The 57671-nt window shown below is 72.1% G+C and carries 48 protein-coding genes and 1 tRNA gene (1 of these 49 cut by a window edge); 30 read left to right on the plus strand and 19 right to left on the minus strand.

Translation table 11 applies throughout. The annotated features are described in order from the left end of the window. Positions 1-402 precede the first annotated feature (402 nt). Together KUM32_RS23705 and KUM32_RS23710 are read left to right on the plus strand one after the other, a co-directional pair. Complete coding sequence (locus KUM32_RS23705; protein WP_217143959.1) at positions 403-2250, plus strand: glycoside hydrolase family 3 protein; 1848 nt, start codon at positions 403-405, stop codon at positions 2248-2250. A 124-nt stretch (positions 2251-2374) separates the two neighbouring features. Further along, positions 2375-3025 (plus strand): hypothetical protein, encoded by a 651-nt coding sequence (locus KUM32_RS23710; protein WP_217143960.1) that lies wholly within the window; start codon positions 2375-2377, stop codon positions 3023-3025. Between the two features lie 56 nt (positions 3026-3081). On the opposite strand, the gene KUM32_RS23715 is transcribed toward KUM32_RS23710, so the two are convergent. The 4 genes from KUM32_RS23715 to KUM32_RS23730 all read right to left on the minus strand — a co-directional run bounded on the left by KUM32_RS23715 (position 3082) and on the right by KUM32_RS23730 (position 9958). After that, a complete protein-coding gene (locus tag KUM32_RS23715) occupies positions 3082-4506 on the minus strand; it encodes a S28 family serine protease (protein WP_217143961.1) in 1425 nt (474 codons plus the stop codon). Between the two features lie 135 nt (positions 4507-4641). Continuing rightward, a complete protein-coding gene (locus tag KUM32_RS23720) occupies positions 4642-4983 on the minus strand; it encodes a hypothetical protein (protein WP_308408707.1) in 342 nt (113 codons plus the stop codon). A 128-nt stretch (positions 4984-5111) separates the two neighbouring features. Next, positions 5112-8879, minus strand: coding sequence for an ABC transporter ATP-binding protein (locus tag KUM32_RS23725; RefSeq protein WP_217143963.1), 3768 nt, complete (start codon positions 8877-8879; stop codon positions 5112-5114). 89 nt (positions 8880-8968) lie between these two features. Beyond that, positions 8969-9958, minus strand: coding sequence for an esterase-like activity of phytase family protein (locus KUM32_RS23730; RefSeq protein ID WP_217143964.1), 990 nt, complete (start codon positions 9956-9958; stop codon positions 8969-8971). Between the two features lie 102 nt (positions 9959-10060). On the opposite strand from KUM32_RS23730, the gene KUM32_RS23735 reads away from it, so the two are divergent. Further along, the gene (locus KUM32_RS23735; RefSeq protein ID WP_217143965.1) at positions 10061-10432 is read left to right on the plus strand and encodes a hypothetical protein; all 372 of its coding nucleotides are present in this window, start codon (positions 10061-10063) and stop codon (positions 10430-10432) included. A 10-nt stretch (positions 10433-10442) separates the two neighbouring features. On the opposite strand, the gene KUM32_RS23740 is transcribed toward KUM32_RS23735, so the two are convergent. Further along, entirely contained in the window at positions 10443-10724 is a 282-nt protein-coding gene (locus KUM32_RS23740; RefSeq protein WP_217143966.1) for a hypothetical protein, read from the minus strand. Next, positions 10721-11044, minus strand: coding sequence for a hypothetical protein (locus KUM32_RS23745; protein ID WP_217144097.1), 324 nt, complete (start codon positions 11042-11044; stop codon positions 10721-10723). The genes KUM32_RS23740 and KUM32_RS23745 overlap by 4 nt, the downstream gene beginning before the upstream one ends. Before the next feature lie 162 nt (positions 11045-11206). Between KUM32_RS23745 and KUM32_RS23750 the strand changes: the two genes are divergently transcribed. The 5 genes from KUM32_RS23750 (at position 11207) to KUM32_RS23770 (ending at position 16152) form a co-directional block, all read left to right on the plus strand. Further along, the gene (locus KUM32_RS23750; protein ID WP_217143967.1) at positions 11207-12001 is read left to right on the plus strand and encodes a helix-turn-helix transcriptional regulator; all 795 of its coding nucleotides are present in this window, start codon (positions 11207-11209) and stop codon (positions 11999-12001) included. Beyond that, positions 11994-12218: a DUF397 domain-containing protein gene (locus tag KUM32_RS23755; RefSeq protein WP_217143968.1), complete on the plus strand. Its 225-nt coding sequence runs from the start codon at positions 11994-11996 to the stop codon at positions 12216-12218. Before KUM32_RS23750 ends, KUM32_RS23755 begins: the two co-directional genes overlap by 8 nt. A 164-nt stretch (positions 12219-12382) precedes the next feature. Next, positions 12383-12922 (plus strand): hypothetical protein, encoded by a 540-nt coding sequence (locus tag KUM32_RS23760; RefSeq protein WP_254406029.1) that lies wholly within the window; start codon positions 12383-12385, stop codon positions 12920-12922. 74 nt (positions 12923-12996) lie between these two features. Beyond that, positions 12997-15171 carry a glycosyltransferase family 39 protein gene (locus KUM32_RS23765; RefSeq protein ID WP_217143970.1) on the plus strand — a complete coding sequence of 725 codons (2175 nt, stop codon included), beginning with the start codon at positions 12997-12999 and terminating at the stop codon, positions 15169-15171. A gap of 150 nt (positions 15172-15321) precedes the next feature. Next, positions 15322-16152 (plus strand): endonuclease I family protein, encoded by an 831-nt coding sequence (locus KUM32_RS23770; protein ID WP_217143971.1) that lies wholly within the window; start codon positions 15322-15324, stop codon positions 16150-16152. A 10-nt stretch (positions 16153-16162) separates the two neighbouring features. Here KUM32_RS23770 and KUM32_RS23775 read toward each other — a convergent pair whose 3' ends face one another. Both KUM32_RS23775 and speB read right to left on the minus strand, forming a co-directional pair. Beyond that, on the minus strand, positions 16163-17848 hold the full coding sequence (locus KUM32_RS23775) for a thiamine pyrophosphate-binding protein (RefSeq protein WP_217143972.1): 1686 nt from the start codon (positions 17846-17848) through the stop codon (positions 16163-16165). Next, entirely contained in the window at positions 17845-18816 is a 972-nt protein-coding gene (speB, locus tag KUM32_RS23780; protein WP_217143973.1) for an agmatinase, read from the minus strand. Before speB ends, KUM32_RS23775 begins: the two co-directional genes overlap by 4 nt. A gap of 207 nt (positions 18817-19023) precedes the next feature. Between speB and KUM32_RS23785 the strand changes: the two genes are divergently transcribed. Continuing rightward, a complete protein-coding gene (locus KUM32_RS23785; protein WP_217144090.1) occupies positions 19024-20565 on the plus strand; it encodes a PucR family transcriptional regulator in 1542 nt (513 codons plus the stop codon). A 61-nt stretch (positions 20566-20626) separates the two neighbouring features. After that, positions 20627-21418, plus strand: coding sequence for a phosphatase (locus tag KUM32_RS23790; RefSeq protein WP_217143974.1), 792 nt, complete (start codon positions 20627-20629; stop codon positions 21416-21418). Positions 21419-22211: 793 nt separating this feature from the next. Here the strand turns inward: KUM32_RS23790 and KUM32_RS23795 are convergent. From KUM32_RS23795 to KUM32_RS23805, 3 genes are all read right to left on the minus strand, one after another. Further along, the gene (locus KUM32_RS23795) at positions 22212-23087 is read right to left on the minus strand and encodes an acyl-CoA thioesterase II (protein ID WP_217143975.1); all 876 of its coding nucleotides are present in this window, start codon (positions 23085-23087) and stop codon (positions 22212-22214) included. Positions 23088-23107: 20 nt separating this feature from the next. Next, positions 23108-24265, minus strand: coding sequence for an acyl-CoA dehydrogenase family protein (locus KUM32_RS23800; RefSeq protein WP_217143976.1), 1158 nt, complete (start codon positions 24263-24265; stop codon positions 23108-23110). Positions 24266-24394: 129 nt separating this feature from the next. Beyond that, positions 24395-25030, minus strand: coding sequence for a TetR/AcrR family transcriptional regulator (locus KUM32_RS23805; protein ID WP_217143977.1), 636 nt, complete (start codon positions 25028-25030; stop codon positions 24395-24397). Between the two features lie 98 nt (positions 25031-25128). On the opposite strand from KUM32_RS23805, the gene KUM32_RS23810 reads away from it, so the two are divergent. The 10 genes from KUM32_RS23810 (at position 25129) to KUM32_RS23855 (ending at position 38124) form a co-directional block, all read left to right on the plus strand. Beyond that, positions 25129-26745 carry a carboxyl transferase domain-containing protein gene (locus tag KUM32_RS23810; RefSeq protein ID WP_217143978.1) on the plus strand — a complete coding sequence of 539 codons (1617 nt, stop codon included), beginning with the start codon at positions 25129-25131 and terminating at the stop codon, positions 26743-26745. Between the two features lie 13 nt (positions 26746-26758). After that, positions 26759-28699 carry a biotin carboxylase N-terminal domain-containing protein gene (locus KUM32_RS23815; protein ID WP_217143979.1) on the plus strand — a complete coding sequence of 647 codons (1941 nt, stop codon included), beginning with the start codon at positions 26759-26761 and terminating at the stop codon, positions 28697-28699. Next, complete coding sequence (locus KUM32_RS23820) at positions 28696-29667, plus strand: hydroxymethylglutaryl-CoA lyase (protein WP_217143980.1); 972 nt, start codon at positions 28696-28698, stop codon at positions 29665-29667. Before KUM32_RS23815 ends, KUM32_RS23820 begins: the two co-directional genes overlap by 4 nt. Positions 29668-29672: 5 nt before the next feature. Beyond that, positions 29673-30833, plus strand: a complete 1161-nt coding sequence (locus KUM32_RS23825) for an acyl-CoA dehydrogenase family protein (protein ID WP_217143981.1) — start codon at positions 29673-29675, stop codon at positions 30831-30833. A gap of 147 nt (positions 30834-30980) precedes the next feature. Next, positions 30981-32027, plus strand: coding sequence for an ABC transporter substrate-binding protein (locus KUM32_RS23830; RefSeq protein WP_217143982.1), 1047 nt, complete (start codon positions 30981-30983; stop codon positions 32025-32027). A gap of 31 nt (positions 32028-32058) precedes the next feature. Next, on the plus strand, positions 32059-32922 hold the full coding sequence (locus KUM32_RS23835) for a siderophore-interacting protein (protein ID WP_217143983.1): 864 nt from the start codon (positions 32059-32061) through the stop codon (positions 32920-32922). A 187-nt stretch (positions 32923-33109) separates the two neighbouring features. Next, the gene (desA, locus tag KUM32_RS23840) at positions 33110-34552 is read left to right on the plus strand and encodes a lysine decarboxylase DesA (RefSeq protein ID WP_217143984.1); all 1443 of its coding nucleotides are present in this window, start codon (positions 33110-33112) and stop codon (positions 34550-34552) included. Next, on the plus strand, positions 34536-35816 hold the full coding sequence (locus KUM32_RS23845; protein ID WP_217143985.1) for a lysine N(6)-hydroxylase/L-ornithine N(5)-oxygenase family protein: 1281 nt from the start codon (positions 34536-34538) through the stop codon (positions 35814-35816). The genes desA and KUM32_RS23845 overlap by 17 nt, the downstream gene beginning before the upstream one ends. Further along, the gene (locus KUM32_RS23850; RefSeq protein ID WP_217143986.1) at positions 35813-36358 is read left to right on the plus strand and encodes a GNAT family N-acetyltransferase; all 546 of its coding nucleotides are present in this window, start codon (positions 35813-35815) and stop codon (positions 36356-36358) included. The genes KUM32_RS23845 and KUM32_RS23850 overlap by 4 nt, the downstream gene beginning before the upstream one ends. Continuing rightward, the gene (locus tag KUM32_RS23855) at positions 36355-38124 is read left to right on the plus strand and encodes an IucA/IucC family siderophore biosynthesis protein (RefSeq protein WP_217143987.1); all 1770 of its coding nucleotides are present in this window, start codon (positions 36355-36357) and stop codon (positions 38122-38124) included. The genes KUM32_RS23850 and KUM32_RS23855 overlap by 4 nt, the downstream gene beginning before the upstream one ends. Before the next feature lie 70 nt (positions 38125-38194). On the opposite strand, the gene KUM32_RS23860 is transcribed toward KUM32_RS23855, so the two are convergent. Further along, positions 38195-39802 (minus strand): beta-N-acetylhexosaminidase, encoded by a 1608-nt coding sequence (locus KUM32_RS23860; RefSeq protein ID WP_217143988.1) that lies wholly within the window; start codon positions 39800-39802, stop codon positions 38195-38197. Between the two features lie 99 nt (positions 39803-39901). Between KUM32_RS23860 and KUM32_RS23865 the strand changes: the two genes are divergently transcribed. From KUM32_RS23865 to glmS, 3 genes are all read left to right on the plus strand, one after another. Next, positions 39902-40783 (plus strand): DUF4429 domain-containing protein, encoded by an 882-nt coding sequence (locus KUM32_RS23865; RefSeq protein ID WP_217143989.1) that lies wholly within the window; start codon positions 39902-39904, stop codon positions 40781-40783. A gap of 78 nt (positions 40784-40861) precedes the next feature. Then, positions 40862-41119, plus strand: a complete 258-nt coding sequence (locus tag KUM32_RS23870) for a hypothetical protein (protein WP_217143990.1) — start codon at positions 40862-40864, stop codon at positions 41117-41119. A gap of 13 nt (positions 41120-41132) precedes the next feature. Beyond that, positions 41133-42950 carry a glutamine--fructose-6-phosphate transaminase (isomerizing) gene (gene glmS / locus KUM32_RS23875; protein ID WP_217143991.1) on the plus strand — a complete coding sequence of 606 codons (1818 nt, stop codon included), beginning with the start codon at positions 41133-41135 and terminating at the stop codon, positions 42948-42950. 222 nt (positions 42951-43172) lie between these two features. Here glmS and KUM32_RS23880 read toward each other — a convergent pair whose 3' ends face one another. After that, complete coding sequence (locus KUM32_RS23880) at positions 43173-43700, minus strand: universal stress protein (RefSeq protein ID WP_217143992.1); 528 nt, start codon at positions 43698-43700, stop codon at positions 43173-43175. A gap of 306 nt (positions 43701-44006) precedes the next feature. Between KUM32_RS23880 and KUM32_RS23885 the strand changes: the two genes are divergently transcribed. From KUM32_RS23885 to KUM32_RS23900, 4 genes are all read left to right on the plus strand, one after another. Beyond that, the gene (locus tag KUM32_RS23885; RefSeq protein ID WP_217143993.1) at positions 44007-44291 is read left to right on the plus strand and encodes a hypothetical protein; all 285 of its coding nucleotides are present in this window, start codon (positions 44007-44009) and stop codon (positions 44289-44291) included. A gap of 386 nt (positions 44292-44677) precedes the next feature. Beyond that, positions 44678-45883, plus strand: a complete 1206-nt coding sequence (locus KUM32_RS23890) for a helix-turn-helix domain-containing protein (RefSeq protein ID WP_217143994.1) — start codon at positions 44678-44680, stop codon at positions 45881-45883. 158 nt (positions 45884-46041) lie between these two features. Then, the gene (gene orn / locus KUM32_RS23895; RefSeq protein WP_217143995.1) at positions 46042-46644 is read left to right on the plus strand and encodes an oligoribonuclease; all 603 of its coding nucleotides are present in this window, start codon (positions 46042-46044) and stop codon (positions 46642-46644) included. 122 nt (positions 46645-46766) lie between these two features. Next, positions 46767-46839 (plus strand) — tRNA-His (locus tag KUM32_RS23900). A gap of 110 nt (positions 46840-46949) precedes the next feature. Here the strand turns inward: KUM32_RS23900 and KUM32_RS23905 are convergent. The 5 genes from KUM32_RS23905 to KUM32_RS23925 all read right to left on the minus strand — a co-directional run bounded on the left by KUM32_RS23905 (position 46950) and on the right by KUM32_RS23925 (position 53616). Further along, a complete protein-coding gene (locus KUM32_RS23905) occupies positions 46950-47999 on the minus strand; it encodes a LacI family DNA-binding transcriptional regulator (protein ID WP_217143996.1) in 1050 nt (349 codons plus the stop codon). A gap of 176 nt (positions 48000-48175) precedes the next feature. Then, entirely contained in the window at positions 48176-49636 is a 1461-nt protein-coding gene (locus tag KUM32_RS23910; protein ID WP_217143997.1) for a GH1 family beta-glucosidase, read from the minus strand. Positions 49637-49787: 151 nt separating this feature from the next. Further along, on the minus strand, positions 49788-50711 hold the full coding sequence (locus tag KUM32_RS23915; RefSeq protein WP_217143998.1) for a carbohydrate ABC transporter permease: 924 nt from the start codon (positions 50709-50711) through the stop codon (positions 49788-49790). Between the two features lie 14 nt (positions 50712-50725). Beyond that, positions 50726-51721, minus strand: coding sequence for a carbohydrate ABC transporter permease (locus tag KUM32_RS23920; RefSeq protein ID WP_217143999.1), 996 nt, complete (start codon positions 51719-51721; stop codon positions 50726-50728). Between the two features lie 572 nt (positions 51722-52293). Further along, positions 52294-53616 (minus strand): ABC transporter substrate-binding protein, encoded by a 1323-nt coding sequence (locus tag KUM32_RS23925; protein ID WP_217144000.1) that lies wholly within the window; start codon positions 53614-53616, stop codon positions 52294-52296. A 493-nt stretch (positions 53617-54109) separates the two neighbouring features. On the opposite strand from KUM32_RS23925, the gene KUM32_RS23930 reads away from it, so the two are divergent. Next, positions 54110-55153 (plus strand): LacI family DNA-binding transcriptional regulator, encoded by a 1044-nt coding sequence (locus KUM32_RS23930; RefSeq protein ID WP_217144001.1) that lies wholly within the window; start codon positions 54110-54112, stop codon positions 55151-55153. Between the two features lie 174 nt (positions 55154-55327). After that, entirely contained in the window at positions 55328-56758 is a 1431-nt protein-coding gene (locus tag KUM32_RS23935; protein WP_217144002.1) for a GH1 family beta-glucosidase, read from the plus strand. Here KUM32_RS23935 and KUM32_RS23940 read toward each other — a convergent pair. Then, positions 56659-57408 (minus strand): response regulator transcription factor, encoded by a 750-nt coding sequence (locus KUM32_RS23940; protein ID WP_254406031.1) that lies wholly within the window; start codon positions 57406-57408, stop codon positions 56659-56661. The two genes, KUM32_RS23935 and KUM32_RS23940, sit on opposite strands and share 100 nt — an antisense overlap. A gap of 130 nt (positions 57409-57538) precedes the next feature. Here KUM32_RS23940 and KUM32_RS23945 point away from each other — a divergent pair, with 130 nt between their 5' ends. Beyond that, positions 57539-57671: the 5' portion of a hypothetical protein gene (locus KUM32_RS23945; RefSeq protein WP_217144003.1), read on the plus strand. The gene runs 437 nt beyond the window's last position; 133 of the gene's 570 nt are visible here — the first part of the coding sequence; its start codon is at positions 57539-57541; its stop codon lies beyond the right edge, outside the window.

The following is a 57671-nucleotide window of genomic DNA, read 5'->3' on the forward strand; positions in this document are numbered from 1 at the left end:
GCACCCACCCCTGTTCGCCGCCCGGCGTCGCCCCACCGGTCACGGCGGCCCCGGCCGTACCGACTTGGGGTTTCCCCTGTCCGGCCGGGAACCCCGGCCGGGCCGCGTTCGTCCAACCCGCACGCTGCCGGATGCGTCCGAGCGGTGCGGTGTCGGCCTCGCTGCTGGCTGCGATCGCTGACCACCCTCTCCGCCGCACCCCGGCCGGCAGCGCGCCGCCGTCGGTGCGCCCCCCCCTCCCAGCGCCGACGGCGGCCCCTCCGGCCTCCTCGCCCCGGCTTCGGGTGACTCCTGTGCGCTCCCTTGACTGGCAGAAACTTCCCGGATATTGGTGACTCCTTGGAAGTTTCCTTCAGCAGCTCTCCAGCGATTCCCCAGCGGATCACTCCGGAAGGAGCGCACGTGCACCACAGCAGCACGGCCGGACCGGGAAGCACCGCACAGCCCTCCAGACGTACCGTCCTCACCGCCACCGCGGTCGTCACCGCGGCCCTGGCGGCCGGTGGCGGCACCGCGTACGCCGACGCCCGCGGGCCCGACGACGACAAGCTCCGTGCCCTCATCTCCCGCATGACGCTCGAGGAGAAGGTCGGCCAGCTCTTCGTCACGCGGGTCTACGGCCACTCCGCCACCGCCCCCGACCAGGCCGACATCGACGCCAACCTCAAGGAGATCGGCGTCCGCACCGCGGCCGAGGCAATCGCCAAGTACCGGGTCGGCGGCATCATCTACTTCGCCTGGGCGCACAACACCCGCGACCCGCACCAGATCGCGGACCTGTCCAACGGCATCCAGAAGGCGTCCCTGGAGCTGCCGCGCGGCCTGCCGGTCCTCATCTCCACCGACCAGGAGTACGGGATCGTGGCTCGCGTGGGCGAACCGGCCACCCTGTTCCCCGGCGCGATGGCCGTGGGCGCCGGCGGATCGCGGTCCGACGCCCGCACGCTCGGCCGGATCGCGGGCGCCGAACTGCGCGCGATGGGCATCCGCCAGGACTACGCCCCCGTGGCCGACGTCAACGTCAATCCGGCCAACCCGGTGATCGGCGTCCGTTCCTTCGGCGCCGATCCGCAGGCAGTGGCGGGGATGGTCGCCGCCGAGGTGGCGGGATACCAGCGGTCCGGGGTCGCCGCGTGCGCCAAGCACTTCCCCGGGCACGGGGACACCGCCACCGACAGCCACACCGGTCTCCCGGTCATCACGCACAGCCGCGAGCAGTGGGAGAAGCTGGACGCGCCGCCCTTCCGCGCGGCCATCGAGGCCGGCATCGACGCGATCATGACCGCCCACCTCATGGTCCCCGCGCTGGACGGCTCCGGTGACCCGGCCACCCTCTCGCACCCCATCCTCACCGGCATCCTCCGCGAGGAGCTCGGCTACGACGGGGTCGTGGTCACCGACTCCCTCGGCATGGAGGGCGTACGGTCCAAGTACGGCGACGCACGCGTACCGGTGCTGGCGCTGAAGGCGGGCGTCGACCAGCTGCTCAACCCGCCGAACCTGGGCCTCGCCTGGAACGCCGTGCTGACGGCCGTACGCGAGGGTGAACTCACCGAGGCGCGGCTCGACGAATCGATCCTGCGCGTGCTGCGGCTGAAGGCGAAGCTGGGGCTGTTCCGCGACGCCTACACCAGCCGTCGGGACGTCGACCGCACCGTCGGCACCCGGACGCACCTGGCCGCGGCCGACCGGATCGCCGAGCGGACCACCACCGTGCTGGTCAACGAGGGGCGGCTGCTGCCGCTGTCCCGGTCCGAACACCGCAGGCTGCTCGTCGTCGGTGCCGACCCCGCCTCGCCGTCGGGCACGACCGGCCCGCCCACGGGCGTCCTCGCGGACGCGCTGACGAAACTGGGCTTCACGGCCACCGCCCTGTCCACGGGCACCGCGCCCTCCGCCGCCGTCATCGACCGCGCGGTCGCGGCGGCCGGGGACGCCGACGCGGTGGTCGTCGCCACCTACAACGTCACGGCGGGCAGCAGCCAGCGGACGCTCGTCACGCGGCTGCTGGCGACCGGGAAACCGGTGGTCGCGGTCGCCATCCGCAATCCGTACGACGTGGCCCAGCTCCCCGGCGTCCCCGCCTTCCTGGCGGCCTACTCCTGGACCGACGTCGAGGTGCGGGCGGCGGCCCGGGTGATCGCGGGGCGGGTACGGCCGCGCGGGAAGCTGCCGGTGCCGGTGGTGCGGGCGGACGATCCGGCGACGGTGCTCTTCCCCCTCGGGCACGGGCTGTCGTACCGGTCGTAGGACGTAGCGCGCCCTACGCCACGCGCCGGGGGCGCTTCCGTCACCCGAGCGCAATGCACCCCGCGCGTCTGGCGTGCGCCCGCCGCGGCGGGTCACGCTGGACCGGGGATCCGGGGGGACGGCGATGCGTGAGAGATGGGCCGCGGGGGCGCTCTGCGCGCTGTCGGCGCTGTGCGCCGCGACGCTGCTGACGGGCTGCCGCGGCCCGTCCGGGGCGGCGGACGGGGGCGGGGAGGGGCGGCTCGGCGGGCAGAGGGCGCCGGCCTCGACGACCGTCCGGCCGTCCGGGTACGGGGCGGTGTTCCTGGCGCTCGACGAGTGCAGCTCGTTCGGCACGGTCGGTTCCACCGAGGTGCCGTGCGACAGCGAGCGGGCGGCGGCGCGGGTCGTGGCCCGGGAGGACGGCCGGGCGGGCGACGGGCCGCCGTGCCCGGCGACCACCGACTTCGTCCTGCACATCAGCGAGCAGCGGCCCTCCGGCGACGAGGACGGCGACGGCGCCGTGCCGCGGGGCTACGCCTGCATGCGCAGGCTGCAACCCCCGCACCCCGGCGACCCCGGCGGCGGAGGCGGCCCGCGCACCATCGTCGGCGACTGCGTGCGCGACGCCGGGGACGGCAAGGTCCGCGAGGCCGCGTGCGACGGAAAGGGCGAGCGGAAGCCGCAGTTCAAGGTGGTCGAGGCGGTCACCGACCGGGCGGACTGCCCCGCCGCGACCGGACTGTACGTCCGCATCGGCGGCGAACGGCCGGTGGGCTGTGCCCGGCCGCTGTGAGCTTCTCAGCAGCGGCCGGGCACGCGTGCGGACGGAAGGACCGGCTGTCGGCCCGGTTACGGGCGCAGTGCCTGCTCGCGCTCCACGTCCCGCCGGTCCAGCTTGGCGTCGAACGACGCCAGCGGCCTGGCCGCCGCCGGGTTCTCCTGCACCTTGGCGGAGGCGACGCCCGCCCAGTCCAGGATGCGGGCCGTGGCGAGGGCCTTCTGCTCGGGCACCAGGCCGGCGACGTTGGCGCCGTGGTTCATGCCGGGCGCGGTGAGGACGTAGGAGTCCCGCGCGCCGCGGCCGAGGCGGAAGGGCTCGGCGCCCCACGGGTCGTTCTCGCCGTACACGAACAGCATCTGACGGGCGTTGTTCCTCACCCAGGTGTCGACGTCCCGCATCGCCCACGGCTCGAACGCCATCGGGATCGTCCGGGGCACGAAGTTGCGCGGCGGCTGGTAGCCGTAGCGGATGTACTTCCGCTCGATGTGCGGGAAGTGGATCGTGGGAGCGCCCAGCTGCGTACCCGCCTGGTAGTAGTACGGCGTGTAGGTCTCCAGGCCCTGGTCGGTGTAGGCGGAGAAGCCGGAGACGGTGTCGACGGAGTCCCAGATGACGTCGTCGGTGGCGTTCTCGGCGTCGGCCGGGATGCCGGCGCAGTCCTCCAGGGTGCTGTACTGCCAGAAGCCCCAGACGTAGTCGAGGACGACGGCCTCGTACGCGCGGTCCAGGCTGCCGATGGTGTCGAAGGTGTAGCCGTTCTCGGCCGCGTACGCCGCGTACTTCTTCTCCAGCGGTGCCCGGCGCACCAGTGCCTCGCGCTGCACCCCGTTCAGCCGGTCGCGGCACTCCTCGGTGCCGACCCGGGCGAAGAAGCGGTCGTAGGCCGAGTCCTCGCGGTTCACCACGTCGTTGGGGGCGACGTAGGCGACGACGCCGTCCATGTCACGCGGGTAGAACCGCTCGTAGTAGGTGGCGGTCATGCCGCCCTTGGAGCCGCCGGTGGAGATCCAGTTCTCGGGGTAGAGGGGCTTGAGCGCCTCGAAGATGCGGTGCTGGTCGCTGGCGGCCTGCCAGATGTCCAGCTTGGACCAGTCGGCCGGCGCGGGCCGGGACGGGGTGAAGTAGCGGTACTCCATGGAGACCTGGTTGCCGTCCACGATCTGGGTCGGCTCACGGCGGCTGGGGTTGGTGGAGACGTTGTAGCCGCCGGTGTAGAAGACCGTCGGGCGGGACACGTCCTTGTGCAGCACGGTGATCCGCTGCTGGAACGTGCCCTTGGACGGGCGCCGGTGGTCGACCGGCTGGGTGTAGTTGAGGACGAAGAAGCGGTAACCGGTGTACGGCTTCTCCTCGATGAGGCTCATGCCCGGTATGGACAGCAGCCGGTCCTTGATGTCGACGGCCTTCGGCTCGGCGGCGGTGGCCGCGCCCGCCGTGCTGACGGTACCCACGAGCACCACGAGCGCCAGCAGCCATCTGAGCGCCTTGCGCATGCACCCTCCCTGTGAAACAGATGTGCGCCGGAAGCTATCGGAGCGGGACACCCGCACACCAGGGGAGACGAGGAAATGGCCGCCGGGAGCGGCCGGGAGCAGCCGCGAGCAGCCGGGGGCGGCCCGGCGGCCGCTTCAGCAGAGGATCCAGCCGGAGCTGACCGAGCCCCGGGACACCGTGCCCCGCACCCACACGCAGCGTTTCCCGGCGTGCACGGTCACCGGCCCCGCCCGGTAGGCGTACTTCCCCGAGTCCACGACCGGCCGGCCGCCGCGCGCCTGCACACTGACGGACATCTGCCGCCTGGTGCCGGGCTTCTTGGGGAGGGTGACGGCACAGACGTAACCGCCGCGCTTGTAGACGAGGACGGAGCCGGTGGCGAACGGGAGCGTGCGGACCTTGCGGCCCGCGCAGGCCGTGGCGGCCTGCGCCTCCTGCGGCACGGCGACGGCGAGCAGCCCGGCCGCGGTCAGCACGGCCGTGCCGAGCGCCAGCCTCCGGCGTATTCCAGCGCCACCCTGGCCCACTGTGGTCCCCTCCGAACGGCGATCACTGACGTACGGATGTACGGACGCACGACACCTGCCGAATGGTTGCGCGAATGTCATCGCATCGCGCGGGCCGGCTCCTCCGGCTCGGCCGCCCCGATGAAGGTCCGCCACAGTCGCGCGTACCGTCCGTCGAGTGCCAGCAGCTCGTCGTGCGTGCCGTCCTCGACGACCCGCCCGTGGTCCATGACGACGACCCGGTCCGCGCGGGCGGCCGTGGTCAGCCGGTGGGCGACCACCAGGGTCGTACGGCGGCCGGCGAGCCGGTCGGTGGCCTGGTTGACCTGCGCCTCGGTGGCCAGGTCCAGGGCCGCCGTCGCCTCGTCGAGGAGCAGGACGTCCGGGTCGACCAGCTCGGCGCGGGCCAGCGCGATCAGCTGCCGCTGCCCGGCGGAGAGGTTGCGGCCGCGTTCGGCGACCTCGTGGAGGTAGCCGCCCTCCAGCGTCGCGATCATCTCGTGGGCGCCGACCGCGCGTGCCGCCGCCTCCACCTCGGCGTCGGTGGCGTCCGGGCGGCCGTAGGCGATGGCGTCCCGGACGGTGCCGGGGAAGAGGTAGGCCTCCTGCGGGACGACGCCCAGGCGGTGCCGGTAGGCGGTGAGGTCGAGGTCGCGCAGGTCCTGCCCGTCGGCGGTGACCCGCCCGCCCGTCGGGTCGTAGAACCGGGCCACCAGCTTCACCAGGGTCGACTTGCCCGCGCCGGTCTCGCCGACGAAGGCGACGGTCTGCCCGGCGGGGATGCGCAGGTCGATGCCGGTGAGCGCTTCCTCGTCGTCGCCGTATGTGAAGTGCACGTCCTCGAAGGCGATCTCACCGCGCAGGGACGTGACGTCGAGCGGCTTCTCGGGCGCCCGGGTGGAGGTCGGCTCCCGCAGCAGCTCCTGGATGCGCCCGAGGGAGACGGTCGCCTGCTGGTAGCCGTCGAAGACCTGGGAGAGCTGCTGCACCGGTGCGAAGAACAGGTCGATGTAGAGCAGGTACGCCACCAGCGCGCCGGTCGTCAGCGTCCCGTCGTCGATCCGCGCGCCGCCGACGATCAGCACGGCAGCGGCGGCGGCCGAGGACAGCAGCTGCACGAAGGGGAAGTAGACCGAGATCAGCCACTGCCCCCGGATGCGGGCCCGCCGGTAGCTGTCGCTGTGCTCGGCGAACCGCCGTCCCCCGTCGTGCTCGCGCCGGAACGCCTGCACGATCCGCAGTCCCGCCACCGATTCCTGGAGGTCGGCGTTGACGCCGGACACCCGTTCGCGGGCCAGTTCGTACGCCTTCACGCTGGCCCGGCGGAAGAAGTACGTCGCGATGACCAGCGGCGGCAGTGTCACGAAGACGACGAGCGCGAGCTGCACGTCGATCACCAGCAGGGCGGCCATGATGCCGAAGAAGGTGACGACCGAGACGAAGGCGGTGACGAGCCCCGTCTGCAGGAACGTCGACAGCGCGTCCACGTCCGTCGTCATCCGGGTCATGATCCGGCCGGTCAGCTCGCGCTCGTAGTAGTCGAGGCCGAGCCGCTGGAGCTGGGCGAAGATCTTCAGACGGAGCGAGTAGAGGATCCGCTCCCCGGTCCGGCCGGTCATGCGGATCTCGCCGCTCTGCGCCGCCCACTGGGCGAGCACGACGAGCAGGCCCAGCAGCGAGGCCGCCCAGACCGCGCCGAGGGCGGCCCGGGTGACGCCCTCGTCGATGCCGTGCCGGATCAGCACCGGGAGCAGCAGCCCCGTCCCGGCGTCGACGGCGACGAGGGCGAGGCTGATCAGCAGCGGTGCGCCGAAGCCGCGCAGCAGGCGGCGCAGGCCGTACGACTCCTCCGGCTGGACCGCCCGTGCCTCGTCGACGTCCGGGGTCCCGTCCGCCGGGGGCAGCGCGTCGACCTGGGCGAGGAGTTCCGGGGTGGCCGGGGTGCCGGCGAGGGCGGTGTCCTTCGGCGTGCGGTCGCCGGTCCACAGGCGTGGGGTGACCCCGCGCTCGGCGTCGAATTCGGCGTCCAGCTCGTCGCTCCCCCACTCTCGAACAAACTCGAGCGGGGGGACGCCCGTGGAGGTGTCCTCGGCGGGTGCCGCGGGCGGGGCGTGCCCCGGCGACATCCCTCCGAGCTCGTCGGGGTCGGTCAGCAGGCGCCGGTAGAGCGCGCAGCGCTCCTGGAGTTCCTCGTGGGTCCCGAGGTCGGCGAGACGGCCGCGGTCGAGGACGGCGATGCGGTCGGCGAGGCCGAGCGTGGAGCGGCGGTGGGCGATGAGCAGCGTCGTGCGGCCCCGCATGACCTCCTTCAGCGCCTCGTGGATCTCGTGCTCCACCCGGGCGTCCACGGCGGACGTGGCGTCGTCGAGGACCAGCAGCCTGGGGTCGGTGAGGATCGCGCGGGCGAGCGCGACGCGCTGGCGCTGGCCGCCGGAGAGGGTCAGGCCGTGCTCGCCGACGGTGGTCCCGTAGCCGTCGGGCAGCTCGCTGATGAACCCGTGGGCCTGTGCGGCCCGCGCGGCGGCCTCGATCTCCTCGTCGGTGGCGTCCGGACGGCCGTAGGCGATGTTGGCGCGCACGGTGTCGGAGAAGAGGAAGGAGTCCTCGGGCACGAGCCCGATCGCGGCCCGCAGCGAGTCGAGGGTCAGCTCGCGCACGTCGTGCCCGCCGACGAGGACGGCGCCGCGCGTCACGTCGTAGAAGCGCGGCAGGAGCAGCGAGACCGTGGACTTGCCGGAGCCGGAGGAACCGACGACGGCCAGCGTCTCGCCGGGGCGGATCTCGAACGAGAGGCCGTCGAGGACGGGTGTGCCCTTCCCGGAGTCCGAGTCGTAGCCGAAGGCGACGTCGTCGAACTCGACGGTGGCGGGCGCGTCCGCGGGGAGGGTCTTGCGGCCGTCCTCGATCGAGGGTTCGGTGTCGATCAGCTCCAGGACGCGTTCGGTGCCGGCGCGGGCCTGCTGGGCGACGGTGAGGACCATGGCCAGCATGCGGACCGGGCCGACGAGCTGGGCGAGGTAGGTGGAGAAGGCGACGAAGGTGCCGAGCGTGATGTTCCCCCGTACGGCCAGCCAGCCGCCGAGGGCGAGCATGGCGACCTGGCCGAGGGCGGGCACGGCCTGGAGGGCCGGGGTGTAGGTGGCGTTCAGCCGGATCGTCCGCAGCCGCCCGGCGAAGAGCCTGCGCCCGACCTCCTTCAGCTTGCCGGTCTCCTGCTCCTCCTGCCCGAAGCCCTTCACCACGCGTACGCCGCTCACCGAGCCGTCGACGACGCCGGCGACGGCGGCGGCCTGGGCCTGGGCGTACCAGGTGGCGGGGTGCAGGCGGGTGCGGCTGCGCCGGGCGATGAACCACAGGGCGGGCGCGACGGCGAGCGCGACGAGCGTCAGCGGGGGCGACAGCCACGCCATGATGACCAGGGAGATCAGGAAGAGCAGGCCGTTCCCGATGGTCATCGGGAGCATGAACAGCAGGCTCTGGATCAGCTGGAGGTCACTGGTCGCCCGCCCGACGACCTGCCCCGTGGACAGCTCGTCCTGCCGCCGCCCGTCGAGCCGGGTGATGGTCCCGTACATGTCGGTGCGCAGATCGTGCTGGACGTCGAGGGCGAGTCGGCCGCCGTAGTAGCGGCGGATGTAGGTCAGGACGTACACGACGACGGCGGCGGCTATCAGGAGGCCGGCCCACACGGCCATGTCCCTGGTCTTGTCGCCGATCACGTCGTCGATGATCACCTTGGTGATCAGTGGGACCAGGGCCATGACGGCCATGCCGCCCAGCGAGGCGCCAAGGGCGAGGACGACGTCCTTGGGATAGCGCCAGGCGTAGCCCGCCAGTCGTCGTGCCCATCCCCGTTGCGCGTCCACGCCGTGCCCTCCGGTCGGTCGTCCTGCTCACCTGATCTACCGGAAGGCACCAACACGTGCGAGCGGGGATTTCATCCCGCGGCAACGATTCAGGCGCGCACGCGGAGCCGGAGGAAGCGGGTCGTCTGTACGGCGTTCTGGTTGTCGTCGCTGACGATCAGGACGTCCAGGCGGCCCTTGCTCCGGCCGGTGACGGCCATCCCCTCGAAGTTGTCGAGGAGCGGATTCGGCTGGGGCTGCCTGGCGGTCGCGCCGAGGGAGGGGCAGGCGGCGAGGTCGGCGAGGAGGCTCTTGCCGAGCGTGGCACCGTGCCGGTCGGCCAGGTACAGCCGGATGGTGTTGCCGACGCCGGTGGTGAAGCCGCGCTCCAGGACGAGGAGGCGACCGTCGGGGGTCGCGGTGACCTCGGAGACGCCGAGGCCGGGGTCGGTCCGGTAGGTGTACTGGGCGCCGAGCCGGAAGGGGCCGTGCCCCGTGCGCTGCCAGGTCTGGAAGCGGACCAGGTCGGCGGGGTCGCCGGCGAGCGGGTACTCCATGGAGGCGAGCAGGGTCCGGCCGCCGGGGAGGAGCGTCAGCCCCTCGAAGCTGCCGTTCGCCCGGCCCCGGCCCTCGGGGGCGGTCCGCAGGTCGTCCGGCACGGGCAGGCGGCCGAGGATGTCGCCGGTGCGGGAGTAGCGGCGGACGGACGGCTCGGTCTCGGAGGAGACGAGGTACGTGCCGTCGCGGTCGACGACCAGTCCCTCGGCGTCGAGAGCGGCGCCGCTCTCGTCGGCGAGCGTGGTCACGTCCCGCGGCTCCAGGGTGCGCGCGTCCAGCCGGAAGAGGGACGAGCGGTCGGAGAGGGCGGCCAGGGAGCCGCGCCGGTCGGGGGCGAGGGCGGAGAGGTTGCCGACGTAGGTGTCGCCGTGGGTGGTCTTGTCGAGGGCGTCGGAGTAGCCGGTGAGGGAGACGGCGGGCGAGCAGTCGTTCCTCGGCGGCTTCGCCTGCGCGGCGGCCGGTCCGGCGGCGGTCAGGCAGCCGGCCGCCGCGAGGCCTGCGGTGACGGTGGCGAGGACGGTGCGGAGGGTTCTCGGGCGCATGGGCGTCACCCTAGGGCGCGGGGGTGGCCGGAAGTTGGCCGCTTTTCGAAGGACGGGGTGCGCAGCGGGGTTCAAGGAGACCGGGATGGCAAGTAATGAGCCATGCCGGAGCAGAAGGAAAGCGGTCAGAGGCTGGCCGGGCGGTTGTACGCGACGCTGCGGGTTCTGAAGTTCATCGCGGACTCCCGCAGCGCCAAGCCGACCCTCCAGGACGAGTTCAAGGACAAGGACAGCCCGCGCCAGCGGATCCAGGCCCTGAAGCTGGACCTCTTCGAGGACCTGGTGACCGCTGTCCAGAAGGGCCGGCACGCGGAGGCGATGGCCGAGGTGTTCCGCGCGATGCCCGCCGTGGTGCCCCTGAAGCAGGGCGCCCTCAAGGACAACCTCGGCAAGCCCGAACTGGCCGAGTTCAACGCCGGATACCGGGCCCAACTCACGACACTCAAGGAGACGGTGCCCGAACTGTTCGACTGACCCGCCTCGTTCACCGCAACCGCAGGCCTCTGCTCTCCGCGACGCGGTGCACGTCCCTCAGCGCCTCGCACATCCGGGACAGGCAGAAGCGGAGCTGCTCGGGCGTCGCCCGCGCGTCGGCGAGCAGGTCGGCGGCGTGCTCCAGCAGGTCCTCGGCCATGGCCAGTTGGGTGGTCTCCATGACGTCGGCGAGCCGGGACAGCCGTCCGCCGCCGTCGGTCAGCAGGTAGCAGGGCTTGCCCTCGGAGCCCACCCAGGGCAGCAGCCGCGCCGGGCGCGTGCCGTCGCTCACCGGGCCGCCTCCACGCCGTGGAGCACGCGCGGCCCGAGGTCGACGCCGTGCACCGCGACCCACAGCGCCCGGCGCCGGACCCGCTGGCGCCGGGCCTCCTCGCGCCGCTCGTGGGCCAGCAGGTAGGGGCGTACGAGGGCGTTGTCCTCACCGCGCAGGGCGGGCATGCCGGTGCGGTGGACGGTGACGTCCGCGAGGTACGGGGGTGCGGGGGGCGTCGTCGCGGGACGACGTCGTCGGCGCCGTCGGCCCGACCCCGGCAGGAGCAGGTCGAGCAGAAGCAGGGGCAGCCCGGCGAAGCGGGCGGTACGGTGACGCATGTCGTCGACTCCGTAGCGATCGGTGACCATGCCCCCGGACCGGTGCGACGGTCGCGGGGGTCTCGCTTTCCGTAGCGATCCGCGTACAGAGTGAGACGGCCGGAGCTAGGCTCGCCAGAGGTACGGATGTGACAACGCCTTTGTCACACGGGAGTCGAACGGATGAGCAACATCTACGGCGACTGGCTCAAGCAGCAGCGTGAGGCGGCCGACCTGACGCAGCAGCAGCTGGCCGACATGGCCATCATGACGCGGTCGCACATCGCCCACATCGAGGCGGGGCGCCGGGTGCCGTCGAAGGACGACGCGCGACGACTGGACCGGGCCCTGAACACGGGGGATGTGCTGAGCAGCTTCCTTCCGAAGGACGAGGCCGCGGTTGCGGACTACTTCGAGGCAGCGCGGCTGCTGGAGGCGCAGGCGGTGGCAATCCGGGAGTCAGCCGTGACATTCATCCCCGGCCTCCTGCAGACGGAGGGGTACGCACGTGCTGTTCTCGGTACCACGTACCCTCCGTTGACGGCCGAAGAATGTGACAGGCGCCTTGTCACACGCCTCGAACGGGGAAAGCTCCTCGACGATCCGGCCACTCCCGTCTTCTGGGGGCTGCTGGACGAGGCACTGCTGCACCGCGTGGTCGGTGACCGGCAGGTAATGGCGGACCAACTCACGCATCTTTCCCGGCTCGTGGAGAGCGGCCGTGTCCGGGTGCATGTGATGCCCCACCGACAAGGTGCCTATCCGGTGATGCAGAGCATGCTGAGTCTGCTGTGGTTCGAGGACCAGCCCCCCGTGGCGTACTCGGAGGGGATCCACGTCGCCAAGATCCACGACAGTCCAGCCGTCGTCGAGCGTTTGCAGGGCGCCTACTATCACGCGTTGAGCGATGCACTGTCACTACGTGAATCGCTTGCCCTGCTCAAGTCGACGGCGAAGGACTACAAGGACGATGCCTGAGAACATTGCGAACGCGGCCGACCTCGTAGGCTGGCGCAAGTCCACGTACAGCGGCAACGAGGCAGGCAGCTGTCTGGAGGTGATGGACGGGCATCCTTCTGGGATACCCGTGCGGGACTCGAAGGTGCCGGGGGGGCCGGCGCTGGTGTTCTCGGTGGTCGGCTGGACGGCGTTCATCACCGCCCTCAAGGAAGCCCCCACCCCCTCAAAAGCGTGAACACCACCCCCCTCCCTGTCATCCACTCGCTCATTTGAGTGGCCCCATGACAGAACCCCCCCAAGTGCTCACGCTTTTTCGACGATAGGGCCATGAGCCCCGCCCCTTGGCACGACCGCAACCCTCTCGGCACAGGGCATGTGATCAGAACCGTCCGCACTCTCATGCGCACCGATGGTCTGGACGTGTCCGTGACCGACATCGCCCGCGCTTGCGGAGTCTCGCGCAACTACCTCTACACGAGCTGGAAGACCGTCTCCGCACTGCATCTGCGCGCACTGACGGTCGAACTCGCCCAAGCCTTCGACGCCGCACACCGCACCCGTCCGAGCGACGGCACCGTCGAGGGGATCACCGGGCACCTCTGCCAGGTCGTACGCACCGTCCGGCGCCACCCGACGACGGCGGCCGTCGCCCGCACCTCACCCACGGCGCTGGCGACGGCGCACGTCACGACCGACGGCCCGCTGGTGCGGGTCGTGACGGAGTACGTCGGCGACCTGCTGCACCCGCTCGCGCCGAGCGGCGGGATCTGGAGCGACCCCGTGCTGCACTCCCGGCCGTGGAAGATCCTGTGGATCGCCCGTCCCGCGGCCCTCTGCCCCGAGGCCGTCGGCGACCAGGAGCGGGAGGACACCCTGGACGCGGCCTTCACCGAGCTGCTGCGCGACCTGCTCACCCCGTGGGCGGTCGCGGCGGAGTAGCCCCGCCCGGGATTCACAGCTCGTCCCCAGGCGGACGACAGCCCGTGCCCATCGACCGTGGACACGGTGGCGTGGTGACATCTGCCACCGCTCCCCTGCACGCGGCCACCGAGCCGCCCGCCCCTTCCCCCACGGCCGACACGCCCCGGTGGTCGCGGCCCGCTCTGCCGGCGATCCTCGTCCTGGCAGCCGGGCTGTACGCCTGGAACCTGTCCGGGGCCGGCCTGAACACCTTCTACAGCGCCGCCGTGCTCAGCGGCACCGAGAGCTGGAAGGCATGGTTCTTCGGTTCGCTGGACGCGGGGAACTTCCTGACCGTCGACAAGCCGCCCCTGGCACTGATGGTCATGGGCCTGTCCTGCCGCGTCTTCGGATACGGCACCTGGCAGATGATGCTGCCGCTGATCGGGGCCGCACTGGCGACGATCTGGATCCTGCACGCCTCGGTGAAGCGGGTGTGGGGCCACGGCGCGGCGGCACTCGCCGCGCTGGTGCTGGCGCTGACCCCGATCACGGTCGCCATCAACCGGGACAACAACCCCGACACCCTGCTGGTGTTCCTGATGGTGGGCGGGGCGGCGCTCGGCCTGCGCGCGGTCCGCGACGGGCGGCTGCTGCCCCTGCTGGGCTCGGCGGCCTGCTTCGGGCTCGCCTTCAACACCAAGATGCTCCAGGGCTACATCGCGCTCCCGGCGCTCTTCGTCGTGTACGTCTACGCGACGGACCTCGGCTGGACCAAGCGGGTCAGGAACCTGGTGCTCGCCGCCGTCGCCCTCGCCGTCTCCAGTTTCTGGTGGGCGGCGGCGGTGTCCCTGGTGCCCGCCTCCGAACGGCCGTACATCGGCGGTTCGACGGACGGCACGGCCTGGGACCTGATCACGGGCTACAACGGACTCGGCCGGATCTTCGGCGGCGACGGCAACATGGGCGGCGGCGGAGGCGGCGGCTTCTCGGGCGCGGCGGGCATCGGCCGGATGTTCAACGACGTCCTCGGCGGCCAGATCTCCTGGCTGCTCCCCTTCGCGGGCATCGCGCTCGTCGGCGGCCTGGCGCTGTGCGGCCGGGCACCCCGCACCGACCTCACACGCGCCGCGCTGCTGTTGTGGGGCGGCTGGACGGTCCTGCACTACCTGACGTTCAGCATGGCCGAGGGCACCATGCACCCGTACTACACGACCGCCCTCGCGCCGGGCATCGCGGCGCTGTGCGGAGGCGGCGGCGTCATGCTGCTGCGGGCCTTCCGCACCGACCGACGGTGGGCGTGGGTGCTGCCCCTGGCCCTCGGCGTCACCGGGGTCTGGGCGATCGTGCTGCTGCGCCGCGCGTCCGGCTGGAACACCTGGCTGTGGCCCGCGATCGCGGTGGTCACGGCGCTGGCCGTCGCGGGGCTGCTGGTCTTCCGTTCGGGGCGCCGGACGCGACTGCTCGCGGTGTCCGTGACCGCGGCCGTCGTCGCCGGGGTCGCGGGGCCGGCGGCGTACGCGTGGTCGGTGCCGTCCGGCTCGGGCGGCGGCATGGGCGGGACCAACCCGACCGCCGGTCCTTCCACGGGCGGCGGCACGGGCGGCCCGGGCGGAGGAGACGACGGCGGCCGGGGCGGGACCCCGGGCGGCGGGGGTGGCGAGGCGCCCGGCGGGCAACCACAAGGCGCCCGGAACGGCCCGGACGGCGGTGCGAACGGCCAGGCTCCCGGCGACGCCGGGGAAGCGGGCGGCACATCCCCTCGGAACGGCCCGGCAGCGAACGGCGGCACGGGCGCGAACGGCGGCGCGGGCGAACGACCCGGCGGTACCGGCGGCTTCGGCGGCGGCGGTATGGGCGGCGGCGGTATGGGCGGAGCGAGCAGCGAACTGATCGCCTACCTCAAGAAGCACCAGGACGGCGCCACATGGCTGCTGGCGGTGTCCAGTTCGCAGAGCGCCGCGCAGCTCATCCTCGGCAGCGGCGAACCGGTCATCTCCATGTGGGGCTGGTCCGGCAGCGACGACGCGATGACCCTCACCCGGCTCAAGGAACTGGTCGGCAAGGGCGAGTTGCACTACGTCCAGGTCGGCGGCCAGGGCATGGGCGGTGCCATGGGCGGCGGCTCCGGAGCCAGCGCCGAGGTCACCCAGTGGGTGCGGGAACACGGTACGGCCGTCGAGGAGGACGAGTACGGCGCCTCCTCCTCGTCCTCCTCGACGGCCTCGTCCCCCTCGACCGACAGCACGTCGTCCGTCTACCGCTTGGACCCCTCGGACGTGAACTGACTTCCGGCACACCCGTCACCGCGGTCCCCGACACCACGATCGGGGGCCGTAAGTCACCGGATCGACACATTCCGTACACCCCACCTCCTACATGTCCATGCCACGCTCGATGCACCGCTTCTTGCAACCCGCGTAGATCGGACACCCCACATGCTCGCGATGCGCACACGGCGCCGGAGGACGGCGGCCCTCGCCACGGCCGTCGTCCTCGCCGGCCTCGCCGCCCCCGCCCTGACCACCACCCCGGCCACGGCCACGGCCACGCCCACGCCGACGACCGTCACACCCACGGACTACGACTCGACGTACTACAAGAACGCGATCGGCAAGACGGGAGACGAGCTCAAGTCCTCCCTCCACACGATCATCAGCGACCAGACCAAGCTCTCGTACTCGGCGGTCTGGGACGCGCTGAAGAACACCGACCAGGACCCCGCCAACAGCGGCAACGTGATCCTGCTCTACTCGGGCGTCTCCCGCAGCAAGTCCCTGAACGGCGGCGACACCGGCGACTGGAACCGCGAGCACGTGTGGGCCAAGTCCCACGGCGACTTCGGCACCTCGATCGGGCCCGGCACCGACCTGCACCACCTGCGCCCCGAGGACGTCAGGATCAACAGCGTCCGGGGCAACAAGGACTTCGACAACGGCGGCGGCGCCGTCGCGGGCGGTGGCGGCAGCCTCACCGACTCCGACTCCTTCGAGCCCCGGGACGCCGTCAAGGGCGACGTGGCCCGCATGATCTTCTACATGGCGGTCCGCTACGAGGGCGGCGACGGCTGGGCCGACCTGGAGGTCAACGGCAGCGTGAACAACGGCAGCAACCCCTACATGGGCAAGCTCGCCGTGCTGAAGGAGTGGAACGACGAGGACCCGCCGGACGCCTTCGAGGAGCGCCGCAACCAGGTCATCCACGACTCCTACCAGCACAACCGCAACCCGTTCGTCGACCACCCGGAGTGGGTCGAGGCGATCTGGTAGACGCTCCGGGTCAGCCGAGGTGCGTCGGCGCGAACATCCGCAGTACGGCGGGGAGGACGACCACCGACGGGCCCGGTGCCGCGAGCGCCTCCGCGAGGTCCGCCTCCAGGGTCTCCGGTGACGTACGCACCCCGGGCACCCCGAACGACTCGGCCAGCGCCACGTAGTCGGGGCCGGTCAGCTCCGTCCCCGTGGAGTGGCCGAAGGCGTCTGTCATGTACTCGCGCAGGATGCCGTAGCCGCCGTCGTCGACGATCAGCCAGGTGACGTTCAGGTCGTACTGGCGGGCAGTGGCCAGTTCGGCGACGGAGTACAGGGCGCCGCCGTCGCCGGACACCGCCAGCACCGGACGGGTGGGGTCGGCGACCGCGGCTCCCAGTGCCGCCGGGAACCCGTAGCCCAGGCCGCCGGCGCCCTGGGCCGAGTGCATGGTGTTGGGGGCCTCGGCGTCGAAGGCCGACCACGCCCAGTAGGCCAGGATGGTCATGTCCCAGAAGGACGGGGCGCCGGACGGAAGGGCCTTGCGTACGGCCGCCAGGACGTCCTGTTCGAGGGTGAGGTCCTGGGCCGCGACGCGTTCGCGGACCTTGCCCAGTACGTCCCGCACGCGCTCCGGTGCGGCCGGATCGGTCCGCTCCCCGACCGTCTCCAGCAGGGCCTGGAGAGCGAGGCGGGCGTCGGCGTGGATACCGAGCGCCGGGTGGTTGGACTCCAGCTTGCCGAGGTCGGCCTCGATCTGGACGACCCGGCCACGCGGCCTGAACGTGTGGTAGTTCGACGAGAGTTCGCCGAGGCCCGAACCGACGACGAGGAGTACGTCGGCGTCCTCCAGGAAGTCCGTCATGTGGCGGTCCTCCAGCCAGGACTGGAGGGAGAGCGGGTGCGTCCACGGGAACGCGCCCTTGCCGCCGAAGGTCGTGACGACGGGCGCCCGGAGCCGCTCCGCGAGCTGCCGCAGCTTCTTCGACGCGTCCGCCCGGACGACTCCGCCGCCCGCGACGATCGCCGGACGGGCGGCCCGCGACAGCAGATCGGCCGCCACCGCCGTCAGTTCGGGGCGCGGCGGCAGCTCCTCGGGGAGGGTGTCGCCGCCCGTCACCACCGGGATCGTCGTCTCGGACAGCAGGACGTCCGAGGGGATCTCCACCCACACCGGGCCGTGCGGGACGGTCAGCGCCGACGTCCACGCCTCCGCGATCGCGGACGGGATCTGGGACTGGGTGCGGACCGTGTGGACGGACTTCACCACGCCCCGGAAGGAGGCCGCCTGGTCGGGAAGTTCGTGCAGGTAGCCGTGACGGCCGCCGCCCAGGCCGGCCGTCGGGACCTGACTGGTGATCGCCAGGACGGGGGCGGAGGCCGCCCGTGCCTCGTGGAGCGCGGCCAGGGAGGTCAGGGCGCCCGGCCCGGTCGACAGCAGCAGCGGCGCCGCCTCGCCGGTGATGCGGCCGTAGGCGTCCGCCGCGAAACCGGCGTTGTTCTCCACCCGCAGACCGATGTAGCGCAGGCCGGAGCGGCGCAGCGCGTCGAACAGGCCGAGGGCGTGCTGGCCGGGCAGCCCGAAGACGGTGGCCGCGCCGAGCCCGGCCAGGGTCTCCACGACCAGGTCCCCGCCGGTGCGGCCGGAGGGAGGGTGCAGCGCGGCCTCCGTCTGGGCGGCGGTCGGACGGAGTACCAGGTCGTGGTCGTGGGTCACCGCGCCGCCTTCTCCTGGGCGATCTGCCGGGACATGATCGTCGTCAGTTCGTACGCGGTGTGGGAGGCCGCCACCGACGTGATCTCCGCGTGGTCGTACGCGGGGGCCACCTCGACGACGTCGGCCGACACCAGGTTGCAGGACGCCAGGCCGCGCAGGATCTCCAGCAGCTCGCGGGAGGTCATGCCGCCGGCCTCGGGCGTGCCGGTGCCGGGGGCGTGGGCGGGGTCCAGGCAGTCGATGTCGATGGAGATGTAGAGGGGGCGGTCGCCGATGCGCTGGCGGAGCTGGTCGGCGACCTCGTCGGCGCCACGGCGGTAGACGTCCGACGAGGTGACGATGCCGAAGCCCATCTTCTCGTCGTCGGTGAGGTCCTGCTTGCCGTACAGGGGGCCGCGGGTACCCACGTGGGACAGGGCCGACGTGTCGAGGACGCCCTCCTCCACCGCGCGCCGGAACGGCGTGCCGTGCGTGTACTCGGCGCCGAAGTAGGTGTCCCACGTGTCCAGGTGGGCGTCGAAGTGGAGCAGGGCGACCGGGCCGTGCTTCTTCGCGACCGAGCGCAGCAGCGGGAGCGCGATGGTGTGGTCGCCGCCCAGGGTCATCAGGCGGGCGCCGGTGCCGAGGAGGTCGTCGGCGGCGGCCTCGATGGTCTCGACGGCCTCGTTGATGTTGAAGGGGTTCACGGCGATGTCACCGCCGTCCGCGACCTGGGCGAGGGCGAACGGGGAGGCGTCCTGGGCCGGGTTGTAGGGGCGCAGCAGGCGGGAGGCCTCGCGGATGGCGTTGCCGCCGAAGCGGGCGCCGGGCCGGTACGAGACGCCCGAGTCGAACGGCACGCCCACGACGGCGACGTCGGCGGTCGTGACCTCGTCCAGGCGGGGCAGCCGGGCGAAGGTCGCGGGACCGGCGTACCGGGGGACGCGGGAGGAGTCGACCGGGCCGCGGGGCGTCTCGTTGCTGCTCATGCACTGCCTTCCTTCTTACGCTTCGTCGCGTATGTACTGCTGCTGTCCGACTGTACTGGTGAGCCGGGGCCGCCGGTTCGGACCGGAGGGCCGCGTTCGGGCGGTCCGGCCCGGGTCGACACTAGGTGGCCGGAACGCGGCTGCGAAGTGTACGTTTCATCCGTTCGGGGCCGCCCGAACGGAGGGAATATCCATCACATGTCCGTCATGCGGGAGCCGGCCGTCCCCCCTGCGCCTCCCACGCCTCCCACTCCCCCGGTGTCCCTCGCGGCCTTGGTGTCGCGGGAGGACCTGGGCCTGCGCCAGATCGCCGGGCCCCCGGCCGCGGACGTGAGCATCCACGGGGCGCACGCCTCGGAGATGTCCGATCCCTTTCCGTATCTGCTGGGCGGCGAGCTGTTGCTGACGGCGGGCGTGCACATCCCGCGGGACGCGGACGCGCGGGGCTACTTCGACGCCTATGTCTCCCGGATCTCGGCGGCGGGCGGCGCCGCGCTCGGCTTCGGGGTGGCGCCCGTGCACGACACCGTGCCCGAGGAGCTGGCCGCGGCCTGCGAGGCGTACGGGCTGCCGCTGCTGGAGGTGCCGCCGCGGACGACGTTCTCGGGCGTGGCCCGCGCGGTGTGGCAGCTGATGGCTCAGGCCCGGCTGGCCGAGCTGCGCCGGATCTCCGAGGCCCAGCAGGGCCTGGCCGCCGCGGCCTCCCGTCCCGACCCGGTGCCGTCGGTGCTGCGCCGGCTGGCCACCCGCCTCGACGGGCGGGCGGTGCTGTACGGACCGGAGGGCACGGAGATCGCGGCGGCGGGACGGGAGCCGGAGGGCGAGGCGCGGCGGGCGCTGGCGGAGCTGGCCCGGGTCGTCACCGGCCACGCCTCCACCACCGCCACGGACACCGTCGCGGGCACCCGTCTCGCCGCGTACGCCCTCGGCACCGGGCGGGGCTTCGTCCTCGGGGTCGCGGCCCCGCACCGCGATCCGGGGGACAGGCCGGGGGACCAGTCGGGGGACCACACCATCGCCTCGGTCGCCGCCGTGCTGCTCTCCCTGCTCACCGGCGAGCACCAGGGCGGCACGGGCGCGGCCCGCTCCTCCGCGCTCGTACGGCTGCTGCTGGGAGCGCGGCCCGAGCAGGTCGCGCCGCTGCTCGGCGGAGGGGACGGCGAGGGCGGCGGCCACTGGCACGTCGTCCACGCCCGCCCGCACACCGGCTCCCCCGACCCGGTGTCCGCCTCGGCGCTGGGCGCGGCCCTCGGCTCCGCGCTGGTCGATCCGGCCGGGGACGCCGTACGGGTACTCGTACCGGCCACCCCGCAGGCCGGACCGGGGACGGGCCCCGTATCCGGCCCCGGCGCTCTGCCCGGCTGGACGCTCGGGGTCAGCGCCCCCGTCACCCCCGCCGAGTGGCCGGCCGCCGACGCCCAGGCGGCCCGCGCCCTGGCCCGGGCCAGGGCCACCCGCGTGCCGCTGGTCCGGCACGGCGCCCGGCCCGCGCTCGCCGACCTCGTGCCGGACGACGAGGCCGAGGCGCACGCGCGTGCGCTGCTCGCACCGGTCGCGGCCGTGCCGGCGCTCACCGAGACGCTGCGCGCCTGGCTCTCCCTGCACGGCAGCTGGGACCGCACCGCCGTCGCCCTGTCCGTGCACCGCAACACCGTCCGGCAGCGCATCGCCCGCTGCGCGGCCCTGCTGGACGCCGACCTCGACGACCCGGACGTACGGATGGAGCTGTGGTTCGCCCTGCGGAGGTGACCCGCGTCCCAGCGTGCGGCATGCCGCAGACGCCGAGTGACGGCTGCCTCACAATGGAGCCATGCCGATACCCGGGACACCCAGCCGCGCCGAACTCGCCGAACACCTAGTCAGAACGCGTATCGCGGGCGACGTCGCGACGCCCCGAGAGAACAACCTCTCCCACTACCGGAAGCTGGCGAACGGCGACCGCAACTTCTGGCTCGGCCTGGAGCTGGGCGACCGCTGGGGCGACGAGCAGGACGTGCTCGCGGTGATGGCGGAGCGGGTCGGCGTCAACGACGACCCGGAGTACCGGTACGGCCAGGACACCATCGACCCCGAGCTGACGGTGGCCGCGCTGGAGCGCATGGCCGGGCGGCTGCGCAAGGCGGCCGACGGCGGGCAGCGGGTGCTGTTCGCGACCGGCCACCCGGGTGGCCTGCTGGACGTGCACCGCGCCACGGCCGCCGCGCTGCGCGCCGCCGGCTGCGAGATCGTCGTGATCCCCGAGGGTCTGACGACGGAGGAGGGATACGTCCAGCAGTTCGCGGACGTGGCGGTGCTGGAGCACGGCGCCACGCTGTGGCACACGCACTCCGGCGAGCCGATGAAGGCCGTCCTGACCGGCCTGGAGCGTGCGGGCCGCCCGCTGCCCGACCTGGTGGTCGCCGACCACGGCTGGGCCGGGTACGCCGGTCAGCACGGCGTGGACTCCGTCGGTTACGCCGACTGCAACGACCCGGCGCTCTTCCTCGCCGAGTCGGAGGGCACCCTCCAGGTGGCGGTGCCGCTGGACGACCACGTGGTCAGCCCGCGGTACTACGACCCGATGACGGCGTACCTGCTGGCGGAGGCGGGGCTGGCGGCGTAGGGGGCCCGAACGGCGCGGTGTGCGGCTCCGTCGGTTCCGGAGCCGCACACCGTTCTGTTGTCAGAGCAGGATCACCGGCCGCCGCCGTGACCGCCGCCACCACCGTGACCGCCACCGCCGTGACCGCCGCCACCGTGACCGCCGCCACCGCCGTGACCGCCACCGCGGCCGTTGTCGTGACCGCCGCCGTGACCGTTGTCGTGACCGCCTCGGCCGTTGTCGTGACCGCCGCGACCGTTGTCGTGACCGTAGCCGTTGTCGTGACCGCGACCGTTGTCGTGCCCGCGGCCGTTGTCGTGACCGCGACCGTTGTCGCAGTCGTCCCACCCGCCGCGGTGGTCGTCGCAGTAACGGCTGTAGCTGCCGTGACGGTCGTGCGACGAATCGTTCGCCGAAGCGGTACCCGCAGTGCCTATCGCGATGCCACCGGCCATCGTCAGCCCGGCGGCCGACACCGCGAAAAGACGCTTCGTGCGCTGTGCTCGCATGAGAATTCCCCTTCGTTCCATCGTCTCCCGCGTGTCCCCGAGGGGAGGGCGGGAGTGGATGGCCGCTGCCGCACGGAAAGCGTGCGGCTCGGTCTTGGGCGTCACCGCGTTTTTCACAGGGGCACGGCTCGACCGCCGATGCCCTCGGACCGCCCGGAAAGGTTCACGGGCGGGCTCTGCGGCCCTGGTCCAGAGGTACGGAGACCGGATCGGTCGGGTACGCCGTGCCTGCGGCCTTTCACTCATAGAGCCTAGTCCCGTATGCGCCACCCGGCACCTCGGGCGCCCCAGGGCGCACAAGGGTGTCACCGGGGGACGCGCACCACGCCCTCCTGGACGACCGAGAGGGCGAGCCGCCCGTCCTGGGTGTAGATGCGGGCCTGGCCGAGGCCCCGGCCGCCGGACGCGGACGGCGACTGCTGGTCGTACAGCAGCCACTCGTCGACGCGGAAGGGCCGGTGGAACCACATCGCGTGGTCCAGCGAGGCCCCGACGACGTCGCCGACGGCCCAGCCGCCGCGGCCGTGCGCGAGCAGGACCGGGTCGAGGAGGGTCATGTCGGAGACGTAGGTGGCGAGGGCGACGTGCAGGAGCGGTTCGTCGACGGCGCCGCCGAGCTTGCCGTCGGTGCGGAACCACACCTGGGAGCGCGGCTCGCGCGGCCGGCCGAAGTCGCCGAACGGCGGGTCGTCGACGTAGCGCAGGTCCACGGCCGCGCGGGCCTCCAGGAACCGCTCCACGGTCTCGGCGGGCAGGTGCGGGTAGCTCCGCAGCCGCTCCTCGCCGGTGGGGAGGGTGGCCGGGTCCGGTGCGGACGGCATCGGGGCCTGGTGGTCCAGGCCCTCCTCGTACGTCTGGAAGGAGGCCGAGAGGCCGAAGACCGGCTTGCCGTGCTGGACGGCGACCACGCGGCGGGTGGTGAAGGAGCGGCCGTCGCGCAGGCGGTCGACGTTGTAGACGATGGGGGCGTCCGGGTCGCCGGGGCGCAGGAAGTACGCGTGCAGGGAGTGCGCGGACCGGTCCGCGGGGACGGTGCGGCCGGCGGCGACCAGGGCCTGGGCCGCCACCTGTCCGCCGAAGACGCGGGGCACGACGCCCGAGCGGGACCGGCCGCGGAAGATGTCCTCCTCGATCCGCTCGAGGTCGAGCAGATCGAGGAGGGCCTGGAGTGGTTCGCTCATGTCCCGCAGGGCCCCGGGGTCTACAGACCCATGTCCTTCGCGATGATCATCTTCATGACCTCGCTGGTGCCGCCGTAGATGCGGTTGACACGGTTGTCGGCGTACAGGCGCGCGATCGGGTACTCGTTCATGTAGCCGTAGCCGCCGTGCAGCTGGAGGCAGCGGTCGATGACGCGGTGGGCGACCTCGGTGCAGAACAGCTTGGCGCTGGCGGCCTCGGCGGGGGTGAGCTCACCGGCGTCCAGGGCCTCGGTGGCGCGGTCGGCGACGGCCTCGGCGGCGTCCACCTCGGCCTGGCAGGCGGCCAGTTCGAACTTGGTGTTCTGGAAGTGGGCGACCGGCTTGCCGAAGACGGTGCGCTCCTGCACGTACTGCTTGGCGAAGCGGACGGCGGCCTTGGCCTGGGCGTAGGCGCCGAAGGCGATGCCCCAGCGCTCGGAGGCCAGGTTGTGGCCGAGGTAGGAGAAGCCCTTGTTCTCCTCGCCGAGCAGGTCCTCGACGGGCACCTTGACGTCGACGAAGGCCAGCTCGGCGGTGTCGGAGGTGCGCAGGCCCAGCTTGTCCAGCTTGCGGCCGACCGAGTAGCCCTCGGACTTGGTGTCCACGGCGAACAGGGAGATGCCGTGACGGCGGTCCTCGGCCGTGGGGGCGGCGGTGCGGGCGCAGACGATCACCCGGTCGGCGTGCACACCGCCGGTGATGAAGGTCTTGGCGCCGTTGAGGACGTAGTGGGTGCCGTCCTCGGAGAGCTTGGCGGTGGACTTCATGCCCGCGAGGTCGGAGCCGGTGCCCGGCTCCGTCATCGCGATGGCCCACATCTCCTCGCCGGTGACGAACTTCGGCAGGTAGCGCTTCTTCTGCTCGTCGGTGGCCAGCATGTTGATGTAGGGCAGGGCGAGCAGCACGTGCACGCCGGAGCCGCCGAACTGGACGCCCGCGCGGGCGGTCTCCTCGTAGAGGACGGCCTCGAACTTGTGGCTGTCCATGCCCGCGCCGCCGAACTCCTCGGGCACGTTGATGCCGAATATGCCCAGCTCACCGAGCTTGTAGTAGAACTCGCGCGGCGCCTGGCCCGCGGCGAACCACTCGTCGTAGACGGGGACGACCTCGGCCTCGATGAAGGCGCGGAGGGTCTCCCGGAACGCCTCGTGGTCCTCGTTGAACACCGTACGGCGCACCGCGCCACCTCCAGGGTACGTATCTAAGCGCTTGCTCAGAACTCACCGTACCGGCGGGTAGGGAGGGGCGTCCAGAGCGGGCGGCGGGTAACGCTCGTCACTCCGGGGCCGGCGCGGGGGCGCGGTCCCTCATCCCTCCGCCACCGCCGCGAACGCCCCCCGCGCCATCCGGTGCAGCAGCGCAGCCGTCGCCCCGCGGCCCGGCAGGGAGCCGGGGCGGCCCAGGTGCGGGGTGGAGTTCAGGAGGCCGAAGACCGAGTGCACCGCCGAGCGGGCGCTCGGCTCGGCCACCGCCGGGTAGACCTCGCGGAGCACACCGACCCACAGCTCGACGTACTGCCGCTGCAACTGGCGCACCAGCTTGCGGTCGCTGTCCCGGAGGCGGTCCAGCTCGCGGTCGTGCAGGGTGATGAGCGGGCGGTCGTCGAGCGCGAAGTCGATGTGACCCTCGATGAGCGAGTCGAGGACCGCCTCGGGACCCGCCCCGGACCCGGTCTCGGGACCCGTCGTGGAGCCGGCCACCCTCCCGGCCTCCGCCAGCCGCCGCTTGGCGCCGGTCAGCAGCTGACCGCTGATCCCGACCAGCAGCTCGGCGAGCATCGCGTCCTTGCCGGCGAAGTGCCGGTAGAGACCGGGGCCGCTGATGCCGACCGCGGCGCCTATCTCGTCGACGCCGACGCCGTGGAAACCGCGCTCGGCGAAGAGCCGGGCGGCCTCCTTGAGGATCTGTTCGCGGCGGGTGGGGGCGTCGGTTCTGGTGGCCATGGGAACAATTCTAGACAGGGAGGTTAGCGGTCGTTAACCTGGGAGGACATGCGTTAACGCTCATTAACTGGTTGATCACTGGGTGAGGGGACCGCAGGATGCACGAGGCACCGGAGCTGACGAGCGCGGCCGACCCCGCGTCGGAGGCCTTTCGGGCCAACGAGGAGGCGCACCGCGTCCTCGTGGAGGAGCTGCGCGCCAAGCTCGCGGCGGCCCGGCTCGGCGGCGGCGAGCGGGCGCGGGCGCGGCACACCGCGCGCGGCAAGCTGCTGCCGCGCGACCGCGTCGACACGCTCCTGGATCCGGGCTCGCCGTTCCTGGAGCTGGCGCCGCTCGCGGCCGACGGGCTGTACGACGGACAGGCCCCGGCCGCCGGCGTCATCGCCGGGATCGGCCGGGTCAGCGGCCGGGAGTGCGTGATCGTCGCCAACGACGCCACGGTCAAGGGCGGTACGTACTACCCGATGACCGTGAAGAAGCACCTGCGGGCGCAGGAGGTGGCGCTGGAGAACCGGCTGCCGTGCCTGTATCTCGTGGACTCCGGGGGCGCGTTCCTGCCGATGCAGGACGAGGTGTTCCCCGACCGCGAGCACTTCGGGCGGATCTTCTACAACCAGGCCCGGATGTCGGGCGCCGGCGTCCCCCAGATCGCCGCCGTCCTCGGGTCCTGCACGGCGGGCGGGGCGTACGTCCCGGCGATGAGCGACGAGGCGGTGATCGTCCGCGGCCAGGGCACGATCTTCCTGGGCGGCCCGCCCCTGGTGAAGGCGGCCACCGGCGAGGTGGTCACGGCGGAGGAACTGGGCGGCGGCGAGGTCCACGCGCGGGTGTCCGGCGTGACCGACCACCTCGCCGAGGACGACGCGCACGCCCTGCGCATCGTGCGGAACATCGTCTCGACGCTCCCCGCACGGGGAGCCCTGCCGTGGCGGGTCGAGCCCGCCGCCGAGCCCAAGGTCGACCCGTACGGGCTGTACGGGGCGGTGCCCGTCGACCCCCGCACCCCCTACGACGTGCGCGAGATCATCGCGCGCGTGGTGGACGGCTCCCGGTTCGCCGAGTTCAAGTCCGAGTTCGGGCAGACCCTCGTCACCGGCTTCGCCCGGATCCACGGCCACCCGGTCGGCATCGTCGCCAACAACGGCATCCTGTTCTCCGAGTCGGCCCAGAAGGGCGCCCACTTCATCGAGCTGTGCGACCAGCGCGGCATCCCGCTGGTGTTCCTCCAGAACATCTCCGGCTTCATGGTCGGCAGGGACTACGAGGCCGGTGGCATCGCCAAGCACGGCGCCAAGATGGTGACGGCGGTGGCGTGCACGCGCGTGCCGAAGCTGACGGTCGTCGTCGGCGGGTCGTACGGCGCCGGGAACTACTCGATGTGCGGGCGGGCGTACTCACCCCGGTTCCTGTGGATGTGGCCGGGCGCCAAGATCTCCGTCATGGGCGGCGAGCAGGCCGCGTCCGTGCTGGCCACGGTCAAGCGGGACCAGCTGGAGGCGCGCGGCGAGGAGTGGCCCGCCGAGGAGGAGGAGACCTTCAAGGCGCCGATCCGCGCCCAGTACGAGCGCCAGGGCAACGCCTACTACGCGACCGCCCGCCTGTGGGACGACGGGGTCATCGAGCCCGCGGACACCCGGCAGGTGCTGGGGCTGGCCCTGACCGCGTGTGCCAACGCGCCACTGGGCGACCCCCAGTTCGGCGTCTTCCGGATGTGAGGAGGGGGACCTGATGTTCGACACGGTACTGGTGGCCAACCGCGGTGAGATCGCGGTGCGCGTCATCCGGACACTGCGCGCGATGGGCGTGCGCTCGGTGGCGGTCTTCTCGGACGCCGACGCGGACGCGAGGCACGTGCGGGAGGCCGACGAGGCGGTGCGGATCGGTCCGGCGCCGGCGGCGGAGAGCTACCTGTCCGCCGAGCGGCTGCTGGAGGCGGCGGCCCGGACCGGCGCGCAGGCCGTCCACCCGGGGTACGGATTCCTCGCCGAGAACGCCGGTTTCGCACGGGCCTGCGAGGAGGCGGGCCTGGTCTTCGTCGGGCCGCCCGCCGACGCCATCGCCCTGATGGGCGACAAGATCCGCGCCAAGGAGACGGTGCGGGCGGCCGGGGTGCCGGTGGTGCCCGGCTCCAGCGGCAGCGGCCTGACGGACGGACAGCTCCGCGACGCCGCGCGCGGCATCGGGATGCCGGTGCTGCTCAAGCCGTCGGCCGGCGGTGGCGGCAAGGGCATGCGGCTGGTGCGGGACACCGCCGCGCTCGCCGACGAGATCGCCGCCGCCCGCCGCGAGGCCCGCGCCTCCTTCGGCGACGACACGCTGCTCGTGGAGCGGTGGATCGACCGGCCCCGGCACATCGAGATCCAGGTCCTGGCCGACGGCCACGGGGGCGTGGTGCACCTGGGCGAGCGCGAGTGCTCGCTCCAGCGCCGGCACCAGAAGATCGTCGAGGAGGCGCCGAGCGTCCTCCTCGACGAGGCGACCCGCGCCGCGATGGGCGAGGCGGCCGTGCAGGCGGCCCGCTCCTGCGGCTACCGGGGCGCGGGCACGGTGGAGTTCATCGTCCCGGGCGGCGACCCCTCCTCGTACTACTTCATGGAGATGAACACCCGCCTCCAGGTCGAGCACCCGGTGACCGAGCTGGTCACGGGCCTGGACCTGGTGGAGTGGCAGCTGCGGGTGGCGGCGGGCGAGCGGCTCGGGTTCGCGCAGGAGGACGTGCGGCTGACCGGGCACGCCGTCGAGGCCCGCCTGTGCGCCGAGGACCCGTCGCGCGGCTTCCTCCCGTCCGGCGGCACGGTGCTGCGGCTGCGCGAGCCCGAGGGCGACGGCGTCCGCACCGACTCGGGGCTCAGCGAGGGCACCGAGGTCGGCAGCCTCTACGACCCGATGCTGTCCAAGGTGATCGCGTACGGCCCCGACCGGGAGACGGCGCTGCGCAGGCTCCGGGCGGCCCTCGCGGGGACGGTCACCCTCGGCGTGCAGACCAACGCCGGGTTCCTGCGCCGGCTGCTCGCGCACCCGGCGGTGGTGGCGGGCGACCTGGACACGGGGCTGGTGGAGCGGGAGGCCGAGGGCCTGGTCTCCACCGAGGTGCCGGAGGCGGTGTACGAGGCGGCGGCGGCCGTACGGCTGGACGCGCTGCGTCCGCGCGGGGACGGCTGGACGGACCCGTTCTCGGTGCCGAGCGGCTGGCGCATGGGCGGCGAGCCGAAGCCGGTCGCCTTCCACCTGCGGGTGACCGACCCGGTGGAGCACACCCCGCGCGGCACCCACACCGTCACCGAGGACCAGGTCACCGTCACCCTCGACGGCGTCCGGCACACCTTCCACCGCGCCGCCGACTGGCTCGGCCGCGACGGCGACGCCTGGCACGTGCGCGACCACGACCCGGTCGCCGCCTCCCTCACCCGCACCGCCCACGCGGGCGCCGACTCGCTGACCGCGCCCATGCCGGGCACGGTGACGGTGGTGAAGGTCGCCGTCGGGGACGAGGTGACGGCGGGGCAGAGCCTGCTGGTCGTGGAGGCGATGAAGATGGAGCACGTCATCTCCGCCCCGCACGCCGGCACCGTCGCCGAGCTGGACGTCGCGCCGGGCACGACGGTCGCCATGGACCAGGTGCTGGCGGTCATCGCACCGTCGGCGGACACGGAGGAGGAGACGGCGTGAACACCCCCGAGCTGGGCCTGCCCATGGCCGTACCGGCCGACGGCCTGCCCGCCCGCGTCCGCATCCACGAGGTCGGCGCCCGCGACGGCCTCCAGAACGAGAAGGCGGTCGTCCCGGCCGGGGTGAAGGCGGAGTTCATCCGCCGCCTGGCCGGCACGGGTCTGACCACCATCGAGGCGACGAGCTTCGTGCACCCCGCCTGGGTCCCCCAGCTGGCGGACGCGGAGCAGTTGTTCCCGGCCGTCGCCGACCTGCCGGTCGACCTCCCCGTGCTGGTGCCGAACGAGCGCGGACTCGACCGGGCCCTGGCGCTCGGCGCCCGCCGCGTCGCGGTGTTCGCCAGCGCCACCGAGTCCTTCGCCAAGGCCAACCTCAACCGCACGGTGGACGAGGCCCTGGCCATGTTCGAGCCGGTGGTGGCGCGGGCGAAGGAGGCCGGCGTCCACGTCCGGGGCTATCTCTCCATGTGCTTCGGCGACCCGTGGGAGGGCGCGGTCCCCGTCCCGCGGGTGGTGGAGGTCTGCCGGGCCCTGCTGGACATGGGCTGCGACGAGCTGAGCCTGGGCGACACGATCGGGGTGGCGACCCCGGGCCATGTCAGCGCCCTGCTCACCGCGCTCACCGGGGCCGGCGTCCCCGTGGACACGCTCGGCGTCCACTTCCACGACACCTACGGCCAGGCGCTGTCCAACACCCTGACCGCGCTCCGCCACGGCGTCACCACGGTCGACGCCTCCGCCGGCGGACTGGGCGGCTGCCCCTACGCGAAGTCCGCCACCGGCAACCTGGCCACCGAAGACCTCGTGTGGATGCTGCGGGGCCTCGGCATCGACACCGGCGTCGACCTCGGCCGCCTGGTCGCCACCAGCGTCTGGATGGCCGCCCACCTGGGCCGGCCCAGCCCGTCCCGCACCGTACGAGCCCTCTCCCACAAGGACTCGGCCGCCGACTCCCACAAGGAGCACTGACAGCCATGGACCACAAGCTCTCCCCCGAACTGGAAGAACTGCGCCGTACGGTCGAGGAGTTCGCCCACGACGTCGTGGCGCCCAAGATCGGCGACTTCTACGAGCGGCACGAGTTCCCGTACGAGATCGTCCGGGAGATGGGCCGGATGGGGCTGTTCGGCCTGCCGTTCCCGGAGGAGTACGGCGGCATGGGCGGCGACTACCTGGCGCTCGGCATCGCCCTGGAGGAGCTGGCCCGGGTCGACTCGTCGGTGGCCATCACGCTGGAGGCGGGCGTCTCGCTGGGCGCGATGCCGGTCCACCTGTTCGGCACCGAGGAGCAGAAGCGCACCTGGCTGCCCCGGCTGTGCTCCGGCGAGATCCTCGGCGCCTTCGGCCTGACCGAGCCGGACGGCGGCTCGGACGCGGGTGCGACGCGGACGACGGCGCGCCTGGACGAGACGACGGACGAGTGGGTCATCAACGGCACCAAGTGCTTCATCACCAACTCGGGCACCGACATCACGGGCCTGGTGACGGTCACGGCGGTCACCGGGCGCAAGCCGGACGGCCGTCCGCTGATCTCGGCGATCATCGTCCCGTCGGGCACCCCGGGCTTCACGGTGGCCGCCCCCTACTCGAAGGTCGGCTGGAACGCGTCGGACACCCGGGAGCTGTCCTTCTCCGACGTCCGGGTCCCGGCGGCGAACCTGCTGGGCGAGGAGGGCCGCGGTTACGCGCAGTTCCTGCGCATCCTCGACGAGGGCCGTATCGCCATCGCCGCACTGGCCACGGGGCTCGCGCAGGGCTGCGTCGACGAGTCGGTCAGGTACGCGAAGGAACGTCACGCCTTCGGCCGGCCGATCGGCGCCAACCAGGCGATCCAGTTCAAGATCGCCGACATGGAGATGAAGGCCCACACGTCCCGCCTGGCCTGGCGCGACGCGGCCTCGCGCCTGGTGACGGGCGAGCCCTTCAAGAAGGAGGCGGCGCTGGCGAAGCTGTACTCGTCGACGGTCGCGGTGGACAACGCCCGGGACGCCACGCAGATCCACGGCGGCTACGGCTTCATGAACGAGTACCCCGTGGCCCGGATGTGGCGCGACGCCAAGATCCTGGAGATCGGCGAGGGCACCAGCGAGGTCCAGCGGATGCTGATCGCGCGGGAGCTGGGGCTGGTGAGCTGAGGCGCGGGCGGTCCGGGCGGGGTCGCTCCCGGCTCCGCCCCGGCCCACCCCGCGGATACACCCCGTGGACCAGGCGAGCTGAGGTTAGGCTAACCTACCTTCGACTTGTCCCGCGGATGCTCCGCACCGTTCGAAAGCAGCCACGCCATGTTCAACGCCACAGCTACCCACCCGACCCGCCGCGGAATCCTCGCCGCAGGCGGCGCCGTCGGCCTCGGTGCCGTGCTCGCGGCCTGCGGTGACGACGACGCGAAGAGCGGTGGCTCCGGTGACGGCAAGGCCGCCGCCAAGTCCGGTCCCTGGTCCTTCAAGGACGACCGGGGCACCACCGTGAAGCTGGACAAGGTGCCGACGGGCATCGTCGCCTTCACCGGTGTCGCCGCCGCCCTGTGGGACTACGGCATCCAGGTCAAGGGCGTGTTCGGGCCCACCACGACCAAGGACGGCAAGCCGGACGTCCAGGCCGGCGACATCGACGTCGACAAGGTCACCGTGCTCGGCAACGAGTGGGGCAAGCTGAGCGTCGAGAAGTACGCGAGCCTCGCGCCCGAGGTGCTCGTCACGACGACGTTCGACACCGCGGGCACCCTCTGGTCCGTCCCGGAGGACTCCAAGGACAAGATCGCCAAGCTCGCGCCGAGCGTCGCGATCTCCGTCTTCGACCGGCAGCTCACCCAGCCGCTGCAGCGCATGTGGGAGCTGGCCGAGTCGCTCGGCGCGGACATGAAGGCCAAGAAGGTCACCGACGCCAAGGCGAGGTTCGAGAAGGCCGCGGCCCGGCTGCGCGCCGCCGCGAAGGCCAAGCCCGAGATCAGGGTGCTGGCCGGCTCCGCGAGCGCCGAGCTCTTCTACGTCTCCGGCACCAACCTCTCCGTCGACCTGGAGTACTTCAAGGCCCTCGGCGTGAACTTCGTCGAGCCCTCCGAGGACGCCAAGAAGGCGACCGGCGGCTGGTTCGAGAGCCTGAGCTGGGAGAACGTCGACAAGTACCCGGCCGACGTCATCATCATGGACGACCGCGCCTCGACCATCCAGCCCGCGGACATCACCGAGGGCACCTGGAAGCAGCTCCCCGCGGTCAAGGCCGGCCAGGTCATCTCCCGCTCCCCCGAGCCGATCCTGTCCTACGACAAGTGCACGCCGCTGCTCGACAACCTGGCCGAGGCGATCGAGAACGCCAAGAAGGTCGGCTGACCGTCACCTTCCCCTCTCTCCGGAGCACTCCATGACGACGGCCGTGGCCGCCCCGTTCCGTTTCTTCTCCCTCCAGGTCGTACGGACGAGGCGGCTCGGCCCGTCCCTGACCCGGGTCACCTTCGCCGGGCCCGACCTGCGCGCCTTCCACTCCGACGGACTCGACCAGTCCCTGTCGCTGTTCCTGCCGCACCCGGGGCAGCCGGAGCCGGCCGTGCCGATCGAGCGGGGCGAGGGCTGGTGGCAGGCGTGGCGCGAACTGCCGGACGACGTGCGGGCGGTGATGCGCTCCTACACGCTGCGGGCCCTGCGGCGGGACGCCCACGGCACCACCACCGAGATCGACATCGACTTCGTGCTGCACGGCGTCGAGCCGGGCGCCGCGGTCCAGGCCGGTCCCGCCTCCCGCTGGGCCGCCGACGCCGCCCCCGGTGACCGGGTCGTGCTGCTCGGCCCGGCGGTCGCCGACAACCGGGCGATCCGCTTCCGCCCGCCCGAGGACACCGACCTGGTGGTGATCTGGGGCGACGAGACCGCCGTACCGGCCGCCACGGCCATCGTCGAGTCGCTGCCCGCCGGCACCCGGGCCCGGGTCTGGCTGGAGGTGCCGCACGCCGAGGACGTGCAGGACCTCGCGACCGCGGCGGACGCCGAGGTCACCTGGCTGGTCCGGGACGACGCCGGAACACCCGCGGACCTCGCCCTCCGCGCCCTCCAGGACGCCCGGCTGCCGCCCGCCCAGCACCCGTACGTCTGGATCGCCGGCGAGGCCGGCCGCGTCCGAGGGCTGCGCCGGCACTTCGTGGGCGAGCGCGGCGTCGACCGCCGCCGCGTCACCTTCGTCGGCTACTGGCGCCAGGGACTGACGGAGGAGCAGCTCCGCGAGGAGAGCTGACGGCCGGCACCGACCGGCACCCGAGGCCGCACCCCGCCGGCCCGACGCACTGACGAGGCCCCGTGACGGCGGTCACGCACCGGCATGCGCACGACCAAGGTCAATTAGGTTAGGCTTACCTAAGTCGAAGCCAGGGCCCCGCCCTCTCCCGTCCCCTCTCGGACCGTCCCCACCGGAGGACCCCCACATGCGCTCGCACCTGCTCAACGACACCACCGCGGAGCAGTACCGCCGCTCCGTGATCCAAGGAGTCGAGCGGGTGGCCGCCAAACTCGCCACCACCGACCGTCCGTTCACCGGTGTCGCGGTCGACGCCCTCTCCCCCCGCATCGACGAGATCGACCTCGACCAGCCGCTGCACGACACGGCCGCGGTCCTCGACGAGCTGGAGGACGTCTACCTCCGCGACGCCGTCTACTTCCACCACCCCCGCTACCTCGCCCACCTCAACTGCCCGGTCGTCATCCCGGCCGTGCTCGGCGAGGCGGTGCTCTCCGCCGTCAACTCCTCCCTGGACACCTGGGACCAGTCGGCCGGCGGCACGCTCATCGAGCGCAAACTGATCGACTGGACCTGCGCCCGCATCGGACTCGGCCCGGCGGCCGACGGCGTGTTCACCTCCGGCGGCACCCAGTCCAACCTCCAGGCGCTGCTGCTGGCCCGCGAGGAGGCGAAGGCCGAGAACTTCGCCGACCTGCGCGTCTTCGCCTCCGAGGTCAGCCACTTCAGCGTGCAGAAGTCCGCGAAACTGCTCGGCCTCGGCCCCGACGCCGTCGTGTCGGTCCCCGTCGACCACGACAAGCGCATGCAGACCGTCGCCCTCGCCCGCGAACTGGAGCGCTGCACGAAGGACGGCCTGGTCCCCATGGCCGTCGTCGCCACCGGCGGCACCACCGACTTCGGCTCCATCGACCCCCTGCCGGAGATCGCCGGGCTGTGCGAGCAGTACGGCGTGTGGATGCACGTGGACGCGGCCTACGGCTGCGGACTGCTCGCCTCCCTGAAGTACCGCGACCGCATCAACGGCATCGAGCGCGCCGACTCGGTCACCGTGGACTACCACAAGTCCTTCTTCCAGCCGGTGAGTTCCTCGGCCGTGCTGGTCCGGGACGCGGCCACCCTGCGCCACGCCACCTACCACGCGGAGTACCTCAACCCGCGCCGCACGGTGCAGGAACGTATCCCCAACCAGGTGGACAAGTCCCTCCAGACCACCCGCCGCTTCGACGCCCTCAAGCTGTGGATGACGCTGCGCGTGATGGGCGCCGACGGCATCGGCGAGCTCTTCGACGAGGTCTGCGACCTGGCGGCCGAGGGCTGGAAACTGCTCGCCGCCGACCCCCGTTTCGACGTCGTCGTCGAGCCGAGCCTGTCCACCCTGGTCTTCCGCTACATACCGGCGGCCGTCACCGACCCCGCCGAGACCGACCGCGCCAACCTCTACGCCCGCAAGGCCCTCTTCGCCTCCGGCGACGCCGTGGTCGCGGGCACCAAGGTGGGCGGACGCCACTACCTCAAGTTCACCCTGCTCAACCCCGAGACGACCACGGCCGACATCGCCGCCGTCCTCGACCTGATCGCCGGCCACGCCGAGCAGTACCTGGGAGAGTCCCTTGACCGCGCTTCCTGAAGCCAGTGCCCCGTACGACTTCGTGGGGATCGGCCTCGGCCCCTTCAACCTCGGCCTGGCCTGCCTCACCGAGCCCATCGCCGGGCTGAACGGCGTCTTCCTGGAGTCCAAGCCGGACTTCGAGTGGCACGCCGGCATGTTCCTGGAGGGCGCCCACCTCCAGACCCCGTTCATGTCGGACCTGGTCACGCTCGCCGACCCGACGTCCCCGTACTCCTTCCTCAACTACCTGAAGGAGAAGGGCCGGCTGTACTCGTTCTACATCCGGGAGAACTTCTACCCGCTGCGCGTCGAGTACGACGACTACTGCCGCTGGGCCGCGAACAAGCTCAGCAGCGTCCGCTTCTCCACGACGGTCACCGAGGTGACCTACGACGAACGGGACGAGGTCTACCTCGTCGCCACCACGGCCGGTGACACCTACCGCGCCCGCCGCCTCGTCCTCGGCACCGGCACCCCGCCGCACATCCCGGACGCCTGCCGGGGCCTGGCCGGCGACTTCCTCCACACCTCCCGCTACGTGCAGAACCGGGCGGAGCTGGTGAAGAAGGAGTCGATCACGCTGGTCGGCAGCGGCCAGTCCGCCGCCGAGATCTACTACGACCTGCTCGGCGAGATCGACGTCCACGGGTACCGGCTGAACTGGGTGACGCGTTCCCCGCGCTTCTTCCCGCTGGAGTACACCAAGCTCACGCTGGAGATGACCTCACCGGAGTACGTGGACTACTACCACGCGCTGCCGGAGGACACCCGCTACCGCCTCACCACCGAGCAGAAGGGCCTGTTCAAGGGCATCGACGGCGACCTGATCAACGAGATCTTCGACCTGCTCTACCAGAAGAGGCTCGGCGGCCCGGTCCCCACCCGCCTGCTCACCAACTCCGCCCTGACCAGCGCCCGGTACGCGGACGGCACGTACACGCTCGGCTTCCGTCAGGAGGAGCAGGGCGAGGACTTCGAGATCGAGTCCCAGGGTCTGGTGCTGGCCACCGGCTACGCGTACACCGAGCCGGAGTTCCTCAAGCCCGTCCGGGACCGGCTGTGCTACGACTCCCGGGGCAACTTCGACGTGGCCCGCAACTACGCCGTCGACGTCACGGGCAGCGGCGTGTTCCTGCAGAACGCCGGCGTCCACACGCACAGCATCACCAGCCCCGACCTCGGCATGGGTGCCTACCGCAACAGCTGTATCGTCCGAGAGCTGCTCGGCACCGAGTACTACCCGGTCGAGAAGACCATCGCGTTCCAGGAGTTCTCCGTATGACCTTCACGTTCCGCCCCCTCGACCCGCTGAAGGACGCCGAGCTCCTGCACCGCTGGGTCACCCACCCCAAGGCCGCCTTCTGGATGATGCAGGGCGCGAGACTGGAGGACGTCGAGCGCGCGTACATGGAGATAGCCGCCGACGAGCACCACCACGCGCTGCTCGGTCTCCAGGAGGGCGAGCCCGCCTTCCTGATGGAGAAGTACGACCCCGCCCACCGCGAGCTGGTGGGCCTGTACGAGCCGCTGCCCGGGGACGTCGGCATGCACTTCCTGACGCCGCCGACGGACCGTCCGGTGCGGGGGTTCACCCGCTCCGTCATCACCGCCGTGATGGCGCACCTCTTCGAGGACCCGGCCACCCACCGGGTGGTCGTCGAGCCCGACGTCGACAACAAGGCGGTCCACGCCCTGAACGAGGCGGTCGGCTTCGTGGCCGAGCGCGAGATCCAGAAGCCGGAGAAGAAGGCGCTCCTCAGTTTCTGCACCCGGGAGCGCTTCTTCAACAGGCACAGCCTCGCGGCGACGGGGGTGCCCGCATGAGCCTCGCCGACGCCGTGGCCCACCTCTCCCCCGAACGCTGGGAGCAGGCCAACCGCCTCCTGGTCCGCAAGGCCCTGGCCGAGTTCACGCACGAGCGGCTGATCACGCCGGAACGGGACGGTGACGCGTACGTCGTCCGCAGCGACGACGGCACGACCGAGTACCGCTTCACCGCCACCGTCCGCGCCCTGGACCACTGGCAGGTGGACGCCGCCTCGATCACCCGCCACCGGGACGGCGCCGGCCTCCCGCTCGCGGCCCTGGACTTCTTCATCGAGCTGAAGGGGTCGCTGGGCCTGAGCGACGAGATCCTGCCCGTCTACCTGGAGGAGATCTCCTCCACCCTCTCCGGCACCTGCTACAAGCTCACCAAGCCGCGGGTCACCTCCGCCGAACTGGCCAGGGGCGACTTCCAGGCCGTCGAGACCGGCATGACCGAGGGCCACCCCTGCTTCGTCGCCAACAACGGGCGGCTCGGCTTCGGCATCCACGAGTACCTGTCGTACGCCCCCGAGACGGCGAGCCCGGTCCGCCTGGTGTGGCTGGCCGCGCACCGCTCGCGGGCGGCGTTCACGGCGGGCGTGGGCATCGAGTACGAGTCGTTCGTACGGGACGAGCTGGGCGAGGCGACCGTCGACCGCTTCCACGGGGTCCTGCGCGAGCGGGGCCTGGATCCGGCCGACTACCTGTTCATCCCGGTGCACCCGTGGCAGTGGTGGAACAAGCTCACCGTCACCTTCGCCGCCGAGGTGGCCCGGCAGCACCTGGTCTGCCTGGGCGAGGGCGACGACGAGTACCTGGCCCAGCAGTCCATCCGCACCTTCTTCAACACCTCGCACCCCGGGAAGCACTACGTGAAGACGGCCCTGTCCGTCCTCAACATGGGCTTCATGCGCGGCCTGTCGGCGGCGTACATGGAGGCGACCCCGGCCATCAACGACTGGCTCGCCCAGCTCATCGAGGGCGACCCGGTGCTGAAGTCGACGGGCCTGTCGATCATCCGGGAGCGGGCGGCCGTCGGCTACCGGCACCTGGAGTACGAGCAGGCCACCGACCGTTACTCGCCGTACCGCAAGATGCTGGCGGCGCTGTGGCGTGAGAGCCCGGTGCCCTCCCTGCGGGACGGCGAGACGCTGGCCACCATGGCCTCCCTCGTCCACGTCGACGACGAGGGCGCCTCCTTCGCGGGCGCGCTGATCGAGCGGTCCGGACTCACGCCGGCCGAGTGGCTGCGGCACTACCTGCGGGCCTACTACGTCCCGCTGCTGCACAGCTTCTACGCCTACGACCTGGTCTACATGCCGCACGGCGAGAACGTGATCCTCGTGCTGGAGGACGGGGTGGTGCGGCGCGCGATCTACAAGGACATCGCCGAGGAGATCGCGGTGATGGACCCGGACGCGGTGCTGCCGCCGGAAGTCGCCCGCATCGCCGTGGACGTGCCGGACGACAAGAAGCTCCTGTCGGTCTTCACGGACGTCTTCGACTGCTTCTTCCGCTTCCTCGCCGCCAACCTCGCCACCGAGGGGATCGTGGCGGAGGACACCTTCTGGGGCACGGTCGCGGAGGTCACCCGCGCCTACCAGGAGTCGGTGCCGGAGCTGGCCGACAAGTTCGCCCGGTACGACATGTTCGCGCCCGAGTTCGCGCTGTCCTGCCTCAACCGGCTCCAGCTGCGCGACAACCGGCAGATGGTGGACCTGGCGGACCCGTCGGGCGCGCTCCAGCTGGTCGGCACCCTCAGGAACCCGATCGCGGGCCGCTGACCGACGGCCCCGCAGGGACGGGCGGGCACCCCGGAGACGGTCCTCCGGGGTGCCCGTCGGGCGTCGCGGGTCAGCCGGCCGGCCAGGGCACCTGCGGCGACCGGTAGTAGTCGATCCCCAGTGCCTCCCAGCGCGGCGCCTGGGCGGCGAGCCGCACCTTGTAGCCGTCCCAGTCGTGCGTCGCCGCCGGGGACCAGCCCAGCTCGGCGACGCCGGGCAGCCTCGGGAAGGCCATGTACTCGAGCTGCTCGGGCTTGTCGAGGGTCTCCGTCCACATCGGCGCCTCGACGCCGCGGATCGCGGAGGCGGGGGCGCCCGGCAGGTAGGCGGCCGGGTCCCAGTCGTAGGAGCGCTGCACCTCCACGTAGCCCGCCCAGGACAGACCCAGCGGGGTGTCCTTGGTGTACTTCATGTCCAGGTACGTCCGGTCGGCCGGGGACAGGATCAGCCCGGCCCCGTTCTGCGCGGCCTTCGCGACCCTGGCCTTCTCCGCGTCACTGGTGCGGTCCAGGCCCCAGTACTGGACGAGCGCGCCCTCGGCCGGGGTGGCACTGGTCAGCTGGTGCCAGCCGACGACCGTCTTGCCGTACTTCGCGACGACCGGCTGCACCCGGTCCATGAACGCCGCGAAGTCCTCGTGCGGGGTGGCGTACGCCTCGTCGCCCCCGATGTGGAGGTAGCGGCCCGGGGTGAGCGCGGCGACCTCGCGCACGACGTCGTCCACGAAGTCGTACGTGATCTCCTTGTCCACGCACAGCGAGCTGAAGCCGACCTTGGTGCCGGTGTACAGCGGGGGTGCGACACCGTCGCAGTTCAGCTCGGCGTAGGAGGCCAGGGCCGCGTTGGTGTGGCCCGGCATGTCGATCTCGGGCACGACCTCCAGGTGGCGGGAGGAGGCGTAGCGGACGATCTCCTTGTAGTCGGCCTTGGTGTAGTAGCCGCCGGGACCGCCGCCGACCTCCGTGGAACCGCCGTACGTCGCCAGGCGCGGCCAGGAGTCGATGGCGATGCGCCAGCCCTGGTCGTCGCTGAGGTGCAGGTGGAGCTTGTTGTACTTGTAGAGGGCGATCCGGTCGATGTACTCCTTGACCTCGTCCACGGTGAAGAAGTGCCGGGAGACGTCGAGCATGGCGCCGCGCCAGCCGTAGCGCGGGGTGTCCTTGATGGTGCCGCCCGCGACCAGCCAGGGGCCGGGCTGCACGGAGTCCTTCTCGACGGCGGCGGGCAGGAGCTGGCGCAGCGTCTGGACGCCGTGGAAGAGCCCGGCGGCCTTGCGCGCGGTGATGGTGACGCCGGAACGGCCGCTGTCGAGGCGGTAGCCCTCGTCGCCGTACGGGCCCGGGGCCAGGCGCAGTCGTATGCCGCCCTGGCCGTGGGAGGTGACGGGCAGTCGGTAGCCGGTGGAGGGCCGCAGGACGTCCGCGAGGTAGTCGCCGACGCGGCGGGCCTCGCGTGAGTCGTCGACGCGGATGTGGGTGCCGCGGGTGATGCGGTACGGGTCGCCGCCCGGGTCGACCGCGGCGGGGGCCGGGATCACCTGGTCCAGGGATGTCGTGGCCGTCTTCGGGGCGGGCGCGGCGCCGGCCGTCATGGCGCAGGCCGCCGTCACCAGCAGCAGCGATCCCAGAAGCCGGGGCAGTCGGGGAGTCGTTCTGTGGTGCCGTCGATGAGGTAACACGTGCGCTCCCTTCGCGATGGTGCGGATGCGGGTGGAGATGGGTGTAGACCACTCTCCCGCACAACCGCCGTCCGCAGAAGCGGATGAAACAATCTGCTCATGGCGGAAATCATCCAGAAGGACGGAACGTGGGTCTTCGACGGCGACACCCTGCGGCTGACTCCCGGGCGGGACAAGAACGTCGGCCTGCTCCGCAGGGAACTGGGTGAACTGGCCGTCCCTCTGGCGGCGTTGGCGGGCATATCGTTCGAACAGGGCAAGAAGTCCGGGCGGCTGCGGCTGCGCCTGCGGGACGGCGCCGACCCGCTGCTGCACGCGACCGGCGGCCGGCTCACCGAGCCGCACGACCCGTACCAGCTGATCGTGGAGTCCGACCGGTACGGCGTCGCCGAGTACTTCGTGGACGAGGTGCGCAACGCCCTGCTGCTGGACCAGGTCCCCTCCGGCCCGGTGGACGCCTACCTGCTGCCCGGCCCCTCCGTCCCGCTGTCGGTCTCCGCCGGGGACGGCATCGCGAGCTTCGACGGCGAGCGCGTACGCCTGGAGTGGAAGTGGCAGGCGGAGGACTCCAAGTCGGCCGCCGGCCCGCGCACCCTGACCCTCGACGACATCGTCTCCGTGGAGTGGCAGCCGGCGGTCGGCCTGGAGAACGGCCACCTCCGCTTCACCGTGCGGGCCGCGCCGACCAAGGCACCGCCCAAGTACGACCCCAACGCGGTGGAGTTGTGGGGCTTCAAGAAGGACCCGCTGATGGCGCTGGTGGCCGCCGCCGTGCAGGCCCGGCTCCCGCACCCCGCCGCTCCGGCCGCCCTGGAGGACGGCCGTCCGTCCGAGGACGCGCCCGCCCCGGCCCCCGCCGGTGAGGACGACCACGACACGCTGCTGCGACGGCTGCGGGAGCTGGGCGAACTGCACCGCTCCGGGGTGCTGACGGACGAGGAGTTCACCCTCGCCAAGCAGGCGGTGCTGAAGCGGATGTAGCCCCCCCTCGCGAGCGAGCCTGCCCGAAATCGGGCAAGATTCTTGCGAAACCCTCACCCGTACCCCAGGATCTACCGGGTGCACGACGAACTCGTTGATCATCTGACGCGGTCCACCCCCCTCAACCGGGGCGAGGCGCTGCGCGTGATCCAGGACGTGCTCGCCTACTTCGACGAGACGACCGAGGAATTCGTCCGTCGCCGCCACCGCGAGCTCCAGGCCCAGGGCCTGGTGAACGCGACGATCTTCGAACGGATCGGGGCGGAACTGAAATACCGGGCGGTGGCACCGCCGGAGCTGTCGCTCCGCCAGTTGCGCCGCATCGTCTACGGCTGAGGAATACGCTTACATGTGCGGAATCGTCGGATACATCGGCAGGCGTGACGTCGCGCCCCTGCTCCTGGAGGGCCTCCAGCGCCTGGAGTACCGCGGCTACGACTCGGCGGGCATCGTCGTCACGTCCCCGAAGGCGGCCGGCCTGAAGATGGTCAAGGCCAAGGGCCGGGTCCGCGACCTGGAGGCCAAGGTCCCGGCCCGCTTCAAGGGCACCACCGGCATCGCCCACACCCGCTGGGCCACCCACGGCGCCCCGTCCGACGTGAACGCCCACCCGCACATGTCGGCCGACCACAAGGTGGCCGTCGTCCACAACGGCATCATCGACAACGCCGCCGACCTGCGCCGCAAGCTGGAGGCGGACGGCGTCGAGTTCCTCTCCGAGACCGACACCGAGGTCCTCGTCCACCTCATCGCCCGCTCCGAGGCGGAGAAGCTGGAGGACAAGGTCCGCGAGACCCTCCGGGTCATCGAGGGCACCTACGGCATCGCCGTCATGCACGCCGACTTCCCCGAGCGCATCGTCGTCGCCCGCAACGGCTCGCCGGTCGTCCTCGGCATCGGCGAGAAGGAGATGTTCGTCGCCTCGGACATCGCCGCGCTGGTCGCCCACACCCGGCAGATAGTCACCCTCGACGACGGCGAGATGGCCACCCTCAAGGCCGACGACTTCCGCACCTACACCACCGAGGGCACCCGCACCACGTCCGAGCCGACCACCGTGGAGTGGGAGGCGGCCTCCTACGACATGGGCGGCCACGACACCTACATGCACAAGGAGATCCACGAGCAGGTCGAGGCCGTGGACCGCGTGCTGCGCGGCCGGATCGACGACCGCTTCTCCACCGTGCACCTCGGCGGCCTCAACCTGGACGCCCGCGAGGCGCGCGCCGTGCGCCGCGTGAAGATCCTCGGCTGCGGCACCTCGTACCACGCGGGCCAGATCGGCGCCCAGATGATCGAGGAGCTGGCCCGCATCCCCGCGGACGCCGAGCCCGCCTCCGAGTTCCGCTACCGCAACGCGGTCGTGGACCCCGACACCCTGTACATCGCGGTCTCGCAGTCCGGTGAGACGTACGACGTGCTGGCCGCCGTGCAGGAGCTGAAGCGCAAGGGCGCCCGGGTGCTCGGCGTCGTCAACGTCGTCGGCTCGGCGATCGCCCGCGAGGCGGACGGCGGCATGTACGTGCACGCCGGCCCCGAGGTCTGCGTCGTGTCCACCAAGTGCTTCACCAACACCTGCGTCGCCTTCGCGCTGCTCGCCCTGCACCTGGGCCGCACCCGCGACCTGTCCGTGCGCGACGGCAAGCGGATCATCGAGGGCCTGCGCAGGCTGCCCGCGCAGATCGCCGAGATGCTGGAGCAGGAGGAGGACATCAAGAAGCTGGCCGCGCAGTACGCCGACGCCCGCTCGATGCTCTTCATCGGCCGCGTGCGGGGCTACCCGGTCGCCCGCGAGGCCTCCCTGAAGCTCAAGGAGGTCTCGTACATCCACGCCGAGGCCTACCCCGCCTCCGAGCTCAAGCACGGCCCGCTCGCCCTGATCGAGCCGGCCCTGCCGACGGTCGCGATCGTGCCGGACGACGACCTGCTGGAGAAGAACCGCGCGGCCATGGAGGAGATCAAGGCCCGCAGCGGCCAGATCCTCGCCGTCGCCCACCAGGAGCAGGAGAAGGCCGACCACACCATCGTCGTCCCGAAGAACGAGGACGAACTGGACCCCATCCTGATGGGCATCCCCCTCCAGCTCCTCGCCTACCACACGGCCCTGGCCCTGGGCCGGGACATCGACAAGCCCCGCAACCTCGCCAAGTCGGTGACGGTGGAGTAGGTCCGCCCGAGGGCGCGGGGCCGCGTCGCGTGCGGCTCCGCCGCAGCGCCCCCGCGCAGGCAGGACAACGTGCACGGGCCCCCGGTGTGCCACCGCACACCGGGGGCCCGTGCACATCGCCGAAGGGCGCTGCGGCCCGCGCGGGGCCCTCGGCGGAGCGGCCGGTCCGGGCCGGTCAGCCGGTCCGGGCCCGCTTCCCCGGCCTGCGGGCCGGGGAGCACGTCACGGGATGACCACGACGGGCCGCTGCGCCCGCTTGGCGAGCCGTCCGGCGACCGACCCGAAGAGCCGGCCCACCAGGCCGTGACTGGAGCCGACGACGATCGCGTCCGCCTCGTACTCCCGGCCCACCTCTTCGAGTTCGTGGCAGATGTCTCCGCCGCGCTCGACCAGGATCCACGGCACCTCGGTGAGGTAGTCCGCGCACGCCAGCTCCAGGCCCAGCACCTCGGTGCGGTGGTCCGGCACGTCGACGAAGACGGGGGGTTCGCAGCCCGCCCACACCGTGGTGGGGAGCCGGTTGGCGACATGGACGATCACCAGGCCGGAGCCCAGCCGGGAGGCCATGCCGATGGCGTACGCGAGGGCGCGCTCACTGGAGGTGGAGCCGTCGAAGCCGACGACGACGCCGTGCTTGAAGGCTGGGTCGCACGACTTGCGCGGTTCTTCGGCCGCCAGGGGCTCGGCCGCCGTAGGTTCGGCGACGGGCCGCTTGCGGTCCGCGGGTTCGAAGAATTCGTGACCGGCCATGGCTGTCTCGGCGTATTCATCCTTTATGGGGGACGACAGTGAGCGGCGGAGCTGTGTCCGGGAATCATCTTCCCAACCCCATACCCGCAAGGGTACGGCGGCACGCCTCCTTCTCCCAGAACCCGCGCGGGGTCCGCCGCGGGTTCACCGGAGCATGCACGAGGGGGCGCCCGTAAGGCAATGGTTGCTGCGCTGTACAGGTGGTTTGCACGGGATTCAACATGTCGTGACCGTCCGTGACCGACCGTGACCGACGCGCCGGACGCGCGTTGATCCCCACGCCGCCGGCCGCAGGGAGCAGCCCGCATGTCCCCACCGCACCAGCCCGCCGAGCCGCCGTCCGGCACGCCCGGCACCCCCGCACCGACCCCGTCGCCCCGGGAGGGCGTCACCGATCCGGTCCGCCGGGCGGCCTTCGGCTGCCTCCTCGTCCCGCTCGCGCTCCCGTGGTGCGGCACCTCCTTCGCCGGCGCCGCCGGGACGGCCCTCGGCCCGGCCGCCCTCACCGGCGCCTGCCGGCTGCTGCCGCGCCGGCCGGAGCAGCGCGCGGCCCGGGGGCCGGGCGCGGGGAAAAACACACCGGTCGACTGACCGGTTTCCGCGCACGCTTCCGCTTCTTTTCGGCCAACTTCCAAGGGTGTCGCATACCCGGTCCGAACCACCCCCCAACCCCCGTTCCACCTGCACGGAAAGGGTCTCCGGGACCCTGCGCACCCTACGGGGATTGGCCACTGCGACAAGGCGCACTTCCCTGCGGCGCCCCGGAGTGCAACGCTTCGTGATCGACTGCTTCACGCCAAGTTGCCATGTCGACAATGTCCCAAGTGCCGAACCGGCCACTTCGGCGTGACGGGACGCAGTAGATTCGATCTTGACTGTCTACGGCGGGGGACTCGTGCAGGACCGAGGGGAAACGTGTTGGAGCGACAGACCCGAAAGGTTGAGGGCGCCGCGACCACCGAGGGGGGCTTAGCAGTATGAGCCACGACTCCACTGCCGCGCCGGAAGCCGCGGCCCGGAAGCTCTCCGGGCGACGCCGCAAGGAGATCGTCGCGGTGCTGCTGTTCAGCGGCGGCCCCATCTTCGAGAGTTCCATACCGCTGTCGGTGTTCGGGATCGACCGCCAGGACGCCGGCGTGCCACGCTACCGACTACTGGTGTGCGCCGGTGAGGAAGGCCCGCTGCGGACCACGGGGGGCCTCGAACTCACGGCGCCGCAGGGCCTGGAGGCGATCTCCCGGGCCGGCACCGTCGTGGTGCCCGCCTGGCGGTCGATCACCTCGCCGCCACCGGAGGAAGCGCTCGACGCACTGCGCCGGGCACACGAGGAGGGCGCCCGCATCGTCGGGCTGTGCACCGGCGCCTTCGTGCTCGCGGCGGCCGGCCTGCTGGACGGCCGTCCCGCCACCACCCACTGGATGTACGCGCCGACGCTGGCCAAGCGCTACCCGTCGGTGCACGTCGATCCGCGCGAGCTGTTCGTGGACGACGGTGACGTCCTGACCTCGGCGGGCACGGCGGCAGGTATCGACCTGTGCCTGCACATCGTGCGCACGGACCACGGCAACGAGGCGGCCGGCGCGCTGGCGCGCCGCCTGGTGGTCCCGCCGCGCCGCTCGGGCGGTCAGGAGCGCTACCTCGACCGGTCTTTACCGGAGGAGATCGGCGCCGACCCGCTCGCCGAGGTCGTCGCCTGGGCGCTGGAGCACCTCCACGAGCAGTTCGACGTGGAGACACTGGCGGCGCGCGCGTACATGAGCCGGCGCACCTTCGACCGCCGCTTCCGCTCGCTGACCGGCAGCGCGCCGTTGCAGTGGCTGATCACACAGCGGGTGCTCCAGGCGCAGCGCCTGCTGGAGACGTCGGACTACTCGGTGGACGAGGTCGCGGGCCGCTGCGGCTTCCGCTCGCCGGTGGCCCTGCGCGGTCACTTCCGCCGCCAGCTGGGCTCGTCCCCGGCCGCCTACCGGGCGGCCTACCGGGCACGCCGCCCGCAGGGCGACCGGCCGGTGGACCCGGAGACCGGCCTCGCGGGAGCATCCCGGGCCCCCGGCCCCGGCGAGGGGGGCCAGCAACCGGCCGCCCTGCCGTCGGAGAACGCGGTCCCGTTCCAGACCCGCCGCTCGGCCCCGCCGCTCCCCGCGGCGACGGCGAGCCTGCCGGGCCAGCGCAGCGCGCCGTGACCTAGCACCCGAAACGCCGGGCGGGTCGGTCCAGCCCGTCCGGCGTCTGGGGCCGATGCCGTCCGGGCCGAAGCGGGGTTCCCGGGGCGGCAGCCCCCGTGACGCCCGCACCGACGCCGGGGGACCGTACGGGGTACGGCAGCCGTAGGGTGGGCCACATGAACGATCGCATGGTGTGGATCGACTGCGAGATGACCGGCCTCTCGCTGTCCGACGACGCGCTCATCGAGGTTGCCGCCCTCGTCACCGACTCCGAGCTGAACATCCTCGGCGAAGGCGTCGACATCGTCATCCGCCCGCCGGAGCGGGCCCTGGAGACGATGCCGGAGGTGGTGCGTCAGATGCACACCGCGTCCGGCCTGCTCGCCGAGCTCGACGGCGGCACGACGCTCGCGGACGCCGAGGCGCAGGTCCTGGCGTACGTACGGGAGCACGTGAAGGAGCCGGGCAAGGCCCCGCTGTGCGGCAACTCGGTCGGCACCGACCGGGGCTTCCTGCTGCGCGACATGCCGACGCTGGAGGACTACCTCCACTACCGGATCGTCGACGTCTCCTCGATCAAGGAGCTGGCCCGCCGCTGGTACCCGCGGGCGTACTTCAACAGCCCCGAGAAGAACGGCAACCACCGCGCGCTCGCCGACATCCGCGAGTCCATCGCCGAGCTGCGCTACTACCGGGAGGCCGTCTTCGTCCCGCAGCCGGGCCCCGACTCCGACACCGCCAAGGCGATCGCCGCCAAGCACGTCCTGCCCGCCGAGTAGGCGCGACGGGGCCCGGGAGGGCGGCGACACGAAAGGCTGGCGCGAGCACCCCTTCGGACCCTGTACACTTTTTCTCAGCCGGTCGGGGAAGCCCACCACACGGGATTCCAGCACCGGCCTTGGTGGGTGTAGCTCAGCTGGTAGAGCACCTGGTTGTGGTCCAGGATGCCGCGGGTTCAAGTCCCGTCACTCACCCTGAGTGATCAGCCGGTGACCTTCGGAAGATGGTCACCGGCTGATTGCGTTGGGCCCCGCGCGGCGCCGATCACGCGGCCCCGCCCACGCCCCCGGTCACGCACCGCCGGTCACGACGACGCGCGCCGCACCAGCTCCGTCGCCAGCACCACCTGGGTCCGCTGCCGCGCCCCGGCCGGACCACGGTCCGCGATCTCGGTGAGGAGCAGGTCGATCATCGCGCGGCCCATCTCCTCGATGGGCTGCCGGACACTGGTCAGCGGCGGGTCCAGGTGGCGGGCGATGGCCGAGTCGTCGTAGCCGACCAGGGCCACCTCGTCCGGGATGCGCCGGCCCGCCTCGCGCAGGGCCTGGCGGGCACCGGCCGCGGTCACGTCCGAGGCGGCGAAGACCGCGTCCAGGTCCGGGCAGCGGCGCAGCAGCTCCGTCATCGCGCGCCGGCCGCCCTCCTCGGAGAAGTCCCCCGTCTCGATCAGCTCCTCCGCGTCGCCGAGCCCCGCGTCGCGCAGGGCGTCGCGGTAGCCGTCGACGCGCCGCTGGGCGCCGTAGACGTCGAGGCGGCCGGTGATGTGGGCTATGCGGCTGCGGCCCCGGGACACCAGGTGCTCGACGGCGGAGCGGGCGCCGCCGTAATTGTCGGAGTCCACGGAGGCCAGGGTCTCCGCGGCCGAGCGAGGGCCGCTGATCACCGCGGGGATCTCCAGCTGGGCCAGCATGTCGGGCAGCGGGTCGTCGGCGTGCACCGAGACCAGCAGGACGCCGTCCACCCGGTGCGCGGCCAGGTACTGGGCGAGTCGCTGCCGTTCCCGGTCGCTGCCCGCGAAGATCAGCAGCAGTTGCATCTCGGTGTCGGTGATCTCCGCGCCGACGCCGCGCAGCATGTCCGAGAAGTAGGGCTCGGCGAAGAACCGGGTCTCCGGCTCGGGGACGACCAGGGCGATCGCGTCGGTGCGGTTGGCGGCGAGCGCGCGGGCGGCGGTGTTCGGGACGTAGCCCAGTTCCGCGACGGCCGCCTCGACGGCCGCCCGTGTCGCGTCGCTGACCCGGGGCGAGCCGTTGATCACCCGGGAGACCGTGCCGCGGCCGACGCCGGCCCGGGCGGCCACCTCCTCCAGGGTCGGGCGTCTGACGCCCCGGCTCCGCCCGCCGTTGACCGCCATGGTCGTCGCCCTTCCCTCGCATCTGTCAGGCCAGGAATGTAACAGCCCCGGCCGCTGTCCCCCGGACCTCCATCGTGCCTCGCGGGCAGCGGGATTCCCCCCTCCGCGCCGGTGACGGGACCGCGGGGGCACGGCCGGAGACCCGGCCGCGCCCCCGCGGCGGAGACACGTCTGTCTCAGCCCTGCTCGCCGGAGGCGGGCAGCGCGTTGTGCCGGATCACGTCGGCGTACCAGTGGGCGCTCGCCTTGGGGATGCGGCGCTGGGTGGAGTAGTCGACGTAGACGGCGCCGAAACGCTTCGAGTAGCCGTAGGACCACTCGAAGTTGTCCAGCAGGGACCACAGGAAGTAGCCGCGCACGTCGGCGCCGTCGGCGACGGCCCGGTGGACGGCGGCCAGGTGGGACCGGAGGTAGGCGATGCGCTCGGGGTCGTTGACCCGGCCCTCGGGAGAGACGTAGTCGTCGAAGGCGGCGCCGTTCTCGGTGACCATCAGCGGCAGGCCGGGGTGGGACTTGGCCAGACCGGTCAGCAGGGTGTGCAGTCCGTCCGCGTCGATGGCCCAGTTCATCGCGGTGAGGTCGTCGTTGGCGAGGTGGAAGGCGACGCCCTCGGAACCGGTCCACGGCGAGTGGTCGCTCGCCCCGTGACCGTCGTTCTTCGTGGTGGCCGCGCCGCCGGCGGGCAGGGAGACCACGGTCGGCGAGTAGTAGTTGACGCCGAGCACGTCGATCGGCCGGGAGATCTCCGCCAGGTCGCCGTCCTTCACCAGCTCGTTCCAGTCGACGAGGTGCGCGGTGTCGGCGATCAGGTCCTCGGGGTAGGCGCCGTCGAGGAGGGGTCCGGTGAAGATCCGGTTGCCGACCGCGTCGATGCGGCGGGCCGCCTCGGCGTCCTCGGGGGCGTCGGTGAGGGGGCGCACCTGGTGCAGGTTGAGGGTGATGGAGGTCTGGGCGGTGGACGGCAGGACCGCGCGCAGGGCGCCGACCGCCTTGCCGTGGGCCAGGTTGAGGTGGTGGGCGGCGCGCAGGGTGGCGGCGGGGTCGGTGCGGCCGGGGGCGTGCACGCCGGAGCCGTAGCCCAGGAAGGCGCTGCACCACGGTTCGTTGAGGGTGGTCCACACGCCGACGCGGTCGCCGAGGGCGCGGGCCGTGATGTCGGCGTACTCGGCGAAGCGGTCGGCGGTGTCGCGGTGCGGCCAGCCGCCGGCGTCCTCCAGCTCCTGGGGCAGGTCCCAGTGGTAGAGGGTGGCGACGGGGGTGATGCCCGCCTCGAGGAGTTCGTCGGCGAGCCGGCGGTAGAAGTCCAGGCCGCGTTCGACCGCGGGGCCGCGGCCGGTGGGCTGGACCCGGGACCAGGAGACGGAGAAGCGGTACGCCTTCAGGCCGAGGTCCTTCATCAGCGCCACGTCGTCGCGGTACCGGTGGTAGTGGTCGGCGGCGATGTCACCGGTGTCGCCGTTGCGGACCTTGCCGGGGGTGTGGCTGAAGGTGTCCCAGATCGAGGGCGTGCGGCCGTCCTCGGCGGCGGCGCCCTCCACCTGGTAGGCGGCGGTGGCGGCGCCCCAGACGAAGCCCGTCGGGAAGGAGGTGCCGGAGGCCGGCTGGGCGGGGGTCTCGGGTCGTACGGCGGCGGTCATGGTGAGAACGCTCCCAAATGGCGTGAGGAAGGGGCGGACGGGGGGTCCGGCGGATACGGGGACGGCGGGGCGGGCGCGGGGGTGAGCGCCCTGGTCCGGCGGGGCCCGTGTGCGGGCGGGCCCCGCCGGGTGGCGTAGGGGTGCGCCGGTGTCAGCCCTTGACGGCGCCCGCCATGATGCCTCCGACGATCTGCTTGCCGAAGACGACGAAGACCACCAGCAGCGGCAGCGTGCTGATCAGCGCTCCGGCCATGACGATGCTCTGGTCGGGGGTGTAGGAGGCGCTGAGCTGGCCCAGCGCGACCTGGATGGTGGGGTTGTCCTGGCTCAGGGCGAGGAACGGCCAGAAGAAGTCGTTCCAGGCCTGGACGAAGGTGAGCATGCCGAGCACCATCATCGCGGGCCGGGCCGCGGGCAGGACGACGCTCCACACGATGCGGAAGTTGCTCGCCCCGTCCACCTTGGCCGCCTCGATGAGTTCGTAGGGCAGGGCCTCGATCAGGTACTGGCGCATGAAGAAGACACCGAAGGCACCCACCAGCGTCGGGAAGATCACCGACTCCAGCTTCCCGCCCCAGCCGATGTCCGACATCATCATGAACAGCGGCACGACGCTGAGCTGCGGCGGGATGGTGAGCGTGGCGATGACCGCGGTCATCAGCACGTTCCGGCCGCGGAAGCGCATCTTGGCGAAGGCGTAACCGGCCAGCGTGCAGAAGAACAGCGTGGCCACGGTGATGGAGCCGGCCACGATGGCGCTGTTGACGATGGCCTTGCCGAGGTTGGCCTGTTCCCAGGCCGCTTCGAGGTTGCTGAACAGCCTGCCGCCCGGAAGGAACGGTGGCGGGGTGTCGAGGACCTTCTGCTGGTCGTGCGACGCGGCCACCAGCGTCCAGTACAAGGGGAAGACGGACCCCAGGCCGACGACGATCAGCGCGAGGTAGGTGAAGGGGCCGCCCTTGAGCTGCTGGCCGGCGCCGATCCTGAGGCGGCGGCCCTTGCCGCCGGGGCCGGGGAGCTCGGTCGCGTGGGCCGGGCCCGAGGCGGTCTTGTAGGGAGTACGTGTCGTGGTCATCGTTGTCGCTCCCGTCAGGCCGCGCTCTTGCGCACGAACCGGCTGACGATCCAGTTGATCAGGGCGATGAGCAGCAGCAGGACGAGCATGGCCCAGGCCACGGCGGCGGCCGGACCCAGGTGGCCCAGCTTCCAGCCGTAGTTGAAGAGGTAGATGCTGAGCGTCTCGTACTGGTGCTCGCTGCCGCCGACGGAGCCGAGCGTGCCGCCCTCCAGCAGCAGCGGCTCACCGAACAGCTGCATGGAGCCGATCGTCGAGATGACGATGGTGAACAGGATCGTCGGCCGCAGCGCGGGGATGGTCACCTTGCGGAACTGCTGCCAGCGCGAGGCGCCGTCGATCGAGGCCGCCTCGTACAGGTCGGTCGGCACGGCCTGCATGGCCGCCAGGTAGATCAGGGCGTTGTAGCCGGTCCAGCGCCAGATCACGATGATCGAGATGGCGATCTTGGACGTCCAGTGGCCGCTGCCCCAGTCGACGTTGTCGACGCCCACGAGGCTCAGCACCCAGTTGATGAGGCCGCCGTCGGCCCGGAACACCAGGGCGAAGACGAGGGCCGCGGTCGCGACCGAGGTGGCGTACGGGGTGAGGATGATCGTGCGCCAGAAGGTGCTGGCGCGCAGCTTGTAGTTGAGCAGGTGGGCCAGGCCCAGGGCGACCAGCAGCTGCGGGACGGTCGAGATGACGCCGATGATGAAGGTGTTGGAGACGGCCGTCCAGAACTCGGAGTCCTGGAGGATCTTGGCGAAGTTGTCGAAGCCGACCCACTCGGACTGGTCGAGACTCGTCATCTCCACCCGGTGCAGGGCGATCCAGCCGGTGTAGAGGAGCGGGTAGAGCCCGAAGGCACCGAAGACGAGGAAGAAGGGGGCGATGTACGCGTACGGCGACACCTTGTCGTCGATGCGCCACAGTCGCGCACGCCACGCGCTGCGCTCCTTGGACGCGGCGTGGGGGCCGCCGGTGGGCGGCGGGTTGTGGGCACCCCGTGTGGGGGTTGTCGTTGCCACGGAGGGAGTCCTTCCCTGGGAGGTCGGGCCTGGGACGTCGGGCCGGGTAGGGGCGGGAGGCTGGCCGGCGCCCGGTCCCCGCCCGCGCGGCTCGGCGGGGGCCGGGCGGCCCGCGCGACGGTCGGTCTGCGGTGCGCGGGGTGGTCGGCGGCGCGTGCGGCGCGGGACCCGGCACGTGGTGCCGGTGCGGGTGCCGGGAGAGAGTGGTCGAGGTGCTCGGAGTGAATCAGCGGATCGGGGGCGTCCCGGGGCGCGGCCGATGTGTCCGGGGTGCCTCCCCCGCTCTCGCCTTCGCTCGGGTGGGCAGGTGCCCTGCCCCCGCCCGTGCCCCCCGGGAACTCACCGGCCGTTCAGGTGGGGGGACACGGCTTGCCCGCGCGCCGGGCGGGGCGGTGTGCCTCCTCCCGGCGCGGGCGCGGATCCGACGCCGCGCAGCAGACCCGCCGGGGACGGCCGGGTCTGCTGCGGGCGCCGCCGCGCCTGCGGGCGGGGACCGTCGTTCCTCACGGCCCCGGTGCGCACGGTACGGGCGGTGCGGGGCGGCTGGGTGAACCGCCCGCACCGTGCGCGGGTCAGCCGATGGCCTTGTCGATCGCCTCGGTCGCCGCGTCCCAGGCCTTGTCGGGCTTGGTGCCGCGCTGCTCCATGTTGTTGATCTCACGGGAGATCGTGTCCTTGATCACGCCGTCCTTCGGACCGAGCACCGCCACCGGGATGGTCTTGGCCTCCTCGGCGTAGATCTGGCCGACGGGGGCGTTGTTGAAGTACGCGAGCTTGCCGTCCTTCACCTCGGGGAGGTCGTAGGCGCCCTTGTTGGACGGGAAGATGCCGACGGCCTTGAACACGGCGGCCTGCTGCTCCGGCGCGGTCAGCCACTTGACCAGCTCGGTGGCCTCCTTGACGTGCTTGCCGCTCTTGGGCACGGTCAGGAAGGAACCGCCCCAGTTGGCCGCGGTCGCGCCGGGCGCACGCGAGATGTCCCACTTGCCCGCGAAGTCGTCGCCGGAGTAGTTCTGGATCTGCAGCGCCATCCAGGCGGGGCACACGACGGTGGCCACGCTGCCCTTGCGCAGCGCCGCCTTCCAGGGGTCCTGGAACTGCGGCAGGCCCTGGGTCAGCTTCTTGTCCGCGGCCTGGGCGGCGAGGTTCCAGCCCTTCTGCACCGCCGGGCTGTCCTTGTAGATCGCCTTGCCGTCGGCGTCGTAGTACTGGCTCTCGGAGGAGCTGACCACACCGTTGAACATGGCGCTGGCGGAGTCCATGAAGTAGGTGCCCTCGGGCGCCTTCGCCTGGTACTTCTCACCGAGCTTGATGTAGTCCTCCCAGCCGCCGGCGACCGCCTTGGCGACCTCCTCGCGGTCGGTCGGCAGGCCCGCCTTCTCGAAGAGGTCCCTGCGGTAGCAGAGGGACATCGGGCCGATGTCGGTACCGGCGCCGATGACCTGGCCGTCCTTGGTGGTGGCCTGCTTGGCCTTCCACTCGACCCACTGGCTGGTGTCGATGGCGCCCTTGAGGTCGGTGAACTTGCCCGCCTGGGTGTCCACGACCTCCTTGATGCGGGCGATCTCGACCCCGACGACGTCTCCCAGGCCACTGCCCGAGTTCAGCTGCTGAAGGAGCTTCGGGTAGTAGTCCTGCTCGTTGGCCGTGGTCTCCTCCTTCACCTCGATGTTCGGGTGAAGCTGCTGGTACTTCTCGAACAGGCCGGCTTCCTTGTAGCCGAACTGTCCGTAGTCGGCCACCTTGAGGGTGATCTTCCCGTCGGAGTCCGAGGCGTCCGAGTCGTCGCTGTCACTGCTGCACGCGGTCAGCAGCAGGGCCGAGGCCGTCAGGACCGACGTGGTCAGGGCCGCTGCTCTGCGGCTACGGCCGCCGCCGGTTCGGGTGATGCGCATTCCACTACTCCTTGTTCCAGTGGGAACGGGGACCTCAGGAATCAGACCGCCGGGGTCGGCGGTCCGGACCTGCCCTCTCGGTTCGAGCAGCGGCCAGCCCAGGGCAACGCGGCGTGCGGTGCGAAGATGCTGGTCAACGGTGTGCCATGCGAGGTGGAGGGAAGGGCCGATCGTGCTTCGGTCCACGCGGAAGGGAACCCCGGAACCCCGTGGGACCGCTCCCACGCGGCTTGCCCCGAAGACTCGTTGCTGCCGGGCCCAAGTGTCAAGACTTGAAAACGGGCTTGTTGCGCAAGCGTGTTCCGCGCGTCACGGGAACGTGTCGCACCGCGAGCCGTCAACCGCCCGGCACCGGCCGTTCCGTTACCGAATACCCGCTGGTCACCGCCGAGTTGGGTGCCGGAGGGGGTCCCGGAAGGGGCCGTGCGGCCGGTGACCGGGCGTTCTGGGCCAGAATGAAGCCGGTCCCCCACCGAACGCCGGAAGGTGAACGATGAGCCCTGCCGAACAGCCGCCCCCTGCCGCGGACGTCCGGCGCCCGACCCTGAACGCGGTGGCCGCCCGCGCCGGTGTCGGCCGCGGCACGGTCTCCCGGGTCATCAACGGTTCACCCAAGGTCAGCGAACACTCCCGCGCGGCCGTGGAACAGGCGATCGCCGAACTCGGCTACGTCCCCAACCCGGCCGCCCGCTCCCTGGTCACCCGGCGCACCGACTCCGTGGCGCTGGTCGTCCCCGACGCGCAGGCCCGGCTCTTCTCCGAGCCGTACTTCTCGGGGATCATCCGGGGCGTGTCCGCCGGGCTGGCGGACACCCCGATGCGGCTGCTGCTGGTCATGGTGCGCGACGAGAAGGAGTACGCGCGGCTCGCCCCGTACCTGTCCGGGCAGCACGTGGACGGGGTGCTGATGGTCGCGGTCCACAGCGACGACACCCTGCCCGACCAGCTGGAGGCGCTCGCCATCCCGACCGTGCTGGCCGGCCGGCGCGGTGACCGGGAGCCACTGGGGCACGTCCGCCCGGACAACCGCGGCGGCGCGGAGAGCGCGGTCCGGCATCTGCTGGCGGGCGGGCGGCGGGCCATCGGCACCATCACCGGGCCGCTGGACATGGAGGCCGCCCGGGAGCGGCTCGACGGCTACCGCGACGCGCTGCGGGACGCCAGTGCCGCGGTCACCGAGGAGCTGATCGCGGACGGCGACTTCACCGAGGGGGGCGGACGCGCGGCCATGCGGGAGCTGTTGCGCCGGCGGCCCGACCTGGACGCGGTCTTCGCCGCGTCGGACGTGATGGCCTCCGGCGCGGTGCAGGAGCTGCGCGCCGCGGGCCGGCGGGTGCCGGGCGACGTGGCCGTCGTCGGCTTCGACGACTCCATCGTGGCCCGGCACATCGATCCGCCGCTGACCAGCGTCCGGCAGCCGCTGGAGGAGATGGGCCGCACCATGGCGACCCTGCTGCTGGACGAACTGGCCGACCCGGGCTCCGGCCACCGCGCGGTGGTGCTGCCGACACGGCTGGTGGTACGCGAGTCGACCTGAACGCCGGCCGGCGGGACGGGCTCGCGGTGTACTGGGGGTCCCGCGCCTGTGCTCGGATCCCGCACCTGCGCTCGGATCCCGCACCGCCCGGCCGGCAGGAGCGCGGGCGTCGGGGGTTCCCCTGTGGGAGCGCTCCCATGCATAATGGGGCCCCCGACCCGTGGGAGCGATTCCATGCCAGAACCACAGCCCGTCTCCTTCCCTCCCGCGTTCCTGTGGGGCGCGGCCACCTCGGCGTACCAGATCGAGGGTGCGGTGCGGGAGGACGGCCGTACCGCCTCGATCTGGGACACCTTCAGCCATACGCCGGGGAAGACGGCCGGCGGAGACACCGGCGACATCGCCGTCGACCACTACCACCGCTACCGCGACGACGTGGCGCTGATGTCGGAACTGGGCCTGGGGGCCTACCGCTTCTCCGTCTCCTGGCCCCGGGTGCAGCCGACCGGCCGCGGCCCCGCCGTCCAGCGCGGTCTGGACTTCTACCGCCGTCTGGTGGACGAGCTGCTGGCCGCCGGGATCAAGCCGGCCGTCACCCTCTACCACTGGGACCTGCCGCAGGAGCTGGAGGACGCGGGCGGCTGGCCCGAGCGGGACACGGCGTACCGCTTCGCCGAGTACGCGCAGCTCGTCGGCGAGGCGCTCGGCGACCGGGTGGAGCAGTGGATCACGCTCAACGAGCCGTGGTGCAGCGCCTTCCTGGGCTACGCCTCCGGCGTGCACGCCCCCGGCCGCACCGACCACGCGGCCTCCCTGCGCGCCGCGCACCACCTGAACCTGGCGCACGGCCTGGGCACGGTGGCCCTGCGCTCGGTGATGCCGGCCGGCAACTCGGTGGCGATCAGCCTCAACACCTCCGTGGTCCGGCCGCTGTCGCAGCGTCCCGCGGACCTGGCGGCGGCACGGAAGATCGACGACCTGTCCGGCGGGATCTTCCACGGCCCGATCCTGCACGGCGCCTACCCGGAGTCCCTGCTGGAGGCGACGGCCACGGTCACCGACTGGTCGCACGTCCAGGACGGCGACCTGGGGGCGATCCGCCAGCCGCTGGACGCGATCTGCCTCAACTACTACACGCCCACCGTGGTGTCGGCGGCCGACGCCGACTCGCGCGCCCCGCGCGCCGACGGCCACGGCGAGAGCGACCACACCCCGTGGCCGGCCTCGGACGACGTGGCGTTCCACCAGCCGCCGGGGGAGCGCACGGCGATGGGCTGGAGCGTCGACCCGACCGGCCTGCACGAGCTGATCATGCGCTACCACCGGGAGGCCCCCGGACTGCCGCTGTACATCAGCGAGAACGGTGCCGCCTACGACGACAAGCCCGGCGCGGACGGCACGGTGCACGATCCCGAGCGGGTCGCCTACCTGGACGGCCACCTCAGGGCGGTCCGCCGGGCCATCACCGACGGCGCCGACGTCCGCGGCTACTACCTGTGGTCCCTGCTGGACAACTTCGAGTGGGCCTACGGCTACGAGAAGCGGTTCGGCGCCGTGTACGTCGACTACGCCTCCCAGGAGCGCATCCCCAAGTCGAGCGCCCTGTGGTACGGGCGGGCCGCCCGCACGGGAACGCTCCCGCCGGTGGAGCAGGCCGCCGAGTAGTCCCCTTCCGGGTCCCGGGGGAGCGGGGGCGGGGGAAGGACGAGCGGGGCGCGGCATCCTACGGGGGGTACCGCGCCCCGCTCGTGGTCGCCCGCGGCGGCGCGCGGGCGCCTGTCCGGGCCGGCGGCGGTCGGCGATCCCGGCCGCCCGGCCAGGAAGGCGAGCAGGTCGAACTCACGGCGGGTCAGGTCGAGGCGTGTGCCGTCCAGTTCGGCCCGGCGGCGCAGCGGATCGGCGGTGAGGCCGCCGACCCGGAGGACGGCCGACGGCGCGGCCTCGGCTTCTCCCGTCCGCGCGCGGCGCGGTACGGCCGCCATCCGGGCCGACAGGTGCTCGACGGAGAACGGCTTGGTGAGGTAGTCGTCCGCGCCCGTGTTGAGCAGGCGGACGATCTCCTCCTCGTCGTCCCGGGCGGTGGCGACGATGACCGGTACGTCGGTGATGCCGCGCAGCATCTTCAGCACCTCGGAGCCGTCCAGGTCGGGCAGGCCGAGGTCGAGGATCACGACGTCGAACCGGAGGTGGGCGACCTCGCGCAGCGCCTCCAGCGCCGTATCGACGCTGCGCACGGTGTGCGAGGCGTCGGCCAGGTGGCGGATGAGCGCCGAGCGTACGAACTGGTCGTCCTCGACCACGAGCACACGCGCCATGGGCGGCACCGTACGCCATGCGGAGGAGCCCGGGGCGGGCCTGTGGACAACTCCGCCCCTGTGTGAAACCACTGCCGCGCCAGGGACGTTCGGGCGACACGCCTGTGACTCGTGAGGCAGTATGGCCGCGATGCGCAGAGGACTCCTACACGTACTCGCCTGGCTGCTCGCCACCGGCGCGGCGGTCACGCTGTCGTGGTGGGGCGTCCACACGGTGCTGACGGGCACGGCCTACGACGCTCCCCGCGCACTGCCCATCACGG

The organism is Streptomyces sp. AC627_RSS907 (assembly GCF_019049165.1).

Bases quoted from the DNA above. Each gene is read 5' to 3' on its own strand.
- KUM32_RS23835 (WP_217143983.1), top strand. From the start codon at position 32,059: ATGACGACGGCCGTGGCCGCCCCGTTCCGTTTCTTCTCCCTCCAGGTC.
- KUM32_RS23735 (WP_217143965.1), top strand. From the start codon at position 10,061: ATGCCGGAGCAGAAGGAAAGCGGTCAGAGGCTGGCCGGGCGGTTGTAC.
- KUM32_RS23810 (WP_217143978.1), top strand. From the start codon at position 25,129: ATGCACGAGGCACCGGAGCTGACGAGCGCGGCCGACCCCGCGTCGGAG.
- KUM32_RS23930 (WP_217144001.1), top strand. From the start codon at position 54,110: ATGAGCCCTGCCGAACAGCCGCCCCCTGCCGCGGACGTCCGGCGCCCG.
- KUM32_RS23785 (WP_217144090.1), top strand. From the start codon at position 19,024: ATGCGGGAGCCGGCCGTCCCCCCTGCGCCTCCCACGCCTCCCACTCCC.
- orn (WP_217143995.1), top strand. From the start codon at position 46,042: ATGAACGATCGCATGGTGTGGATCGACTGCGAGATGACCGGCCTCTCG.
- glmS (WP_217143991.1), top strand. From the start codon at position 41,133: ATGTGCGGAATCGTCGGATACATCGGCAGGCGTGACGTCGCGCCCCTG.
- KUM32_RS23755 (WP_217143968.1), top strand. From the start codon at position 11,994: ATGCCTGAGAACATTGCGAACGCGGCCGACCTCGTAGGCTGGCGCAAG.
- KUM32_RS23855 (WP_217143987.1), top strand. From the start codon at position 36,355: ATGAGCCTCGCCGACGCCGTGGCCCACCTCTCCCCCGAACGCTGGGAG.
- KUM32_RS23925 (WP_217144000.1), bottom strand. From the start codon at position 53,616: ATGCGCATCACCCGAACCGGCGGCGGCCGTAGCCGCAGAGCAGCGGCC.
- KUM32_RS23750 (WP_217143967.1), top strand. From the start codon at position 11,207: ATGAGCAACATCTACGGCGACTGGCTCAAGCAGCAGCGTGAGGCGGCC.
- KUM32_RS23805 (WP_217143977.1), bottom strand. From the start codon at position 25,030: ATGGCCACCAGAACCGACGCCCCCACCCGCCGCGAACAGATCCTCAAG.
- speB (WP_217143973.1), bottom strand. From the start codon at position 18,816: ATGAGCAGCAACGAGACGCCCCGCGGCCCGGTCGACTCCTCCCGCGTC.
- KUM32_RS23905 (WP_217143996.1), bottom strand. From the start codon at position 47,999: ATGGCGGTCAACGGCGGGCGGAGCCGGGGCGTCAGACGCCCGACCCTG.
- KUM32_RS23815 (WP_217143979.1), top strand. From the start codon at position 26,759: ATGTTCGACACGGTACTGGTGGCCAACCGCGGTGAGATCGCGGTGCGC.
- KUM32_RS23935 (WP_217144002.1), top strand. From the start codon at position 55,328: ATGCCAGAACCACAGCCCGTCTCCTTCCCTCCCGCGTTCCTGTGGGGC.
- KUM32_RS23745 (WP_217144097.1), bottom strand. From the start codon at position 11,044: ATGCGTCACCGTACCGCCCGCTTCGCCGGGCTGCCCCTGCTTCTGCTC.
- KUM32_RS23850 (WP_217143986.1), top strand. From the start codon at position 35,813: ATGACCTTCACGTTCCGCCCCCTCGACCCGCTGAAGGACGCCGAGCTC.
- KUM32_RS23885 (WP_217143993.1), top strand. From the start codon at position 44,007: ATGTCCCCACCGCACCAGCCCGCCGAGCCGCCGTCCGGCACGCCCGGC.
- KUM32_RS23710 (WP_217143960.1), top strand. From the start codon at position 2,375: ATGCGTGAGAGATGGGCCGCGGGGGCGCTCTGCGCGCTGTCGGCGCTG.
- KUM32_RS23790 (WP_217143974.1), top strand. From the start codon at position 20,627: ATGCCGATACCCGGGACACCCAGCCGCGCCGAACTCGCCGAACACCTA.
- KUM32_RS23865 (WP_217143989.1), top strand. From the start codon at position 39,902: ATGGCGGAAATCATCCAGAAGGACGGAACGTGGGTCTTCGACGGCGAC.
- KUM32_RS23715 (WP_217143961.1), bottom strand. From the start codon at position 4,506: ATGCGCAAGGCGCTCAGATGGCTGCTGGCGCTCGTGGTGCTCGTGGGT.
- KUM32_RS23770 (WP_217143971.1), top strand. From the start codon at position 15,322: ATGCTCGCGATGCGCACACGGCGCCGGAGGACGGCGGCCCTCGCCACG.
- KUM32_RS23940 (WP_254406031.1), bottom strand. From the start codon at position 57,408: ATGGCGCGTGTGCTCGTGGTCGAGGACGACCAGTTCGTACGCTCGGCG.
- KUM32_RS23880 (WP_217143992.1), bottom strand. From the start codon at position 43,700: ATGGCCGGTCACGAATTCTTCGAACCCGCGGACCGCAAGCGGCCCGTC.
- KUM32_RS23910 (WP_217143997.1), bottom strand. From the start codon at position 49,636: ATGACCGCCGCCGTACGACCCGAGACCCCCGCCCAGCCGGCCTCCGGC.
- desA (WP_217143984.1), top strand. From the start codon at position 33,110: ATGCGCTCGCACCTGCTCAACGACACCACCGCGGAGCAGTACCGCCGC.
- KUM32_RS23915 (WP_217143998.1), bottom strand. From the start codon at position 50,711: ATGACCACGACACGTACTCCCTACAAGACCGCCTCGGGCCCGGCCCAC.
- KUM32_RS23730 (WP_217143964.1), bottom strand. From the start codon at position 9,958: ATGCGCCCGAGAACCCTCCGCACCGTCCTCGCCACCGTCACCGCAGGC.
- KUM32_RS23890 (WP_217143994.1), top strand. From the start codon at position 44,678: ATGAGCCACGACTCCACTGCCGCGCCGGAAGCCGCGGCCCGGAAGCTC.
- KUM32_RS23830 (WP_217143982.1), top strand. From the start codon at position 30,981: ATGTTCAACGCCACAGCTACCCACCCGACCCGCCGCGGAATCCTCGCC.
- KUM32_RS23795 (WP_217143975.1), bottom strand. From the start codon at position 23,087: ATGAGCGAACCACTCCAGGCCCTCCTCGATCTGCTCGACCTCGAGCGG.
- KUM32_RS23760 (WP_254406029.1), top strand. From the start codon at position 12,383: ATGCGCACCGATGGTCTGGACGTGTCCGTGACCGACATCGCCCGCGCT.
- KUM32_RS23825 (WP_217143981.1), top strand. From the start codon at position 29,673: ATGGACCACAAGCTCTCCCCCGAACTGGAAGAACTGCGCCGTACGGTC.